Below are 56,063 nucleotides of genomic sequence, written 5' to 3'. Positions count from 1 at the left end.
TGGAAGGTCAGATTCTCGATGCCGAACCAATTGCCCATTCCGGTCAGCAGCCCGTTGGCGAGTGCGACCAGGGCAACGAAGGCGAGCACCATCGCGCCGACTGCCACCGCAAGCTTGACCCCCGTCTGGGCGCCCTGGGCGGCCGCCATGATGATGTTCGCCGGGCGTTCGCCTTCGTGGAATTCGGCCACGACGATGCTTTCTTCCTCCGGATCGTCGCCGAGCGGCAGCTCGCCCGGCCTCGCCGGCTCGTCGGGCATGATGATCTTGGCCATCAGGATGCCGCCGGGCGCCGCCATGAAGCTGGCGGCAAGCAGGTAGTCGATTCGGATTCCCATCGACGCATAAGCGGCCAGGATCGTGCCGGCGACGCCGGCCATGCCAACCGTCATCACCGTGAACAGCTGCGAGGGTGCCAGCGTGGCGAGATAGGGGCGGATGACCAACGGCGATTCGCTCTGGCCGACGAAGATATTGGCTGCGGCGCAAAGCGATTCGACCTTGGAGATGCCCGTGATCCTCTCGAGCCCGCCACCGATCCATCGGATCACGAACTGCATCACGCCAAGGAAGTAGAGGATGGAGATGAGCGAGGCGAAGAAGATGATCACCGGCAGCGCCTGGATCGCGAAATTCTGGCCGAGCTCATGCGCGGCGAGCGCTCCGAACAGAAAGCTGGTCCCGGCATTCGCGTAGCCGAGCAGGTTTGCGACGCCAGCGGACATCCACTGAAGGGCAGTGCTCCCCCACGAAGTGTAGAGGACGATTACCGCGATCCCCGCCTGCAGCGCGAAAGCGGCGCCGACGATCCGCAGGCGGATGGCTCCCCGATTGGACGACAGCAGGAGAGCGATCGTCAGGATCACCGCGATTCCGGCCATCCCGATCAGATATCTTGTCATCGCCCCACCCCCCGGTCCGGCCGCTTACCACACCATCTTCGGCTCGGCCGCCGCGATCGCGGCGTCGAGCTTGTCGATCGCTTCCTCAATCCCTTCCGCGACGAGCAACTGCCCCCGCCGGGCGGAGGACATGAAGCCGCTCCGCTCGACATGGTCCATCAGCTCGACGAGATTGTCCCAGAAGCCACCGACGTTGAGCAGAGCGAACGGCTTGGCGTGGTAGCCGAGCGCATTCCAGCTCCATGCCTCGAACAGTTCGTCGAGCGTGCCGATTCCACCGGGCAGCGCGACGAAAGCGTCGGTGAGGTCGGTCATTCTCGCCTTGCGCTCATGCATCGTCTGCACGACGTGAAGCTCGGTAAGGCCGGTATGCGCCACTTCCAGGTCGATCAGCGCCTGCGGGATGACGCCATAGGCCTCGCCGCCGCCGGCGAGCACCGCATCGGCCACCACGCCCATCAGGCCGAGCCGGCCGCCACCATAGACGAGGCTGATCCCGCGGCGAGCCATCTCGCCCCCGAGCGCGCGCGCCGTATCGGCAAAGACGGGATCGGCGCCGAGGCTCGATCCACAATAGACGGCCAGGCGTTTCACAGGGCGGCGATCAACGGCTCGAGGTCGATCTCGGGACGGGCCCCGAAATGGGAGATCACTTCGGCGGCGGCGACCGCGCCCATGCGCAGGCTGTGCTCGAGCGGACACTCACGAGCGACGCCGAGCAGAAAGCCGGCCGCGAACAGGTCGCCCGCGCCGGTCGTGTCGACGACAGGGTCGACCGGCACGGCGGCAACCTCCGCGCGGCGCCCGCGCTCGAACGCTACCGCGCCCTTCTCGCTGCGGGTGACCAGCAGCAACGGCACCTTCGGTGCCAAGGTGGCGATCGCCGACTCATGATCGTCCATTCGCGTCAGGGCCTTGATCTCCGCTTCGTTGGCGATCAGCAGGTCGATCTCGCCTGCGTCGATCATGTCGGCATAATGCTCGCGATAAAGGGCGATGAGCGCAATGTCCGACAGGGTGAAGGCGACCTTGCGCCCCGCCGCGCGCGCCACCGACAGAGCCTTGCGCATCGCCTTCCGGGGAGCTTCCGCCCGCCAGAGATAGGCTTCGAGATAGAGGATGGCAGCGCCCCGGATCTGCGCCTCGTCGAGCGCCGTTTCGGAAAGGGTGTGGGAGGCGCCGGGAAAGGTGTTCATCGTCCGCTGTGCGTCGGGCGTCACCAGGATCAGGCAGCGTCCGGTGGGCACCGCGCCATCGCCCTTCGGCGTCTCGAACTCGACGCCGTGGGCACGGATATCATGGGCAAATACCTCACCGAGCTGGTCGTCTGCGACCTGGCCGACGAACCCCGCCCGTCCGCCAAGGGCGGCGATGCCGGCGACGGTGTTCGCGGCGGAGCCGCCGCTGGTTTCTCGGGCCGGGCCCATGCGCTCGTAGAGGCGCGTCGCCTCGGCGGCGTCGAGCACGCGCATCGAGCCTTTGACCAGACCCTCCTGCTCGAGGAAGGAATCCTCCGCCGTGGCGATCACGTCCACCACCGCGTCGCCGAGCGCGAGCACATCCAGTCTGGTCCGAGTCACGCAGGTGTGATGGCGGGAATGATGTTGGACGGAAAGCCCTTTTTGCACAGGGATAAACCGGTTACGTCGGCGGCATGAGCAGCCAGGCCGCTTCGAACGATCCCGCCGCCGCGACGGCGCCGCAACCCGTCTCCCGGTCGCTCTTCCTCTTTTCGATCTTCTATGGCGGCATGGTCTGCATTGCCGGAGTGCTCGGCGCGAAACAGGTGGCGATCGGACCTTTGGCCGTCGAGGCAGGTATCTTCGGATTCATCCTGCTCGTCATCATGGCCTCCGCCGTCGCAGAGCTTCATGGACGCGAGACCGCGGACCGGCTCGTCCGGATCGGCTTCGTGCCACTCATCGCCTCGATGCTGCTGATCCAGCTGGTTCTCGCGCTGCCGGCCGATCCTGGAATGTATCCGCCGCTGATGGAGGCCTTTCCGGTCGTGCTCGGGCAGAGCGCGCGGATGATGCTCGCCGGACTTGTCGCCTATGGCGTCTCGCAGACACTGAACGTGCTGATCTTCTCGAAGATGGCGCGCGGCGGAGGCAGGCTGGTCTGGTTCCGGGCGATGATCGCCGGAGTCGCCTCCCAGATCATCGACACGATCCTGTTCATCACCATCTCGTTCCTCGGCGAGCGGGAAATAGTCGATCTGATGCTCGGCCAGATGGCCGCGAAGATCGTCTTGTCCATCTTGCTCGTGCCGGCCCTGGTAACCGTCTTCGTGGCCTTCGGCCGGCGTCTGGACGCCCGCTAATGCGCCATCAGAAGCGGCACCGGCGCGTCGCGCAGCATGTCGCGGGTGGCGCCGCCGAGAAAGGCTTCGCGTAGGCGCGTATGGCCATAGGCGCCCATCACCACATAAGCCGCTGAAAGCGACGTCGCCGCCGCACCCAGGGCGGCCGCCGTGCTGCGTCCTTCCGCCGGCCACTCGAGCAGTTCCGGCTCAACTCCGTGGCGGGCGAGGTAGCGGGCGGCGTCGGTGGCCGGGAATTCGCGCTGCCCCTCGGTGACGGTGACGATGTTGACCGCGGACGCCTTCAACAGCATCGGCAGGGTCAGCCTCAGCGCATGCGAGGCTTCGAGCGAACCGTCCCAGGCCACCATCGCCGCCCCGAGCGCGTCGATTCCGCGGCTTGCCGGCGGGACCGCCAACACCGGCGACCGGGCATGGACGAGGACTTCCGCCGCAATCGACTGGGCGACTTGACCTTGCGCACCCTCCTGCTCGGGGCGGCTGAGCACGATCAGGTCGCACAAGCGGGCGCGGTCGACGATGAGCTGGCCGGGGGCGCCGTCGAACGGCAGCCAGTCCCAGCTGATGCCTTCGCCCCGCAGCCGGCCCTCGACCTCTTCGCGATGGGTGCCTGCCGCCTTCTGGACCTGCTCGATCACGGTGGGAAGCGCGTAGACCCCGCCGAACGGATCACCCATGATGAAGCTGTCATAGGGGGTCACCTGCAGGCAGGTGAGATGACCGCCGAACAGGCGTGTGACGTCGAGCGCAGCCTGAAATCGTGATTCCAGCCCGGGATCCCGGTTCGCATAGAGCAGCACGGATTTCATCGCGACCTCCTCTTCGCTTTCCCCTCTGCAAAGCATATCGGCCCGCTTTTGTTTCACCCCTGGACCGATGCCGGGCTGGAGGGTGACGGGACCCCGCTCTCATTCCCCCCAACTTCGGGCGACCACGCGCGAGGGCCGGAGGCGCGCGTCCACCAGGACCGTCTCGGCAAAGTCCGCGCCCATCTGCTCGACCCTGGTTTCGAGCGCGAACCAGCGGGTGCGCAATTGCAGCTGAAGCTCGACGTCGAGGGGCACCTCCAGATCGCGCATCGCCTCGATCTGCCAGAATTCGAGCTGGCTTTCCCATCCGTCCGCCGGCCGGCCTGCGAGGATCCGGCGCGCGCGTTCGACGTCCAGCTTGCCCGGGGCAAGCATCGCCAGAAGGGGCGCCTGCTCCGGCAGCAGAGTGTTGATGTTGATTGGCGATAGCTCGGCGCTGGGCAGCGCGCACAGCCAGGGCCGAAGCCGGACCATTATTTCCGGCGTCATTCCGGACAGATGGCGCAGCTCGCCGACGTCGGCGAACAAGGTATTGGCGGTCCGATATGGTGCGGCACCCGCGGCATAGGCAGCATCCTCCGCTCCCCCTGGACCGGGTACCGAATCGCTGTCCGCCCAGTCGGCGGCAGCCTCGGCGATGCGGTGCGCATCCCCTTCCGGCACGCCGAGCACCTGCATCAGGCCGACCATCTCGATCACGCCGGAATGGCGACGCACCAGCCGAGTGCGGGGATCGCCCTCGACTACGCTGTTGATGTTGAAGCAGTTGCCGCCGTCGCTCACGCTCACCCGCGCGATTCCCCCGCCCGGCAAGGCGACGTGACGAACCGCGCCATTCCAGCCGCCTGCGAGCGTGGTACGGTCCGGTCGCGCGGCGATCATGTCGTCAAGCGCGAGCATCGCCACCTGCTCGACTCCGGATGCATAGGCGCGGGCCTGGTCCAGCGCGACGCTGTTGGTCGCGATCGCGCGCGAGAGGCTGACCTTCTCGAGCGCAGCCGCCGCGATCGCGCCGGTCACGGCGACGAGCAGCAGCACCGCGAGCAAGGCCGCGCCGCGCTCGTGTGGAGGCACCGGCGCCTTCACGGCGATCCGGTCCCCACCAGGAACAGCTGGCGCACCGTTCCGTGCGGCTGGCTGGTGGTGACCATTTCCACCGCTCGCGGAAGATGCGAGCCGTTGGCGGGATCCCAGCGATCGTGCCACATCCCCTCATCGTCGCGATAGCGCAGTCGCAAGCCGCTCACGCCGTCGAGCAAGGTCACTGCGACCGGGGACCCGCCGCCGTCGACATGAGGATAGCTCAGCCGCTCCAGCCGAGCGTCGCGCAGGCGCCAGGCGACCCGCTGCAGCGCGGCGCCGTCGCCGCCGGCCCAGCCGCGACGCACGAACGCCATCAGCATAGGCTCTTCGCCATTGCCTCCGGCAAAAGCCCGCAGGGGACGGCCGTCGCGATCGCGATAGAGCCGCGGCGCAGCCTGGGCGAGATCGGCCGTGAGCAGGGCACCGGTGCGCCGCAGCTCTCCCAATTCGCCGAGCAGGCGGTCCGAAGCTTCCTGGGTACGCGCGGTGAGACCGAGCAGGGTTACTCCGGCCGCGGTCAGCAAGCCGAAGATGGACAAGGCGATCATCATCTCGACGAGGGTGAAGCCGGCGCTCGCTCCGATCCGCACGTTCATGTCCGGCCGCCGTCTCATAGCGACGCCCGGCGGAAGATGGTTAGGGCCGCACGGCCCGGGCCGCCGTCGGCCGGAGTCACGACGATTTCGATCTGCTGGATCCGTGCCTCCGGCGAGCGGGCCGTGTTTCGCGTCCAGAGCCAGCGGCGGCCCGCATTGACTGCCTCGCCGTTGAGGCTGCCGAAGGGCGGCGGTTCAGGATCGCTCAGCACCTCCACCGCCAGATTGCGTGCCACCATCTGGGCGAGCGCCTGGTCATGGAGACGCGCGCTGTTCGTGGCGGTCGCCCCGCCCAGGCGCAGCAAGGCAAGGGCCGCCAGGCTGAAGATGGCGAGGGCAACAAGCATCTCGATCAGGGTGAAGCCGCTTTCCGACGGGTTTGGCTCCCCTGGCCCGCCGGTCGCCGGGGAGACGAAGGGGTCAGCGCTGGACATGGATCTCGCCGTCGTGGCCGATTCGAACAGCCGCCTGGCGGCCGCCACGGCGCAACGTCAAATGGAGCGGATCGGCCAGCCCGGTGGAGTCGAAGCGGACCCTTCCGCGATCGTTCTCCGCAGTTTCCGCCTCTGTCCCCCGCACCCAGGCGTGGCGCGCCGCTTGAACCCACCGGCCTTCGCTTCGGCGACTTACGGCGTAGCCGGAGGCATCGACCACCAGCACGTAGGGCCGCGCCTCGACGATCGCAGAATCGCGCGCGGCCTTGGCCCGCGCTGCGAAGCGCTCGGCCTCGGCCTGGATGCTCCCGCCGGTGTCGGGCACCGCCAGCACGACGGCAGTTGCCGCAATGCCGATAATGACGATCACCACCATCAGCTCGACGAGGGTGAATCCGGCGCTTCGACGCGATGCCGGCTTCCGCCGACGCCCAGGAATCGCCTTCGCTCTCATCGTCCCCATTCCACCCGCGCCGGAGCGGGATTCAAGCGTCGAATCATGACAGATCCGCGTCCTGTGCCGGCGCGGACGAGGCGTTGCTGCCGCAAGGACGCAAATGCCCGTCGTAGAACCGCTCCAGCAGCCGTCCCGCCAACCGGTCTGCCTCGGCGCCGTCCAGGTCGACGATCTCCGATGTCCGGATCATCGATGCGCCGGCCGTGTCGACCAGCAAGGAGGCAAGCCCAAGCCCGCGCTGGAGCGGGCCTCGATTGATGCTGATCGTCTGTGCCTTGTCGAAAGGTATGATCCACAACCGACGCTTGAACAAGCCGTCGGAGACGAACAGGGCGTCCTCGCCAAGCGCGAAGCCATGCTTGCGCCAGCGCAGCGCCCCATAGAGAGCCGCGAGCAGCATCACTGCGGCAACCAGTCCGGCGCCCGGCGCCAGCCAGATGGCGATCGGGGCCGCCGCGACACCGACGACGAGCCAGGGAACGGCTCGGCGGAGCAACGCCCGGCGCGGGATCCGAACAAAATCGGACTGCGGCGGGGGCATCGGAAGGCCGGCCGCCGAGACAATCGGCTGCAACTCCTCCATTCGGGCGAACGGCGCGGCGGCCTGGACACCGCCTTCCTTCGTGTCTGCGCCCAGCGTCTGGAACGACAGGCTGAACCAGCCGAGCTGCCGGGTGACGGGGCCACTCTCGATCAAGGCGATCTGAATGCGGCAGATCGGAATTACCACCTCGGACAGCGTGAACAGGCCGCGTCGGCGGCGCAGCCCCCCTGCCCCGTTCACGGCGGCCGACCCGTCGCCGGCCTCGCCGGTCAGGGAAAGGCGAAAGCCGAAATCGCGGGCAATGGTACGCACCAGGCCGGAAACGATTCCGAGCAGGATGAGCAGGGGCGCGAGGATCAGGGTGGTGCGAAGGGTCAGATAGCCGGCGACCGCGCCGGCGCGCTGCGGATTGAACAATTCTTCCAGGTCGACGAGGTTGAACTGCTCCAGATTCTGGAGAACGGCCATGATCACCGCCAGAAAGAGCAGCGAGAAGTTGAACAGGCCTGAATGAAAGAGCCGCGCGAAGCTCATCGCGAATAGAAGCGGCTCCTCCTCCACCGCCCTGACGGCGGTCTCCCCATGTCCGCGACGAATATGATCGCGCAGCCGCTGGGCGTCGGCGAGCGAGATCATGTCGAGGTCGCCTTCGTCCGCGGCGGACCCGCCGGTTTCGATCTTCACCTTGGCGGTGTTGAACAAGCGGGCCAACAATCCCCGCTCGATCGCAATGTCCTGCACACGGGAGAAGGGAATGACTCGTCGCTGGCGCTGGAAGACTCCGCTTTCGATGACGATCTCGTTGGGCCTGACCGTGTAGCGGAACCGCCACCAGACGATGAGCGCGATCCCGACCCCGAGCAGCGCGGCGAGGACGGCCAGGAGCAGGATTCTGCCCCAGCCGTCGACCACCGCTGCATAGGCCGCGCCGCCTCCGAGGAGCTGCGGCACGAGTCGCAGCCACCGGGAAACCAGGGTGGCCGGATGGAGCCGTCTCGGCGCCGGGGCCTGCTCGGTCACATCGGGACGCCTTGCGCGGAGCCGTCCTCGGCGTGTCCGGCCGGCGCGGAAGCGATCTGGCCAAGCTCGTGGCGGATCTTCGCGCGTATGCGATCGCGCATCCGCTCGGCTTGCTCATGCGGGAGCCCGGGCAGCGGCACGGCCGCCCCTCGGGTGCCCGCGGTGTGAAGAATCAGTGTAGCGAGGCCGTAACGGCGCTCGATCGGGCCTTGGGCGACGTCGATATGCTGGACTCGCCCGAACGGGACGACGGTGCGGACGCGGATCAGGAGCCCGGATCCGATATGGAGTTCGTCCTCCTCCTCGCGATAGCCCCAGGCGCGGTATCGTCGCGGAGGAAGGATCGCGAGCAGGATCAGCGCCGCGGCCAGCACGACTGCCGTCGTCAAGCCGGGCGGCACGGGCGTCTGGCGCAGCGGACCGAAATCGAGCGCGGCGACGAGTGCTGTCAGCGGCAGCGCCGTGACCAGGCCGCGCAGCTGAAGCACGCGGATCTGGTTAGGATGAAGCGGCCTCAGGCTGTTTTCTTCCGGCCAGCCGATTGTTTGCATGATCCTGACGCCTTTTCGTTCAGCCGCGTGGTGACATTCCTTCCAAGACAGGGAAAGAGGGCCGTTGCCAATTGCGGAGTCGCCGATGTCGTCACGTTTATTTCTGCGCGCCGTGCTGACGGGGGCCATCGTCGTTGCAGCCGTCCTGCTCGCAATGATGGCATATCGGGCCCTTTCTCCCGAACCGCCGCAGCCCGGCGGCAATTTCGATCCTTCCAACTTCATCGCGTCCGCGCCTCAGCTCGATGCGCCCTATGTCGCCACCGACTATCAAGTGGTGGACGCCATGCTCGCCATGGCCCGAGTACGGCCCGACGAATATGTCATCGACCTCGGATCGGGGGATGGCCGCATCCTCATCGCGGCCGCACGCAGCCACGGCGCACGCGGCCTGGGGATCGAGATCGACCCCGCCCGAATCGCCGAGGCCAAGGCCAATGCGCAGGCGGCGCGGGTGACCCACCTGATCGAATTTCGCCGACAGGACCTGTTCGAGACTCCGTTGCAGGAAGCCGACGTCCTCACCCTCTATCTCACCCGCGAGGTGAACCTCCGGCTGCGCCCGCGTATCTTTTCTCAGATGCGGCCCGGCGCGCGCGTCGTCAGCCACGATTTCGACATGGGAGACTGGCGCCCGGATCAGCGCCAGCAGGTAGGATCGGCGACCCTGTACATGTGGTTCGTTCCGGCGCAGTTCGAAGGCCAGTGGCGGCTGGAGGTGGACGGACGGACAGCTACGCTCGACCTCGAGCAGAACTTTCAGAAGATCGAGGGCACGATCACCGGCGATGGCGGCACCAGTCGGGTCGAGCAGGGCCATGTCTACGGCCGCGTCCTCCGGTTCGTCGCCGACGCCGGCAATGGGCGGCGCGAATATCTGGGCAGGATCACCGACGACGGCCGGATCGTGCCGATCCGGGGCCAGACCGGCTGGCAGGCGGCAAGGGCGAGCTGAACCTTGCCATGCCACTGGCGCTGATCGGACTTGCACTTGCCTGGGGCGTGATGCTGCTGTTCGGCGCGATGGAGTTCGATCGCGGACTGCTGCTGTTCGCTTATGCCGGCGAACGCCCCGACCTTGCGCGGATGGCCCGGTGGGCGACCGAACTGGGCGGATGGACCGTCCTGGTCCCCGCCACCGCCTTCGGCTTCGGCATGCTGCTCGTTCGGCGCGAATGGAAGGCAGCCGCCTTGCTCGTCGCGGTCACCGCGTCCGGCCGCTTGCTTGTCTGGCTGCAGAAGGATTGGACGGCCCGGGTCAGGCCGGATGCGCAGGGACACCTCGTCCCGGTCGAATCGCTCGCTTTCCCCAGCGGCCATGCCGCCAATGCCACCATCGTCTGGCTTTGCCTGGCGCTGCTCCTCACGCGCTCCGCACGTAGCCGCGCCTACGCGGTATGGGCGGCGGTTTGGCTGGCGCTCGCCGTCGGCGTGTCTCGGGTGCTGCTCGGCGTCCACTGGCCGAGCGACGTCATTGGCGGCTGGGCTTTCGGCCTCTTCTGGACGCTCCTCCTTCTCCGCTTGTCGGGCCACCCGCTGGGCGAGGGAACGCCTCGCGCCGCAGCTCATTCTTTCTCCGAAGGAGACCCCACATGATGGACGACACCAAGCGCGCCGATAGCGCGCGCGCCCATGACGACCATGAGGTGATTAGCGAAGCGGAACGCGCCCCCGGCCACGGCGGCGCTTCCGGCGGGAACCTGCAGCGCGATGTCTCGTCCCGTGCCGAGGAGGAGCATGAGGTAGGCGGCGATACCGGGGTTACTCGCGTGCGCGCATCCGACAAGAAAGAGGAGGCGAACCTGCCCCGCTTCAACGACCGGTAGGGACCAGGGAAGGCCGTCGAGGTTAACCTATCCCTTCCGGCGGAGCACGAGCGACAGATTGTTCGCCGGCATCGGCAGGAGCCGCTCCAGCCCAAGTCCGTGGCTCTCGGCCTCGGCGGTCACTTGCTCCAGGTCGCGCAGGCCCCATTCCGCATTGCGTTCCTTCAGACTCTGATCGAACGCCTCGTTGCTTGGAGCGGTGGGGACATCCGCCTGGCGGTAAGGGCCGTAAAGGTAGAGCGGCGCGCCCGCGCCGAGCATCCGCCCGGCACCGCGCATCAGACCCTGGGTCGCAGACCATGGGCTGATATGTACCATGTTTATGGCGAGGATCGCATCGGCCCGTGCCAACGGCCATTCGATCGCCCGCGCGTCGAGCGACACCGGCGGAAGCAGGTTGAACAGCCCGGCTTCGGCGCGCCAGGCCTCGATCGACCGCAGGGCCGTCGGCTCGGGATCGCTCGGCTGCCACAGCAGCTGCGGAAAGGCCCGGGCGAAGTGCACGACATGTTCCCCGGTGCCGCTGGCGATTTCCAGGACGAGGCCGCGCGGCGGCAGTATCTCCCGCAGGACGTCGGCGATCGGCCCGGCGTTGCGGGCGACGTGCGGGGCGGATCGACGATGGTCGGTGATCGAACGGCTCCCTCGATTGCGCGCAACTCCTTGGCAGAGGCCGCCCCGAAAGGCGATCCTTCCCTCCGAATGGCTGCTCGTCAGCGTCGTCTGCTTGGGCTAGCTTCAATCCGGCAAGCGGGAGTCGGCATGAAGATCGAGGAGGACAGCGCGCAGGTCAGATTACCGCCGCCCCTCCTTTATCTCGGTTTCCTTCTGCTTGGCTTCGTCGCGGAGCTCGGTATCGACCTGCGGACGCTTGGAATCGGCAGCATGTTGCGTTGGGGGGCCGGCGCGCTCCTGTTCGCAGGCGGCGTTGCCCTGGTCGCGTCTGCGATCGGCCTGTTCAAGCGGGCGGGCACGCCAGCGCCGCCGTGGACGACAACCACCGGGATCGTCACGACCGGCGTTTACGGCCACACCCGCAACCCGATGTACATCGGTATGGCGCTGATCTACGCGGGTCTTGCCGTCGGCCTGGACGGCCCGATCGCACTGATCCTGCTTCCCTTGGTCATGGTGATCATCCGCACGCAAGTAATCGCCCGGGAGGAGCGTTACCTGGACGCGAAGTTCGGGCAGCAATATCGTGCCTACAAGGCGCGGGTAAGGCGCTGGCTCTAGGCTCGGGAGGACATCGATCCGGCGCCTTCGGAGTCCCTTCTCGCCTGTCAGGGTCTGCCATTCTACTCCGCGGCCTGCGCCGGGTCCGGCTCCCTGTAGACCAGCACGGGCTTTCTCGCTGCCAGCGTCTCGTCCAGCCGGCGGCGCGGCGCGTGGATCGGGGCGGCCTTGAGGCTCGGATCGCCCGCTTTCGCCCGCTCCGCCACGTTCCGAAGCGCGCCGATGAACTGGTCGAGCGCTGCCTTGCTTTCCGTCTCGGTCGGCTCGACGAGCATCGCGCCGTGCACGACCAGCGGGAAGTACATCGTCATCGGATGATAGCCCTCGTCGATCAGCCCCTTCGCGACGTCGAGCGTGGTGAGTCCCTCGGCAAAGCCTTTATCGCTGAACAGGGCCTCGTGCATGCATGGTCCGCTCGCCCCGAACGGCGCTTCGAGCACGTCCTCGAGGCTGCGCAGTACATAATTGGCATTGAGAACCGCATCTTCGGCAACCTGCCGCAGGCCGTCTGCGCCGTGGCTCAGAATATAAGCGAGCGCCCGGGTGAACATGCCCATCTGGCCGTGAAAGGCGGTCATTCGGCCGAAGCTGCGGGAATGATGCTCGTCCGCATTCTCCTCTTCGACCAGGACGTAGCGTTCGCCCTCATCCGCCTGGATCCTTTCGACAAAGGGTAATGGCGCAAAGGGGGTCAGCGCCTCGGAGAAGACGACCGGACCGGCGCCCGGGCCACCGCCGCCATGCGGGGTCGAGAAGGTCTTGTGCAGGTTGATGTGCATCGCGTCGATGCCGAGGTCGCCGGGTCGAACCCGGCCGACGATCGCATTGAAGTTGGCGCCGTCGCAATAGACCAGCCCGCCGGCAGCGTGCACCGCCGCGGAAATGGCGATCATGTCGGGCTCGAACAGGCCGCACGTATTGGGGTTGGTGATCATCACGCCGGCGACGTCCGGCCCCAGCCGCGACTTCAGGGCATCGAGATCGACCCGGCCGGCCGCATTGGCGGGGATGTTCTCGACCCGATAACCGGCGAACGCGGCTGTGGCGGGATTGGTGCCGTGCGCGCTCTCCGGGACGAGGATTACCTCGCGCATGTCGCCGCGTGCCTCGAGCGCCGAGCGGATGGCGAGCAGGCCGCAAAGTTCCCCGTGGGCCCCAGCCTTCGGGCTCATCGCAACGCTGTGCATGCCGGTGAGCCGGACCAGCCAGGCGCCAAGATCGGAGATTACGGCAAGCGCCCCCTGGACGGTGTCGACCGGTTGAAGCGGATGCAGGTCGGCAAAGCCCGGCAGCCGCGCCACCTTCTCGCAAAGCCGCGGATTGTGCTTCATCGTGCAGCTGCCGAGCGGGAAGAGCCCGAGGTCGATCGCGTAATTCTGCCTGGACAGGCGGGTATAGTGACGCACCGTTTCCGGCTCCGAAAGGCCGGCGAGGCCGATCGGACGGCGGCGCTCGAGGCCGCCGAGACGAGACTCGCGGCCGGGACCGGCCGGATCGAAGTCGACGCCGGTCGTCTGTGTGTCGCCGATCTCGAACAGGAGCGGCTCATCGAGCATCAGGGCACGGTTGCCGGTCCAGGTCGTCCCGGTCACGGCACCGGCGGTTTCGGGCCGGGTCGGACGGCCTTCGCGATTCATGGTCATCGGCGGGGTTCCTGGCGGGAGCAAATGGGGCGGAGGCGCGGCGCAAGCGGAATCATTTCAGCGCCTCCGTCAGCGCCTGCTCGAGCGCGGCGACGTCCTCGTCCGTGACCGTCTCGGTGACCGCAACGACGAGGCCGTTGGCAAGGGTCTGGGCGCCCGGATAGAGGCGGCCAAGCGAGACGCCCCCAAGCACGCCCGCCTCCGCCATCGCGCGCACCACCGGCCGAGCTTCCGTGGCAAGATTCAGCGTGAACTCGTTGAAGAAGCTATCATTCACCAGCTCGACGCCTGGAATGGACGACAAGCGGAGCGCCGCCTTGACGGCGCCGGCGTGGTTCATTTCCGCCAGCGCCCGCAGCCCCTTCTCTCCGAGCAAAGTCATATGGATCGAGAATGCAAGCGCACATAGCCCGCTATTGGTGCAGATGTTGGACGTCGCCTTCTCGCGCCGGATATGCTGCTCGCGGGTCGACAAGGTGAGGACGAAACCGCGCTTGCCTTCCGCATCCACCGTCTCGCCGGCGAGGCGGCCCGGCATCTGGCGGACGAATCGCTCCTGGCAGGCAAACAGGCCGACATAGGGACCGCCGAAATTGAGGCCGACTCCGATAGACTGGCCTTCGCCGACGACGATGTCGGCGCCCATCTCTCCCGGCGAGCGGATCGCGCCTAGCGCCACCGGCTCGGTGACCACCGCGATGAGCAGAGCGCCCTGGGCATGCACCCGGGCCGCCAGCTCCGAAAGGTCTCCGATCCGGCCCAATATGTCGGGATATTGCACGACCACGGCGCTGGTCTCGCCATCGACCGCTTCGATCAGCCGCATCGTATCCGGCTCCGGCGTGAGCTCCGGCAACATCGTTTCCAGCAGATCGCCGGTAAAGCGCGCCATCGTCCTCGCCACCGAGACGTAATGCGGGTGCAGCCCGGAGGAGAGGATCGCCTTGCCGCGGCGGGTGATCCGCCGGGCCATGGCGATCGCCTCCCAGCAAGCGGTCGAGCCGTCATACATGGAAGCGTTGGCGACGTCGCAGTCGTAGAGCCGAGCCACCTGGGTCTGGAACTCGAACAGGACCTGGAGCGTGCCCTGGGCGATCTCGGGCTGGTAGGGCGTGTAGCTGGTCAGGAACTCGCCCCGCTGGATGAGGTGGTCGACGCTGGCCGGGATGTGGTGTCGATAGGCGCCGCAGCCGAGAAAGAACGGCCCCTGCCCCGCGACCATGTTTCGCCCGGCCAGGCTCCCCAGGTGACGCTCGACGGCCAGTTCGCTGGCATGATCCGCGAGGCCTTCGATCTTCGCCGGGAGGCGGGCAGGCGCAGGAACGTCGACGAACAGATCGTCGATCGTCGCGGCGCCGATCTTGGCAAGCATCGCGGCGCGATCGCCTTCGGAGAGGGGCAGGTAACGCATTCAGATCACCTTCTTCCTGTACTCCCGGCCGCGAGGCGATGGAGAGGAGGATTTCTTCTCCCTCGCCGGAGGCGCGCTTCGACCGGGACAAAGTCGAACTTTCACTCGGGCTTCTTCATTCGGAAACGCAGCCGGACGTAGTCGGCGAACCATGTGCCGTCGGAGCGGCGAAGGTCGGACGAAAGGCGTCGCTCGACGGCGGCGGCGACAGAGTCGCGCTCGGCCTCAGGGACGCCGGCCATGTCCAGGAGCCCCGCGCGGAAAGTCCTCACCCAGGGCGCGATACCTTCGGGCAGCGGGGTGGGCCGGGCGATGAGCTCGGCTTCGATGGCGGCAAAGCCGGCATCGGCATAAACGCGCCGAAATGCCTCGACCGAGGCATACCATTGGGTCTCGGCTGCTGGCATGGCGTAGCCGCGACCGATCAGCTCGTCGCGAAGAGCCTCGCGCATTCGGGCCAGATTGCCCTCACCGCCCATCTCTCCGACGAAGCGGCCACCGGCACTGAGCACCGCGAACACGCCGCGAGCCACCGCTGCGGCATCGAGCATCCAGTGCAAGGCCGCGTTGGAAAAGACCGCGTCGAAGCGGCCATACCATTCAACCTGGCCCTCCAGCCCAAGGGCCTCCGCATCGGCAACGAACGCGTCGATGCCCCGCGCCCGCGCCGCCGCGACCATATCGGGTGAGGAATCGAGACCAACCACCCGCGCACCCGCCTCGGCGATGCGCGCAGTGAGCACGCCATCGCCGCAGCCGAGATCGAGGACCAACTCGTCCGAGCGCGGAGCGAGCAGGTCCAGCGCCGCGTCGCCGAGAGCCGGCACGAAAGCGCCGTGGCGGCCATAATCCGACACGTTCCAGCGGGAAGCCGCATTCACCATTGCAGCCGCTCCGAAGCCGGGTTGTTGAAGGGGCCGCGCGCGCTCATTGCTGGTCGCAGAAGGCCTTGTACTGCTCGGCGTTCATGAGGTCGTTGATCTCGTGAGTGTCGGCGAGGCGGATCTTGAAGAACCAGCCCTCTCCTTCCGGATCGCTGTTGACCAAGGCCGGATCGTCCACGAGGGCCTGGTTGCCCTCGATCACCTCGCCGCCGACTGGCGCATAGACGTCCGACGCCGCCTTGACCGATTCCACCACTGCCGCCTCGCCTCCACGAGCCAGATGGCGGCCGGCATCGGGAACTTCGACGAAGACGACGTCGCCGAGCTGACCCTGCGCGAAATCGGTGATCCCGACCGTGGCGATATCGCCGTCGACCCGGATCCACTCATGCTCCTTGGTGTAGTAGACGCTCATAGACCGGCTCCCTTGCGATGGTAGCGGTGGGGGACGAAGGGCATGGGGACGACCCGCCCGGTGAAGATCCGGCCGCGCTGGGCAAGCGAGACCGCCGTGCCCGGCGCCGCCTCGGCGATGGGCACATAGGCCATGGCAATCGGCGCCTCGAGCGTGGGCGAGAAGCCGCCGCTCGTCACCTTGCCGACCTCGTTTCCTTCTGGATCGACGACCAGCGCGCCCTCGCGGACCGGCTGGCGGCCGTCGATTGCGACGCCGACGCGCTTGCGGACCGGACCTTCCGCGAGTTCCCGGGCGATTCTGTACCAGCCGCGAAAACCGCCCGCCTCGCGTCGGCGTTTCGCCAAGGCGAAGGCCAGATCGGCCTCTACGGGCGTGGTGGTCAGGTCGAGATCGTGGCCGTAGAGCGGAAGCCCCGCCTCGAGCCGCAGCGAATCGCGCGCGCCGAGCCCGATCGGCTTCACCTCCGGCTGGTCGAGCAGCAGATCGGCGAGCGCTTCGACCGAGCCGGCCGGCGCCGAAATCTCGAAGCCGTCCTCCCCTGTATAGCCGGACCGGCTGATCCAAGTCCGGATTCCGGCGATGGTGAAGGCGTCTCCCGTCATGAAGGTGAGGTTGGCGACCTCGGGGACAAGGCGGCCCAGCGCCTCGGCTGCCTTGGGACCCTGCAGCGCCAGCAGCGCCTGCTCCTTCATATGATCGAGCACGACGCTCTGCGGCAAATTGCCCCGGAGCCACTCGATGTCGCCCTCTTTGGTGGCGCCGTTGACGACCATGTAGAAATGGTCACCGCGGCGAGTGACCATCAGATCGTCTATGATTCCGCCGTCGTCGGTCAGCAGCATCGAATATTTGGGGCGCCCCTCCTTCAGCAAGGCAAGGTCGGCGGGAAGCAGCGCCTCGAGCGCCTTCTCGACGCCGGGACCGGCGATGAGGAGCTGGCCCATGTGGCTGACGTCGAACAGGCCGGCGGATTCGCGGGTCCAGCGGTGCTCGGCCAGGATGCCTTCATATTGGATCGGCATCGCGTAACCGGCGAACGGCACCATCCGCGCGCCGAGGCGCCGGTGCCACGCGTCGAGCGGCAGGAGATTTCCGGAATCGCTCATCACCAGTCTCCAGCGAGCGGGGGCTCGTCGGCGCCTCGCGGCGCCTTCTTCCAGCACCCCCTCTGTCACCGGGACCTGAGAGCTTTCGTCCGCCGCCGAAGCTAGATCGGACTTACCCCTTCGGTGGCCCGCCCCGACCAATGGCCAAGGCGAACGCTTTCCAGAGTGTCGTGGGCCGGCGGTCCTTCTGCCTGAGAGATTCCGGGGCGGTTGCTCCTTCGGCGGCGGCACGGGCCTCTCGGTCCGGCCGCGCTCTCCCGCTGGCCCATCGGCGGTTGCCCGCCGAAGACACCGGTGCTGTGACCGCTCGTTGGATCCGAGTCAATCGGTCGTTTCGTAGGTTTTCGGAGAATTTCCTAACGAATTGTAAGCGTTACTGACGGTTCGACTTGAACATCGCCGCGCTGAACACACTATCCAGGGATCGTCACTTCGACCGGGCATGTTCTTGGGGCCAGGTTCGCTGGAGTTCCTCGCGAGGCGGAGAAAGCGCAAGGAGGGCCGCACCTCTTCCCCAGATCGCCCCGCAAGGATCCGAAGCTCGCCCACAAGCGAAATCTGAACCCGCTCTCGACGCTGGCATGGGGGAGGCAGGAGAGGAACAGAATCGACCGGAGGTCGATCAGCGCGTGGCGTTGTAGCGCAACTGCTCTTCGTCGAGCGCGAAGCCGATCATCAGCTCGAAGGTAGCCCGATCGACCGCGGCGCGCACGGCGGGATCGGCCATCGGGTCGAGCGCGGCCTGCGGGTCGCCGGCGCGGCGTTCCCGGGTGATCTGGCGGCGTATATCCTCAGGCAAAGTCGCGGCCGAGCGGAGCACCTGGGATGTCGCCGTGCCGGACGAGCTCGCGCTGTATTGGCCGTCCTCGAAGCGCAGACCGATGCGGCTGACCTTCTTGGAGACGACATTGTCGCCGCTCTGAACGACGGTGGCGAAATAGGGCAGCACCACCTCACGCGGACCGCGATTGTCGCGCCGCTGTGCGTGAACGTCGAAGGTGGCGTGGGTGACGATATACTCGCCGGTCTCGTCACAGGTGCTGCGCAGGTTGGTGATCGTGGCAACCACGTCGATCGCGCTGGCGTCGCGGCTCGTGGGTGGGTTGAACAGGGTGATGTCGCCCGCCGGCGCCGGAATCGCGACCGCCGGGCAGGCCGTGTAGGTGGTCAGGATCCCCGACTGATAGATGTCACCCTGGCGCGCGCAACCGAGCAGGCCGAGGGAGAGCAGGACGGCGACGGCCGCTTTCGATCTGGACAGGCGCAAGGGATCCTCGAACTTCAGGTGGCGGTTGCTTACATGCCCCCTAGGACAGGCAAGGGATCATAGGAAGCGGGTTTCGTGCAAGCAAGCAATCCGGTAGAGCGCCGGCCAATGCCAGACGCCAAGCCTCCTCTGACGCTGCTGATCGCCGCGCCGCGCGGCTTCTGCGCGGGCGTCGATCGCGCCATCCGCATCGTCGAGCTGGCGCTCGAGCGCTACGGGGCTCCGGTCTATGTTCGCCACGAGATTGTCCATAACAAGTTCGTCGTCGAGGCGCTGAAGACGAAGGGCGCGGTGTTCGTTCCCGAGCTGGACCAGGTGCCGGACGGCGTGCCGGTCGTCTTCTCCGCCCACGGCGTTCCCAAGGCCGTGCCCGCCAAGGCCGAGGCACGTGGGCTCGATTATATCGACGCCACCTGCCCGCTCGTCTCCAAGGTCCATCGCCAGGCCGAGCGCCACATCGAGAAGGACCGCCATATCCTGTTCATCGGCCATGCGGGCCATCCCGAAGTGATCGGGACGCTTGGCCAGGTCCCCGCCGGCAGCATCACCTTGATCGAGACCCGAGCCGACGCAGAGGCGGTGATTCCTGCCGATCCCGAGCGGCTGGCCTTCCTGACACAGACGACCCTCTCCGTCGACGACACCGCCGAGATCGTCGACATATTGCGTCGACGCTTTCCGTCGATCGAGGCGCCAAAGCGCGAAGACATCTGCTACGCGACGTCGAACCGGCAGGCAGCCGTCAAGGCGATCGCCGGGCGCTGCGATGCAATGCTGGTAATCGGCGCGCCCAACAGCTCGAATTCGGTGCGCCTCGTCGAGGTCGCCGAACGTGAGGGAACTCGGGCCCGACTGGTGGGTCGCGGCAGCGACATCGATTTCGACTGGCTTGGCGATGTCCGAACCCTCGGCATCACCGCCGGCGCCTCCGCGCCCGAGGTGCTCGTACGCGAAGTGGTCGACGCGATCGCGCAGAGGTTCGAGATTGAAGAGGCGCCCGTGGACGGCGTCGAGGAACGGATGACGTTCAAGCTCCCTGCCGGCCTGGCCGCCTGAGGCTCACCCGCTGCACGTGACCGACGTCGAGATCTTCACCGATGGCGCCTGCAAGGGTAATCCCGGGCCGGGCGGTTGGGGCGCCGTGATCCGGTCCGGCGCGCACGAGAAGGAAATCAGCGGCGGAGAGCCGCTCACGACCAACAACCGAATGGAGCTGCTCGCGGCGATCCGCGGCCTGGAGGCGCTGAAGCGTCCGTGCCGCGTCGCGCTGTACACCGACAGCATCTACGTGCGGGATGGAATCACCAAATGGATCCATGGCTGGCGCCGCAACGGCTGGAAGACCGCAGCGAAGAAGGACGTGAAGAATGCCGACCTGTGGCAGGAGCTGGTCGAGGCCGCGGCACCTCACCAGGTGGAGTGGCATTGGGTGAAAGGCCATGCCGGCCATCCGGAGAATGAGCGCGCCGACCGGCTGGCCTGTGATGCAGCCGGAGCGGCGGCGCGCCGTTGAACGCCCCGGCGGCTCGCGGCCACAGGCCGCGATCGAAACATTCGGCGCCGTCTCGCGCTGCCCAGGACCGGCCGCTCCGCATAGCAACTTCTGGGGCGTGATCCGACGGAATCGGATCACGCCTGAACCAGACGAATTGCGGTTCTTCTGTGCCTAGCTGCCGGTCCCGGCGTTTCGCTAGAACCTCGCCCGGATCCCCGCATATACGGCGCGGCGCTCGATCGGGTAGAAGATCCTTGCGGCAGGATCGGCGGCAATCGTGGCGGTGATATCGCCGATCGCGTCGGTGCCGGTGAGATTGCGGGCGTCGAGGAACAGGCTGAGCCCGTCGCGCCATTCGGCCTCGGCGCTGACGCCGATCGCCGCATAGCCATCCACCCGGAGCTGGTTCGCATAATCGGCCCACGCGCCCTCCGGCACCCATTCCAGCACCGGAGCGACGTGAAGTCGCTCGCTGCCGAGTCTGAGTTCGGCGCGATAGAGGTGCTTCGCGACAACCGGCAGGCGGTTGTCACCGTAGTGAGGGTCGTTCCTGAAACGGAAGCCGTTATACTGGTAGACCTGACGCAGCCGCGCCCAGGAGGCCAGGTCGAGATCGATCCCGGCTTCGATGCCCTGGTGGCGCGTGCGCTCGGCATTGAAGGTCGGGGCCGGGATGTCCGGTCCGATCTCGAATTGGAGCAGTTCGCCCCGAACGTCCGAGCGGTAGAGACTGACGTCGAACCGAGCGACTCCGACACGACCTCGCGCCCCGATCTCCCAGGTCCAGGCGCGCTGCGTCTTGAGCGGCACGAACCCCGCCACCTGCGCCAGCTCCATGAAACCGGGCATTTCGTGCGAACGGCTGTAATTCCCATAGAGCTCGACGTCCGCGCTGGGCGCCCAGATGAGGCCGAACCGCGGGGAGAATTGATCGTCCGCGAAGCGGCCGCTTGTTCTCGCTGGAAACCTCTGCTCCTGCGCACGCCGGCCGTGACTGAAGACGCCGCCGGCGATCAGGCTGAGTCGCCCGATCCGGTACCGGCCCTCGCCGTAGAGATCGACCGTCTCCGCCCGCTGGTCGGCCTCGAAGGTGCGCGCGCCGGGACGCCCATCGACGTTTGCGTAACGCTGCGCAGCGACCCTCCCGAAGCGCGCGGCACCGCCGAGGGTAAGTTCGAAGGGTCCCCGGACGAGATCGACGCGGGTGAACAGGCCCCAGTCCGTCGAGACCTGATCCACCACCTGAAAGATCGGGTGGTCAAGGGCCTTGAAGTTCGCGAAGCCGCCAAACTCGATCGTGCCGGAGCCGAGCGCGACGCGAGTCCGATTCTGCAGGCGGATCGAATCCACGTTTCGCTGGTAGTCGCCGACAGAATTGCCGGTGCGCGGCCGTTCCAGCGCGTCGGCGAGGGCGAGTCCGCCCGGAAGCTCCTGCCGAAGGCGCTGGGCGCTCGCATGGAATCGCGTTTCGACCGTGCCGGAGAGACGAAGGCCCACATTGCCGTGGAATCGCAGCGCCTCGCGGTCGGCATGGTCGCGGTCGCCATCCGATCCGTCACCGGCAAGCGCCAGCCAGGCGTCGCCGATTTCGTCGGAATAGCCGTAGGTAACGGCCCCACGCAGCGTGTCGAAGCTGCCGCCGTCGAGGCGCAGCGAGACTCCGCGGGCGGAGCGGCCGTTTGGGGTGATCGCGTCAATGCCGCCCCCCAGCGTGGTCCCACCGAAGCGCAGAGCGCTTGCGCCGCGATAGACCTCGATATGCTCCATGACGGTTGGGTCGAGTTCCTCGAAGTCGCCACTGCCATCCGCCAGGTTGATGGGAATACCGTCCTGGTGCAGGGCCAGGCCGCGCAGATGGAACCCGCGGCTGACGCCCGATCCTCGGATCGACAAGCGCACTTCCTGGCCATATCGCGGCTGGGCGTAAACGCCGGGCGAAAAGGCCAGGGCGTCGCGCAGCGAGACCGCCACCTTGTTCTCATAGTCGGCTGCCGCCACGAAGTCGGCTCCGCCCGGTCGTCGGCGAACCTCCTTCTCTCTCTCGGTAACGTGTCGACCGGTGACGACGATGGCCTGATCGGCGGCATGAGCCGGCGCCTGCAAGGCACCAGCAAGGACGGGCGCGCACAAGGCGGCGCCCGCGAACAGCGAAAATCGCATGGATCATCTTCCTGAAATCGATGCGGCCGCGACCGACGCGGCCGGTTTCACCGGGATTCCCGGTGCACGGCGATATCAGGCGTGAAGCGGTGGGCCTGTAGCCGGCGGCGGAGGCGCCGGCAGGCCGCGGCCGACGGCCCCCATCAGCGCAGGTGGAAGCGCTTCGGTCGATGCCGGGGGCGGCGGTGGTGACGCGAAAGCCGCAGGCCCAGCCCAGGCCGGAGCGAATGCGGCAAAGGTGCAGGGCTGGTCCTTGGCGGAGCCCTCATCCTTGTCGCGATGTTCCGCGGCACCAGCGAGCGCTGCGTCAAGCAGTTCGCGAGCAGCGCGCAACTCTTCGGGCGCGCCGCCCGGCATCCGGCCGGAGCAGAGCTCGAGGACGAAGCCGTCCCCGCTGCTGGCCGGCATCCAACCGGCCGGGATCAGCCCGCGCAGCAGCAGCGCGCAGCCGATCAGGAGAAGCAAGGGGCCGATCGGCTTCCGCGGTCCGGAACGGGTCACGCGCGCCGCTTAGCGCCCAGGTCCGGCTACGACAATCGGCGGGCCGCTTCCGTCGTCGCCAGGAAGCGATTGCGCTTCGTGGCAGTCATGGGCGGACCGCCCGAACATCAGCCGATCTAGGTTGCTGCCGCGTCGCTCGGCTGCGGGCAGCGCGCCACGATGCCGTCAATCCGTCGTGAACGTCGCCAGCGGAGGGTCCACTGCCGCGCTGCGACGAAGTGAAGGAGGGACTCGACGGAGGTCGCGTCTGGAGTCGATATGGTGAAACCTGGAGGAGCGGATCGATGGTGCTTCATTATCTGAAACTGGCGCTGCGACTGCTCGTCGCTGACCGGTGGTTCAGCCTGGTCAACCTTGGGGGGTTGGCGCTTGGCCTGGCGAGCGTTCTGCTGATTGGCCTCTACGTGCGCTACGAGCATAGCTACGACACCTTCCTCCCGAAAAGCGAGAACCTCTATCGCGTGGACACGGTCGAGACGGTGCCGGGACACGACAGTATCGAGATCGCGCTTGCGCCCGGGCCTCTCGCTGGCGCGCTCGAGACGGAGTTTCCGCAGATCGAGGCGATCACCCGCGCCTTCCGGACCGAAGCCGATCTGCTGCGGGAGAACCAGCGCTTTCCCGAGCGGATCCTTGCCGCCGACCCGGATTTCTTCTCCGTGATCGGCCTGCCATTCGTCGCGGGCTCGCCGGAGCGGGCGCTCGACGGAAGCCGTTCCGTGGCGATCAGTCAGCGTGCCTCGGAACGACTGTTCGGCGACTCATCAGCGATCGGGCGCGTCGTCACGATCGCGGCACCGGAGCCGCGGGACTTCATCGTCAGCGGCGTGTTCGAGACCATCCCCGACAATAGCCACATGGCCTTCGACGTCGCGATTCCGCATGCCGCCTTCTTCGGCGCCGGCAGCGACGCGACGATGGCGATCCCGGACAGCTGGGCCGGCGCCTACTTCCACACCTATGTGCGGCTGCGGCCCGGCGCACGGCCCGAGGACGTAGAGCGCCGGCTGCCGGCGCTGGTCGACCGAAGCCTTCCCGCGGCGCTCCGGGAGGCGATCAGCACGCCACCCCACGAACTCTTCCAATTCCGCTTCGTGCCCGTTCGGGACGTCCATTTCGAAGGTGCCGCAATCGAGGCGATGCGTCCGCCCTCCAGCCGCACCACCGTCGTCGCCTTGTCGGCGGTAGCCGCTCTGATCTTGCTGGTCGCCTGCATCAACTTCGGCAACATCCTCGCCGCGCGCGCGAGCTTGCGCACCCGCGAGGTCGCCCTGAGGAAAGTGGTGGGGGCGAAGCGCCGCGACATCATACTTCAGTTCCTGCTCGAGGCGCTGCTGATCGCCGGCATTGCCGGAATGGTTTCCGTCGCCTTGGTCGAGATCGCCCTCCCTTATATCGAGTCCAGGCTGGGGCTACCCGCAGATTATCTGCGGCCCAACATCGCCTCCGTCTGGGCGGGCGTTGCCGCGCTCATCTTCGCGACCGCGGCCGCGGCAAGCGTGTACCCTTCCCTGCTGATCGCGCGGATCATGCCTTCCACGGCGCTCAGCCGCGAGTTCGCGCGGCGATCGGGCGGCCGGTTCCGCACGGCGTTGCTGGTGCTTCAATTCGCCATCTCGATCGGCCTGGTGGCGGTGACCATCACCATGTCCATGCAGTGGCGCCTCACGCGAGAGATGGACATCGGCTTTGACCGCGCCGACCTCGCCGTCATTCGCATGCCCGATGGCCCACGGCAGGCGATCGACGCCCGCGCCTTTGCCGACGCACTTGCCCGCCACCCGGACGTGCGCGGCGTTTCCCTTTCCTCGGCCGTTCCTTCCGATACCTCCGAGGACAATCTCACCATTCGGTTCGGCGGCCAGAGCCGCCCGGTACAGCTCGGATACCACAGGGTCGATACCGCCTTCTTCGAGACTTACGGGGTCGCGCCCCTCGCCGGACGGACCGCGTCGCAGGAACGCGCGTCACGCTCCGAACCGGACCGGCAGGGCGACACGGCCGGGACGCGACCCGTAGTGCTCAACCACTCGTCCCTCGATCGCCTCGGCCTCAGTCGGCCGGAGGAGGCGATCGGCCAAATCCTCCAAGGCAGCGAGGTCGCCTATGAGGTCGTGGGGGTCGTCCCCGATCTCCATTTCCGGTCGCTCCACGCACCGATCAGGGACGAGATATATCTCCTGGACGACCAGGCCGGCGGCAACATCTCGGTCCGGATCCAGCCAGGCAGCGCGGAGCGCTTCGGCGCGTTCGCCGATCGTCTGTGGCGCGAGCGCGTCCCCGGTCACCCGATCGAGCGCGCCTTCCTCGCCGACCTGATCGGCGACCTCTACGCGAAGGAAGCGAGGCAACTCGCCCTGCTCACCTTCTTCTCCGCCTTGGCCATCATTCTGTCCTGCCTCGGCCTGGTCGCCATGGCGGCATTCTCGCTGCAACGGCGCACCAGGGAGATCGCGGTGCGCAAGGTGCTTGGCGCACGCACGCGCGACATATTGAGGCTCCTCATGTGGGACCTCCTCAGGCCGGTTATGCTGGCGAGCCTCATCGCCTGGCCCATCGCCTGGTACGTCGCCCGAGACTGGCTGAACAATTTTTCCTACCGCATCGACATGCCGCCGCTGGCCTTCGTTTCGGCAAGCTTGGTGGCTGTCCTCCTGGCCGCAGCCGCGGTCGCTGCGCACAGCGTCAGGACCTCTCGGCTGCATCCCGCTACGGCGCTGCGGCGGGAATGAGCGGAGAGGCAGTCTAGCCGAGGAAGCGCTCGGCAAGATAGGGGGCAGGATCGATGTGCGACACCATCGGATCCGGCTCCCGGCCAAGCAGCAGCGCCGCTGCCATTCTCGACGCGGCCGGGGCGGTCTGGATGCCGAAGCCCCCCTGGCCGGCGCACCAGAAGAAGTCGCGGCCGCTCGGGCTGAAGCCGTAGACAGGGGCTCGGTCCCGGGCAAAGCTTCTCAGGCCGGCCCACGCCCGCTCGACCCGATCGACCCGCCAATCCACCACCCGCTGCAGCCGGTCGATGGCGAGCGCCACATCATATTCCTCCGCTGCGCAGTCGCCCGGATCGCAGGGCGACTCGTCATGGGGGCTCAGCCATAATCGCCCGCCCGTCTCGGGCTTGAAGTAGAATTCATGCTGCGCGTCGATGACGAGCGGCAATGTCCCGGGAGCCGGGGGATCCACCCGTAGTTGGACGAGAGTGCGGCGATAGGGCTGAATGCCCACCGGTCGCTCGCCTGCCGTGCGCGCCACCTCGTCCGCCCAGGCACCGGCGGCGTTGACGAGAATGCCGGCCTCGAAGGTGCCGGCCCTCGTCTCGATCCGCCATCGCCCGCGGTCCCGCTCGGCGTGCTCGACGCGAGCGTCGGCGACCAGTTCCGCCCCGAGGGAGCGAGCGCGCCTCAGATAGGCGGCGTGAAGGGCGGCCACGTCGATATCCGAGCAGCTTGGCTCACTCAGCCCCTCGTCCCAGCCGGTGCGGAGGCCCGGCACGGCGACAAGAAGATCCTGCCGGCCGAGGCGCTCGAGCGATACGGGCGAGCTTGCGAATTCCGCCGCGAAGGCGTTGAGCCTCGCCTTCCCGGCCGCGTCCGCGATGTGCAGCGCGCCGCGCGGACCCAGAAAAGGCGCATCCGAAAAATCGGACGGCGGGTCGGCAAGAAACGGGCCCGAGGCGCTGGTCAGCGGCTGCACCAGTGGCCCGCCATAGGTCTCCGACCAGAAGGCCGCCGACCGCCCGGTGCTGTGATAGCCCGGCAGGCTCTCTCCTTCCAGGATCAGCACCGATGCGTCGCCCGCAATCTCCGCCGCAAGGCTTGCACCAGCCATTCCGGCGCCGATAACCGCAACGTCCACGCGGCGGATCACGAGGGCTCTGCCCCGGCATGCGCATCCAGGAAGCCGTCGATCCTCGCCACAGCGTCGAGCCGGATCCGGTCGGCCTCTCGCAGGACTTCATGGCCGGCGTCGGGATACATCTTGAGCTCGGCGCCGGGCAGCCGCGCCGCGACCTCGCGGATCGCCTGCGCGCTCACCAGCCGATCGCGGTCGGTGCCGATCAGCAGGATGGGCAGTTTCACCGCGCCGAGGCGGTCGGGCGCGAAAGCAGCGGCGGAACGATAGGCGGCGCGGAGCCAGCCCCAGGTCACTCCGCCGAGATTGAAGCCCGGCTCACGTTCCCACCACCAGAGCTCGTCCGAATAGCGTTCGGGACAAGTGGTGAGGATACGGTGCCGTCCGGAGCCCGCGGCGAGGCCTCCCGGCGGAGCTTTCCAGACCGTCCGGTCGCGCCATCCCAGCAGGCACATCGTGTCGGCGACAGAAGGGGCGATGGATTCGGGCAAGGGCGAACTGTTGACCCGGATCATCGGCGCCACCAGCACGGCGGCGTCGATCGGCGGCAGGCGCTCGACAACGGTCCTCAGCAGCAAATGTCCGCCCATCGAATGACCAACGGCGACGTGCGGCCCGGGCGAATCGGACGCCCAGTCGCGGATCAACGCGTCGAGGTCGGCCACCAGAGGATCGAAGCTGAACGCGGCGGGCATCGGTTCGCCGGCCTGCGACCGGCCCTGCCCGCGCCAGTCGAACGCCATGACATTCCAGCCTGCCCGATGCCAGTGGGCGTAGATCTCCAGATATTTCTCGATGAAGTCGCCGCGCCCGCCGGCGAACAGCAGGCTGCCGCGAGGTGCCACGCCGGCCGGCTGGAGCCAGTCCATTCGCCGCAGCACCCAGTCGTCCGGGGCGTGCCAATCCGAAAAGACCGCGCCGGCGGGATGGCTGCGCCGGAGATTCGTGCCGGCAGGATCGGTGAAACTTTCGTTGACCACGACGCCGCGGTTACGGTTTTGAAAGCAAGCCCGTCTAGTGGCCTCTCGCGATGGGGACGGGGTTCGCCTGGATTTTGCTGTCACTTCTGGCGCTGATGCTGCTCGCGGCATCGGCGTCGGACTTGCGCACGCGGACCATTCCCAACAGCCTCGTCGCCGCAATCGCCCTGCTCGCACCGGCCTTCTGGTGGGCGACGGGACTGCCGTTCTGGCCCGATGCGGCGCTGCAGGCGGGCGTCGCCTTGCTCGTTTTCGCTCTGTTCGCCGCGGCCTTCGCGATCGGCGCGATGGGCGGAGGCGACGTCAAGTTGATCGGGGCCCTGGCGCTGTGGCTGCCCTGGCAGGCGGTGTTGATGCTTCTCGTCATCATGTCGCTGGCCGGCGGCGCGCTGACCGCGGCGATGCTGATCCGCCAGCGGCTGGCCCGAAGCAAGGCGCCGATCGAAGTGCCCTACGGAGTTGCCATAGCATTCGGCGGATTATGGCTGATTGCCCAACGTTTTCTTTACCATTTTGGCTGATGAGGGCGGCTCGATCCTTTCAGTCCCACCGGGGAGGCGACAGTCGCCATGGACGTTAAGAAACTCGCGCTGCTGATCGGCGCACTCGTCATTGCCGGCGTGACGGCATTCATGGCGAAGAGCATGTTCACCGGGGCTGGGGCACCGCAGGCGGTTGCGCGCCAGGCCGCGCCCGTCGGGCCGGAAATCATGGTCGCCACGCGCACCCTTCCCGTCGGAACGATCATCACCGCCGAGGACCTGCGCTATCAACCCTGGCCCGAAGGTCTGGTCCAGGACGCCTATTACGTCCGAGGCGAGGAGAATTCAGATCCTACGACCCTGATCGGCACCGTCGTCCGCAACGAGATCAATGCCGGTCAGCCGGCGACGCGCGGTTCGCTCATCCGTCCCGGCGAGCGCGGCTTCCTCGCCGCGGCGCTCGGCCCCGGAATGCGCGCTGTGACTGTCTCGGTCTCGGAGACGAGCGGCGTCGCCGGCTTCGTCTTTCCGGGCGACCGCGTCGACATGGTCCTGACCCAGGAAGTCGCCGGTGGCGGTGACGGCGCCCCGCTCCAGGTTTCTGAGACGATCATCCGCAACATCCGAGTCCTTGCGGTCGACAACAGCATCAACACGCGCGACGAGAATGGGAACCAGGTGGCGCGGAACCGCGACACGGTGACGTTCGAGGCGACGCCGCAGCTGGCCGAGAAGATCGCGGTCGCACAGCGCCTCGGCTCGATCACGCTGTCGCTGCGCTCGCTTGCCGACACGACGGCCGAGCTGGAGCGCGCGATCGCCGCCGGCGAAATCGACGTGCCGGAGAGCGACGATCCCACTGCCGAACGCAGCATGCTCCTGGCGGTCGCCAATCGTCCGACCGAGGGCGGCACGACCTACACGGTCGGCGGAGACGTCTCGCGCTTCCAGCGCCGCAGCGTGCCCGGAAGGGCGCCGGAGAATAACGAAGCTGCGCCCGCGCAGGGAGCGGCCCCGGGCGTGGACCCGGCCCATACCGGGCCGGTGGTCCGCATCGCCCGCGGCAATGCGGTGACGGTCGTTCCGGTGGGAGCACGATAAATGTTGAAGTTCAACGCTATTGGCCGGGCCTCTCTCGGCACCGCCCTCGCGGCGACGCTGGCGGCCGGCTTTGCCGCGACGGTACCGGCCCGGGCTTCGGCCCAGACCGCCAGTGCGGTCGCGCCCTCGGACGAGATCACCCTCTCGGTCGGAACCGGCCGCATGATGCGGCTCGATCGTGCGATCACGGACCTATTCGTCGCCAATGAAGGCATTGCCGATGTAAACGTCCGGTCGCCCAATCAGATATACATCTTCGGGAAGGCCGCAGGCAGCACGACCGTCTACGCCACCGACCGCGCCGGACGGGTCGTCTACTCGACCAACGTTCGCGTGGGCCAAAATCTCGGCTCGGTCGGCGAACTGCTCGATCTCGCCATGCCTGAAGCCGATATCCAGGCAACTCCCCTGAACGGGATGGTCCTGCTGACCGGCACGGTCGCGCAGCCGACCGACGCGGAGGAGGCCGAGCGTCTCGTCCAGACGTTCGTCGGCGAGGCGACCCAAGTGATCAGCCGGCTGCGCCTTGCAACACCCCAGCAGGTAATGCTCAAGGTGACGATCGCCGAGGTGAGCCGGTCCCTTACCCGCCGGCTCGGCGTGAACATCGATTCGCTGGACCCTTCTGGCGGCAGCACCGGGTTCGTTTTCGGACGCGGCGGAGAGGTCGGCGAGTTCGGCGAGGATGGCGGCTTTTCGTTCGTTCGCCCGGAGGGGACCTCAAACGCCGGGCTCCTCCTCCGGAATATCTTCGGCGTGGACGTGGCCGGCGCGGTCAATGCGAGCGAGAATACCGGCCTGGTCACCATTCTCGCGGAGCCGACGCTGACCGCCTTGTCGGGCGAAACGGCGAGCTTCCTGGCGGGCGGCGAGTTCCCGATCCCGATCTCGCAGGCGTTGGGCGCGATCTCGGTCGAATATCGCCAGTTCGGCGTCGGTCTCGCCTTCAGCCCGATCGTGCTCGAGAACGGCCGCATCTCGATGCGGGTACGCCCCGAAGTGTCGGAACTGACCAGCGAAGGCGCGGTCACTCTGAGCAATATCGAGATACCGGCGCTCACGACCCGGCGTGCAGAGACGACGGTGGAGCTCGGCTCCGGCCAGAGTTTCGTGATCGCCGGCCTGTTGCGCAACACTGGAAACAACGGCTTCGAGCGTACGCCGTTTCTCGGCAATCTGCCGATCATCGGCGCCCTGTTCCGGTCGAACAACTTCCGCCGCAACGAGACCGAGCTGGTTATCGTCGTTACGCCCTATCTCGTCCGGCCGGTCTCGGCCTCGCAGATTTCGCTGCCGACCGACGGCTATCGGCACGCCAACGATCCGCAGCGTATCCTGATCGGACGCGATCATGACAGCCTCACGGGCGAACAGCGCCCCGTCCCGGTAATGTCGGCGCCGCAGACCGTGACCACGCCCGGAATCGACGGGATCAGCAGCGCCGCTCCGGTCCCGGGGCCGGCACCGGCTCAGCTGGCGCAGACTTCGGCACTGCCCGCGCCGCAGACTGGAACTTCGGCCCAGCCGGGCTTCGGCTTCTGATGAACGCCCGAGATGGAAAGGACGGATCGACTATGACCCGCATCACGACCCTCGCCGCGCTCGCCGCCCTCGGGCTGGCGGCCGGCGGCTGCGCGTTCAACCAGGGGCCGACCACACCGGCCAATAATCGGACGCTGAATTCGCTTCACCAGCCGGTGGTGCAGCGCACCGACTATGTGCTCGATCTTTCGTCCAGCGGCGATGCTCTTTCCGAAGCGGAGCTTCAGCGGCTCGACGCGTGGCTGCAATCGATCGGGACCGGCTATGGCGACAGCCTCGCCATCGACGAGCCGCGCGGCTTCTTCAGCCCGCAGGCTCGGGACGCGATCACGCGCATCGCGGCCGACTATGGCATGGAGGTGGCCGATGGCGCGCCGGTGCTGACCGGGAACGTTCAGCCGGGGATGGTCCGGGTAATCGCGACCCGCACCACGGCAAGCGTGTCGGGATGCCCGGACTGGAGCGAGCCGGACATCATCGCGACGACGTCTTCGACATCCAACTACGGCTGCGCAACCAACTCGAACCTCGCCGCGATGGTGGCCAATCCCGAGGATCTCGTGCTCGGCCAGGAAGGCACGACCATCGGCAGCGGCACCACCGCCAGTCGCGCCGTGCGCACCTACCGCGCCCGGCAGCCGGGCAGCGCCCCATCCCTTCCCAGCGCTTCAACGGGTGGTCAGTAATGAACGCGCCTTTCAACGCCCGCGCAGCCTCGCTACGCGATCCCTTCACCGCCTTCGTTTGCGATGATGCGACCGCAGACCTTCTGCGCCCGGTCGCGGTCGAGCATGGCTGGTCGCCCGAAAAGGTCAACAAAGGCGGCCTGCGCAATGCCGTGCAGACACTGTCGGTATCGGCGAGCCCCAGCATCCTGTTCGTGGATCTCAGCGAATCCGGGGACCCGTTGAGCGACATCAATGCGCTTGCCGAGGTTTGCGAGCCCGGCACCGTGGTCATCGCCGCCGGGCAGGTGAACGACGTCCGCCTTTATCGCGACCTCGTCGCGAGCGGCATTCAGGACTATCTGCTGAAGCCGTTCACCGCGGACCAGCTGCGGGACGCGTTCGCCAACGCCCAGATGATCATCTCCGGTCCTCGCGTCACCGAGACAGCGGCCGAGCGGCCGAACGTCACCGCCGCGGTGATCGGGGTGCGCGGCGGCGTCGGCGCGTCGACGATCGCGTCCTCGCTCGCCTGGCTGATGGGCGACAAGGCCGGCCGGTCCACCGCCCTGCTCGACCTCGACGTGCATTTCGGTACCGGCGCGCTTGCTCTCGACCTCGAGCCGGGCCGCGGTCTCACCGATGCGATCGAGAATCCGAGCCGCATCGACGGTCTGTTCATCGAACGGGCGATGGTCCGAGCCAACGATCGGCTTAGCGTCCTCTCGGCCGAGGCGCCACTGAATCAGTGGATTCTGACGGATGGCTCAGCCTTTTTTCAACTGCAGGAAGAGATCCGCCATGCCTTCGAAGGCACGGTGATCGACATGCCGCGCAACATGGTGGTGCAGTTCCCGCACTTGGTAACCGACGTGAACGTCGTCATCGTCGTGGTCGACTTCACCCTCGCCGCTACGCGAGATGCGATCCGCGTCCTTTCATGGCTCAAGGCGAATGCCGGGCAAGCCAAGGTGATCGTCGCCGCCAACAAGGTCGTGCCGGGCATCCAGGAGGTCAGCCGCAAGGATTTCGAGCATTCGATCGAGCGCAAAGTCGACATCCTGCTCCCGTCCGATTCGAAGGCCGCGATGCAGGCTGCGAAGCTGGGCCAACCGCTCGCCAAGGCAGCCAAGACGTCGAAACTGTCACAGCCCCTCAATCAGCTGCTGGCGCTTGCGCTCGAGCAGGCGGCCGCGGCCGAAGAAGCTGGAGGAAAGCCGGCGGGCGGATCGCTGCTCGGCAAGCTCGGCAACTTCAAGTCGCTCGTCGCGAAGAAGCCCAAGGCAACGGTGGCGCAGACGGCTTGACCGCCGTCACGCGACGAATGGAGACTGCGTGATGTCCGCCATGTTCCCGATGCTCATGATGGCCGCCGGGCTGTTCGGCGCGATGCTCCTCCTCATCGCCGCCTTCTCCTCCCCGTCGACCGCCCGGGCGCAGGCGAAAAGGCTCGAGAACGTCCGCATCCGTCACAGCCGCTCTTCCGAAATCGCTGCGCAGGCCCAACTCAAGCGGATCTTCGCGCAGCGCCAGAGCAAGACCGAAGGCTTTGCGCAGCGCTTCATTCCCAACCCGGCCCTCCTGCGGCGCCGGCTGGAGCAAACCGGCAAGTCCTGGACCCTCACCCATTATGTAGGAGCCTCGATCGGTATCGGGCTCGTCGTCGGCCTGCTTCTCCTGTTCAGGGGCGCGCCGGCGATCATCGCGATCAGCTTCGGTGCGCTCGCAGGCGTCGCTTTGCCGCATTTCGTCATCGGCAAACTGATCAAGTTTCGGATCAACAAGTTCACGGCGCGTTTCCCGGACGCGATCGAGCTGATGGTTCGCGGACTTCGCTCGGGCCTGCCGATCTCCGAGACGATCGGCATCGTCGCCAGCGAAATACCGGGTCCGGTCTCGGTCGAATTCCGAACGGTCGGCGACAAGATGAAGATCGGGCGGACGATGGAGGCGGCGCTTCAGGAAACCTCGGAGCGGCTTGGCACGCCCGAATTCCAGTTCTTCGTCATCTCGCTCGCCATCCAGCGCGAGACGGGAGGCAATTTGGCGGAGACGCTTTCGAACCTGGCCGACGTGCTTCGCAAGCGCGCCCAGATGAAACTGAAGATTCGCGCCATGTCCTCGGAGTCAAAGGCTTCGGCCTATATAGTCGGGGCGCTCCCGTTCATTGTCTTCGGCCTGATCTGGCTCGTCAACGACAAGTATATGCAGAACTTCTTCGTCGACCCGCGGCTGATGATAGCCGGCGGAGTCGGGCTGGTCTGGATGGCCATCGGCGCGTTCATCATGTCGCGCATGGTCAGCTTCGAGATCTGACAGGGAAAGCGCAGCAACGATGGCACCCGCCCCTCCCCCGACCCTGCTCGGAATCGACATCGCCATGATCGCGAGCGGGCTCGCCGCCGTGGCGACGCTCGCAGTGCTCGTCGCCATCTACGCGGCCGCGACGGTGCGCGATCCCATGGCCAAGAGGGTCAAGGCACTCAACCAGCGGCGCGAGCAGCTCAAGGCCGGCATCGTCGCCTCCACCTCGAGACGCCGCAAGAGCATCAGCAATCGCAACGAAATGGCCGACAAGGTCCGCGGCCTCCTCGCCTCGTTCAAGATGCTTCAGGACGAGCAGGTGGTGAAGGCCCAGCAGCGGCTGATGCAGGCGGGCATCCGCTCCAAGGATCTAGCCTTCGTCGTCATCTTCGCGCGCTTCGTGCTGCCGGTGGTGCTCGGCGGGACGGCGATCGTCCTGGTCTATTTTCTCGACACCTTCCCTACCTGGGGGCCGGTCAAGAAATACGGGCTGGTGGCCGGTACCCTCATTCTCGCCTACAAGGCGCCCGACCTCTATCTCAAGAACAAGGTCCAGAAGCGCTCGGACGCGATCCGCAAGGGCCTGCCCGACGCCCTCGACCTGCTGGTCATCTGCGCCGAGGCAGGTCTTACCGTTGACGCGGCGTTCGGCCGCGTGGCGCGCGAGTTGGGCAAGGCCTATCCGGAGCTGGGCGACGAGTTCGCGCTGACCTCGATCGAGCTGGGCTTCCTGACCGACCGGCGCCAGGCCTTCGAGAATCTAGCCAATCGGATCGACCTGGAAGCCGTCCGCGGAGTCGTCGCGACGATGATCCAGACGGAGAAATACGGCACCCCGCTGGCGAGCGCGCTGCGCGTGCTGTCGGCCGAATTCCGCAACGAACGGATGATGCGCGCGGAGGAGAAGGCAGCGCGCCTGCCCGCGATCATGACGGTGCCGCTGATCCTGTTCATCCTTCCGGTGCTGTTCATCGTGATTCTCGGGCCGGCCGCCTGCTCGATCAAGGACTCCTTGATGTCCTGACGCGCGGCGTCTCCCTCGTAACTGCCGCGGAACAATCGTGCGGCACTCGCGGTTCTTGACGCGATCAACGACGGAGAGCGAGCCATGGAAGCTTTCACGCCCGACCAGTGGCTGGTGCTGTTGCTGGCGTTTCTGCTCGGCCTGTTCCTCGGCATGGCATTCCTCGCCAGTCCGAAATGGAAACGCCGCTACCGCGACGAGGTCGCGCGACGCGAGGAGCTGGAAGCGGAGAATGCGCGCCTGAGGCGTGAGGCGGACGAGATGGACACGCTCCGCCATGCCGCCGCCCGGGACGAGGCGCGGCGCCACCCGGAAGACCGGCGCGGGCCGCTATAGAACCGATTAGTCGCCGTCAGCCCTTGGCCTTGCGCAACGCCGCCTGCGCAGCGGCCAGACGGGCGATCGGCACGCGATAGGGCGACGCGCTGACATAATCGAGCCCGACCTGCTCGCAGAAGCCGATCGACGCCGGGTCGCCGCCATGCTCGCCGCAAATACCGAGTTTGAGGTCGGGCCGGCTTCTCCTCCCCCGCTCGACGGCGATGGCGATCAGCTCGCCGACTCCTTCGACGTCGATGCTGACGAACGGATCGCGCGCAAATATCCCCTGCTCGACATAGGTGCCGAGGAAACGGCCGGCATCGTCGCGGCTGACGCCGAGCGCGGTCTGGGTCAGATCGTTAGTGCCGAAGCTGAAGAATCGCGCCTCCTGCGCGATGTCGGCCGCAGCGAGCGCGGCCCGGGGCAGCTCGATCATCGTCCCGACGAGGTAGTCGACCTCGAGTCCCTGCTCCTCGAACACCGTCGCCGCGACCCGCTCGATGAGAGCGCGGATGATCGCCAGCTCGGCGCGGGTGGCGACCAGCGGCACCATCACCTCGGGCAAGGGCGGCGTCGCGCCATCGCGCGCGACCGCGACGGCGGCCTCGAAGATGGCGCGCGCCTGCATCTCGTAAATCTCGGGGTAGGTGATTCCGAGTCGGCAACCGCGATGGCCGAGCATCGGATTGGCCTCGGCCAGCTCGGCCGCCCGACGGCGCAGCATCTCCACGTCCGTCCCGGAGACGCGGGCAACCTCGGCGAACTCCTCCTCCGCATGCGGCAGGAATTCGTGCAGCGGCGGGTCGAGCAACCGGATCGTGACCGGCAGTCCTTCCATGATCCGGAAGATCTCCTCGAAGTCGCCTCGCTGGGCCGGCAACAGCTTGTCGAGTGCGGCACGGCGATCGGTCTCGTTCTGCGCCAGGATCATCTGGCGTACGTTCGTGATCCGGTCGGGATCGAAGAACATGTGCTCGGTTCGGCAAAGGCCGATCCCTTCCGCCCCGAACTCCAGCGCCGTTCGGCAGTCCTTCGGCGTCTCGGCATTGGTCCGCACCCGCAGGCGCCGGCCCGAATCAGCCCAGACCATCAGGGTGCCGAAATCGCCGACCAGCTCCGGTTGAACGGTCGGGACCTCGCCGAACATCACCTCGCCGGTGGTGCCGTCCAGGGTGATGACCTCACCCTCTGCGACTTCGCGCCCGCCGACGCGCATCCGGCGGTTCCTATAGTCGATCGATATCGCGCCGGCGCCGCTGACGCAGGGGCGACCCATGCCGCGCGCGACGACCGCAGCATGGCTGGTCATGCCGCCCCGAGCGGTCAATATCCCTCTGGCCGCGTGCATGCCGTGAATATCTTCGGGCGAGGTCTCGACGCGCACCAGAATCACGTCTTCGCCGGCTCCGGCGCGCTGAACCGCGCTGTCGGCGTCGAACACCGCCTTGCCGCAAGCCGCACCTGGCGACGCCGGCAGACCCTTGGCGATGACGTCACGCTCGGCCTTCGGATCGAGCGTCGGGTGGAGCAGCTGGTCGAGCTGCAACGGATCGATGCGCAGCACGGCCTCCTCTTCGGAGATCAGGCCTTCCTGCGCCATGTCGACCGCAATCTTCAGCGCCGCCTTGGCGGTTCGCTTGCCGGTCCGCGTCTGCAGCATCCACAGCGTGCCGCGCTCGACGGTGAACTCGATGTCCTGCATGTCGCGATAGTGGCGTTCGAGCGTCTCGAACACTCCGGCAAGCTGTCCATAGACCTCGGGCAGCGCTTCTTCCATCGACGGCGAGCGGGCGCCCGCCTTCTCGCGCGCCGCGCGGGTGAGATATTGCGGCGTACGGATCCCGGCGACGACGTCCTCACCCTGCGCGTTGATCAGATATTCGCCATAATAAGCCCGCTCTCCGGTCGACGGATCGCGGGTGAAGGCGACGCCGGTGGCCGAGCTGTCGCCGCGATTCCCGAACACCATCGCCTGGACGTTGACGGCGGTTCCCCAATCGTGCGGAATATGGTGCAGTCGCCTGTAGGTCTTCGCCCGGTCGCCGTTCCACGACCCGAACACCGCGCCGATCGCGCCCCAGAGCTGGTCGTGCGGGTCCTCGGGAAAAGGCCGCCCGAGCCCTTCCTGGACGAGTGCCTTGTAGCGCGCGGTCAATCTCTCCCAATCCTCGGCCTCCAAGTCGGTGTCGAGATGGACGCCCTTATCCTCCTTGGCGATCTCCAGCGCCTCCTCGAAGGCATCGTGATCCAGGCCAAGCACGACGTCCGAATACATCTGGATGAACCGGCGGTAGCTGTCCCATGCGAAGCGCGGGTCCTCGGACGCGGCGGCGAGGCCCTGCACTGTTTCGTCATTGAGGCCGAGGTTCAACACCGTGTCCATCATGCCGGGCATCGACACGCGCGCGCCGGACCGGACCGACACGAGCAAGGGGTCGGCCGGATCGCCGAACTTCTTGCCGGTGACCTTCTCGATATGGGCGATCCCGGTCGCGACCTCGTCGGTCAGCCCGTCCGGGAATCGCTCGCCCTCACGATAATAGAGCGCGCACATTTCGGTGCAGATGGTGAAGCCGGGCGGCACCGGCAGGCCGATCGCGCTCATTTCGGCGAGGTTGGCGCCCTTTCCGCCCAGAAGGTTCCTGTCGCCGGCCTGGCCTTCCGAGACGCCGCCGCCGAAGCGGTACACATATTGGGTCATGCGCGACTGAACTCCATTACCCACTCCACTGCCCATACGCCCACCGCGGCGCCCGTCATCCCTCGATCCTCGAAAAGTCCGCGACCCGATGCACGGCGCTCCGGATGCGGGCCAGGAGAATGAGACGAGTCTTGCGCTTCTCCGGATCGGGATCGTTGACGGTCACGTTGTCGAAGAAACGGTCGATTGGCGTGCGAAGGCTAGAGAGGATCGCCATCGCGTCGGCAAAATCCTCGCGCTTCAGCGCCTCGGCGACCGCAGGCTCGGCCCGGTCGAGCGCGGAATCGAGCGCCGTCTCGTCATCCTCGGGCTCATAGGAGAAGAAGACGTCGCGGCCCTGCCCTTCCCATCCCTCCTTCTTGAGGATGTTGGCGGCGCGCTTGTAGCCCGCCAGAAGATCCGCGCCCTCCTCGGTCTCGACGAAGGCCTGGAGCGCCTGGACACGGTCGAGCAGCCGGATCAGGTCCTCCTCGGCGCGCAGCGCGAAGACGGCGTCGATCAGGTCGTGGCGCACGCCGGCATCCCGCTGCTGGACCTTCAGGCGATCGATGAAGAAGGCGAAGAGCTCCTCCTCGACGTCCCGCGCTTCCTCGATGAAGCGCCCGCGCTCCAGCAGGGGGGTGCTTGCCGAATCCCAGCGCACGACGACCGTGCCTCCGCAGCGATAGGTGAAGGAGCCGACCTCGGCCGTGATCTCATGTTCGCCCTCCACGTCGACCGAGAGGTTCGGGAAGGTCGCGGAGGAAAGCGCGCCGAGCCGGGACAGCTTGACCAGCACCGCCGCCTGGATCAGCACGTCGCGCAGCGGCAGGCGCAATCCGCGGCGAGTGATGATCTGGAGCACGCCCAGCGCGGCGCGGCGCAGCGCGAACGGATCGCGCGATCCGGAAGGCTTCTCGTCGATGGCGAAGAAGGCCGCCAAAGTGTCGATCTTGTCGGCGAGTGCCACCGCGACTGTGACCGGGCTCTCCGGCACCTCGTCCTGCTGGCCGACCGGCTTGTAATGATCGCGCACGGCATCCGCGACGGCGTCCCCCTGCCCCTGCGCCCGCGCGAGATAGCCGCCTATCACGCCCTGCAGCTCCGGGAACTCCCCGACCATCTGGGTAAGGAGGTCGGCCTTGGCGAGCCGCGCAGCGGTCCGCACCTGCTTCGCCAGCGCCACCCGTTCCTCGTCGGACATTCCGGGTACCGCCCAGGCGCCTTCGCGGGCCGGGCGTCGCCGCTGAAGATCGATCAGGCGGCGCTCGACCATCCATCCGGCCAGCTTCTCGATACGCAGCGCCTTGTCGCCGATCGACCCGAGCTGCTCGTGGAAGACGATTCCGGAGAGTTTCGCCGCCTGCGCCTCGAGCGGCACTTTGAGGTCCTGCTCCCAGAAGAAGCGCGCATCGGCCAGTCGCGCCGCGAGCACCTTGCGGTTGCCGTCGACGACCCCTGCCCCGCCGTCGGAAGGCTCGATATTGGCGACGCAGACGAAGTTGGGCGCCAGCCTCCCCTCCCTGTCCGTGCAGGCGAAATATTTCTGGTTGGTGCGCATGGTGAGTTGGATCACCTCGCGCGGAACGTCGAGAAAGGCGGGATCGAAGCTGCCGAGCAGCGGCACCGGCCATTCGGTCAGGCCGGCATTCTCGTGGAGCAGCCCCTCATCCTCGACCAACGTCACGCCTGCCTCCGCGGCCGCGCGGGCGGCGCCGTCGGCGATGATGCGACGGCGTTCGGCGGGATCCAGGATGACATGGCAGGCGCGCAGCTTCTCTACATAGTCCTGGGCGCTGCCGATGGTGATGGCGCCCGGATGATGGAAGCGATGGCCGACGGTGGCCGCGCCGGACCGGACGCCGCCCACGTCGAACGGAACCATCTCCTCCCCCAGCAGGGCGAGAATTCCCTGGAGCGGGCGCACCCAGCGCAGGCTAGACGTCGACGATGAGGCTTCGCCCCAGCGCATCGACTTCGGCCAGGGAAAGTCACGCACGATCTCCGGAATCGCCTCGGCGAGGACCGAGAGGGCGCTGCGACCAGGCCGCTCCACGACGGCGAACAGGGTGCGGCCGCCTTTCTTGTCCTCCCGTTCCTCGAGCTGTTCGCGCGCGAGGCCGGTGGAGCGCAGGAAGCCGGCGATCGCCGCCTCGGGCGCATCGGCGCGCGGTCCCTTGCGCTCCTCCCTCACTTTTTCCGTTTCAGCCGGCAGACCTCGCGCGATCAGCGCCAGTCGCCGGGGCGTCGCGAAAGTCTCGATCTTCACGGCGGAGAGGCCGGCCTCGCCGATCCGCGCCTCGAACAGCCTTGCAAAATCGGCGCTGGCCTTCGCCTGCATGCGCGCGGGTATCTCCTCGGAGAGGAGTTCGAGCAGAAAATCAGCCACGGCGCGATTCCGCGCCCGTCGACATCGTCACGCGAGCCACCCGTTCTTCTCCATCCAGGCCTGACAGGCGCCCTTGGCGAGATCGCGAACCCGGCCGATATAGGCCTGGCGCTCGGCGACCGAGATGACTCCGCGGGCGTTCAGCAGGTTGAAGATGTGGCTGGCCTTGATCGCCTGCTCATAGGCCGGAATGGGCAGATCGGCGCCGAGGCAGTTTTCGCATTCCGCCGCCGCTTTTCGGAACTGGTCGAACAGACGCTCGGTATCGGCCACCTCGAAGTTCCATGCCGACATCTCGCGCTCGTTCTCGAGGAAGACGTCGCCATAGGTCACGCCGCGACCGTTGAAGTCGAGGTCGTACACGCTGTCCTTGTTCTGGACATACATGGCGAGGCGCTCGAGCCCGTAGGTGAGCTCACCGGAGACGGGGCGGCAGTCGAATCCGCCCATCTGCTGGAAGTAGGTGAACTGGGTCACCTCCATTCCATCGCACCACACTTCCCAGCCGAGACCCCACGCACCCAGCGTAGGTGATTCCCAATCGTCCTCGACGAAGCGTATGTCGTGCTTCGTGAAATCGATCCCGATCGCGGCGAGGCTGCCCAGATAAAGCTGCTGCAGGTCCGGCGGGCTCGGCTTTAGGATCACCTGATATTGGTAATAATGCTGCAGCCGGTTGGGATTCTCGCCGTAGCGGCCGTCCGTCGGGCGTCGGCAGGGCTGGACGAAGGCGGCGTTCCACGGATCGGGCCCGAGCGCGCGCAGCGTCGTCGCGGTGTGGAACGTCCCCGCCCCCATCTCCATGTCATAGGGCTGGAGGATTACGCAGCCGCGCTCGCTCCAATAATCGTGCAGCGTCAGGATCAGCTTCTGGAAAGAGGGCGGATTCGACGCCAAGAGATCTTCGCCTTCGCAGGTGCAACAACCGGTGGACGCTTTGGCGTATGGGGCACAACCGGTCAAGAAAGCCGGTGGGGCCGCAGGCCGTGCGGGCCGGGTCGACCCTCGCCCGTTGAGCATTGACCCGCCGGAAGGACGGCGAAGCGAGGCACCGGCGCTTCCGGTTATCAGGCGTTTTCGCTAGGCGTCTCGTCCGCAAGGAGATTCGACCGTGAAGAAGCTGTTCCTGGCCGCCGCTCTGGCTTTCATACCGGCCGCCGCATTTTGCTGGACGCCGCCGGAGCCGCCTTCTCCAGCCACCGCGCCTGCCGACGCCAAGAGCGACATGCCTTCGCCGAAGGCCCCGGCATCGGCGTCAGCCACCCTTCCGGATGCCGATCCGGCTATATGGGCGGTGCGCGATGAGGACACGACCATCTATCTGTTCGGCACGTTCCACCTCCTCGACGCCCGACCCTGGTTCAACGACGAGGTGAAGGCGGCGTTCGACAGTTCCGACGAGCTGGTGCTCGAAGCCATCCTTCCCGATAACCCTGCCGAGCTTCAGCCGCTCATCTTGCGTTATGCGATTGATCCGGAGGGACGAAAGCTGTCGGAACGGCTGACGCCCGACCAGAATGCCGCCCTTGCCGAAGCGGTTTCCGGCCTCGGGGCACCCGTCGCGGTGTTCGACATGCTTGAACCCTGGTTCGTCTCGATGACCTTGGCAGCCGTGATCAGCCAGCGCGTCGGCATCACCGCCGAGCACGGTGTCGAGTCGGTCCTGATGCGAGCGGCGCGCGAACGCGACATTCCCATCTCGGAGCTGGAAGGGATGGAATGGCAGATACGGCTGTTCGACAGCATGCCCGAAGAAGAGCAGCTCGCGCAGCTGCGCCAGACGCTCGACAGCTTCCACTCGCTCGATGAGACACTGGCGCCGATGCTCACCGCTTGGTCGTCGGGCGACGTGGAAGCTCTCCACGATCAGCTTACCGCCCATGGCGAGCAGGACCCCGACCTTCAGCGCCTGCTGTTCACCGACCGGAATCGGACCTGGGCGAGATGGATCCGCGAGCGGATGGCTCGGCCGGGAACCGTCTTCGTCGCGGTCGGCGCCGGTCACCTGGCCGGCAGCGACAGCGTCCAGGCCGTCCTGCGCGAGAACGGAATCGTCGCCGAGCGCGTGCCGCACATCGAGAAGCCCGGCACCACCGCCGACTAAGAGTGTCATTGCTTGCTTCCGCGGCGTGCCTCCCTTATAGGCCGCCGCTTCCCCGCTCATGGTCATCCCTGGAGGCGTGTGCGGGATATCTTGAACCCGCTAATTGGAGACATGCCATGAGCGAACAGCTTACGCTGTCGGCCGAAGCGCGCGAACGGGCTGGCAAGGGAGCCTCCCGTGCCCTGCGCAACCAAGGCCGAGTCCCCGCCGTCGTCTACGGCGAGAAACAGGAACCCCTCTCGATCCACATCGAGGAGAAGGCGCTGGTGAAGATGCTTCACACCGGTCACTTCATGAACTCGGTGGTGATGATCGACGTCGGCGGGAGCCAGAATCGGACTCTGCCGAAGGACGTGCAGTTCCACCCGGTCACCGATCGCCCGATGCATGTCGACTTCCTGCGCATCGCCGAGCATGCGACGGTCACCGTCGCGGTGCCGATCCGCTTCGTCGGCGAGGAGAATAGCCGCGGCATCAAGCGCGGAGGCGTCCTCAACGCCGTTCGCCACGAGCTCGAGCTGGTGTGCGACGCGGCCGAGATGCCGGACGAGGTGGTGATCGACCTGGCCGGCCTCGAAATCGGCGATTCGATCCATATCAGCCATGTCAAGTTGCCCGCCGGGACGAGCGCGGCGATTACCGACCGCGACTTCACCATCGCGACGATCGTGGCGCCTTCGGGCGTCAAGGCAGAGGCGGCCGAAGCTGCCGCCGCAGAAGCGGCCGGAGGAGTCGAGGCGGACGAGGTCCCCGTCGTCGGCGAGGAAGAAGCCGAGGGCGAAGGCGAGCAGGCTTAGGGCTCTCGTACCTTGCCGCGGTTCAGCTGGCTCGGTTCCCTGTTCGGCGTGAAGCCGGCGGACGTTCCGGGCCAGCCTTCGCTTGCGGAGGCGGTGACGGACTGGGGGGAATTCGATCCCGTGCAGATCTGGGTCGGCCTCGGCAATCCCGGCACGCAATATGCGATGCACCGGCACAATGTCGGCTTCATGGCGGCGGACGCCATCGCCGAAGTGCACGGGTTCGATCCGCCGAAGAAGGCATTTTCCGGCTGGACCCGCCAGGGACGCATAGGCGGCGAACGCATCCTCCTGCTCAAGCCAGCTACCTTCATGAACGACAGCGGGCGCTCGGTCGGCGAAGCCGTTCGCTTCTTCAAGAAGGCGCCGGACGACGTCACCGTCTTCTACGACGAGCTCGACCTCGCCCCGTTCAAGGTCAAGGTGAAGATCGGGGGCGGGACCGCGGGCCATAACGGCATAAGGTCGCTCGACGCCCACATCGGCGACTCCTTCCGCCGCGTACGCATCGGGATCGGCCATCCCGGCCACAAGGACAAGGTGACCGGGCACGTCCTCGGCAACTATGCGAAGGCGGAGCGCGACCGATTGAGCGACCTCCTGGCTGCGATCGCCGGGGAGGCCGACTGGCTCGCCAAGGGTGACGATGCGCGCTTCATGAACGAAGTTGCGCTGCGGATGCAGGAGCCGTGAGGCTGAACCAGGTCACGGTGGGAACGACCGATTAGCGGGCGTCGGTCGAATTCTACCGGTGTCTTGGCCCACGCGGATCGTCGCCGCCCCGCCGCGCTACGCGCGCGTCGAGACGCCCCGGCAGCGAAACCTTCGAAAATTGCGTCTACCATGCCGGAAAGAACCGGCGCTTCCCGCCATGGCGGATCACGCTCGGAGGCGAACAGGCGGCTTGGCTCATCGTGCGGGCAGTGGAGACGCGCTTGAAGGTTTCCGGAAGCCGGACGCCGCGGTCCGCGCAGCGCGAGGCTTCGCCTCGTCGGCTCCCCGCCACGGCCTGTCTCGTGCGCCTCATCTCCATGCTCAGCCTAAACCACTGGAATTTCCCGGTTTTGACCTCATTTCCGCTGCCCATGTCCGGCCGATGAACGTCGAGTTCAGGACGAACTCAGCCCCCGTCGCGCATTCTATCCTGCAAATTGGACATGGAGTGCCAACCGATGAAACGGACCATGATCGCCTTACTGCTCGCCACGACGATGGCGACACCCGCCCTGGCCGACCGCGGCGATCGCGGTGATCGGCGTCAGGCTCGCGCCGAACGGCAGGACCAGCGCAAGGCCGGGCAGCAGCGCCGCCAGGTGCGGCAGGATCGCCGACAGGCGTCCAACCGATCCTCGAGCCGCGCCAAAGCGAGCGGGCAGCGTCAGCGCGCTCGATCCAGGGATCGCAACGAAGCCCGTCAGGCGGCGCAGCGCCGCACCCAGCAGGCCCGGCGCGCGGACCGGCGCGACGACGCGGCGGAGAATCGCCGGACGCGGTCGCGTGCTGCGGCCGCGAGCCGCCAGCGCCAGGTGGCGGCCGAGCGTCGCCAAGCCCGTCGGGCCGCCGCGGAACGTCGCGAGACGCGACAGGCGCGGGCCTCCTCCCAGCGCCAGCGCGCGCGCCAGGCCGCGCGGCAACGAGACGTCCGGCAGTCGCGGCAGGTCGCCCAGCGCCGTCAGGCGCAACGGGCACGGCAGCTTGTGGATCGGCGCCAGCAGGCGCGGCAGGTCTCCGCGCAGCGGCAGCGCGCGCGCCGGCTCGCCGAGCGGCGCCAGGATGCGCTTCGATCGCGCGCCGCGGTGGAGCAGCGCCAGCACGCGCGGCGCCTGGCTCAGCGCCAGGCGCGTCGTCGTGACGCCCGAACCGACCGCCGCTATCTCGCCGAGCGACGCGCCGAGCAACGCGAGCAGCTCCAGCGCAGCCGGATCGCCCGGCTCAGAGCCGATCGGGCCCGCCACTCGCAGGCCGAGCGGCGGCGGCAGCTGGCGCAGCTTCGCACGGCCCGAGCCTACGAATCGCGCGCATATGATGGCTGGTCCTATTCGGAGCCGGTCCGTTACCGCGATGCTGCGCCCCGCTATGTCTATCGGGCGGAACCGGTGGTCCGCTACGTCCCGGCCGGCTATGATCATTATGCGCCGGAATATTCGGATTCGGGCAGCGGCCTGTTCGGCGGCGGCGGCGGCGGCCTGGGCGGCATCCTCGGCGCCATGCTCCCGCTCGTCCTCGGGCAGATGCTCGGCGGCGACGCCGGCGGACTAGGTGGGCTGCTCGGCGGCGCCAGCGATCCATATGGCGCGAGCTACCCCGCCGATACGGGCCTCGCCTACGGCTATAGCGCGCCTTATGGAAGCGACCCCGCTTATGGATATGGCGATCCCTATGCGGCGAATTCCGGCTATGGCTATGGCGACCCCTATGGCGGAAGCATGGGCTATGGCGACCCGCTGTCCGGCGGCGGCCTCGGCGGATCGATCGCCTCGATCTTCGGCAGCGGACTGCTTGGCGGGGGCGGCCTCGGCGGCAGCCTGCTCGGCGGCGACCCGCTCGGTGGGTACGACCTGGACGGCGCGGCGCTCGGCCTGGGCGGAGCGGATCCCTATGGCTACGCCGATCCTTATGGTTATGGCGGTGGCTATGCCGACAGCGGCGCCCTGGATCCGGCCAGCCTCGTGACTCAGCTTCTGGGCTGATCGCCGCCGGCGGCTGCGTCCCCCCGGACGCGGCCGCCGTCAGTCGAGCGCGAAACGGACGCGGCGATTGTGCCGGCCCTTATTCTCCACCTTGGTGATGCGGATCGGCCGCGACTGGGCGGTGCTGGTAAGATGGGTACCGCCGCAGGCCTGGGCGTCGAGATTCTCTATCTCCACGATCCGCACCATTCCGTCGGCGCTTGGCGGCGGCGCGACCGCAGCGCTGCGGATCAGTCCGGGGGTCGATCGCGCCTCGTCAAAAGGTACGTAGCGGGTCCGGACCGGAAGATCGGCGGCGATCACGGCGTTGATTTCCTCCTCCAGCCCCCGAAGCCGGTCGTTGTCGAAGCCGGGAAGGTCGAAGTCCATCCGCCCGGACCCGTCGCCATTGATCTGTGCGCCGGTGACGAGGGCGCCCGCAAAGCGGCGGAAGACGAGTGCGTTCAGGACGTGGCTGCCCGTGTGCAGCTGCGACAGGGTCGCGCGGTGTGCAGCGTCTATCCGGATCTCGACCTTCCAGTCGACCGCCTCGTCGCGGTCGAGCAGGTGCCAATAGAGTCCGTCCTCCACGGCGACTCCCACGATCGCGAGGGTTCCGCTGGCATGAACGAGCATCGCCCGATCGGACACCTGACCGCCGCCGCCCGGATGAAGGAAGGAGCGCTCGAGCCGCACCGCGCCCGGGCGGCGGGCAACGATCTCGGTCTCGAAGACAAGGGTGTCGGGCTCGCGGTGGTAAAGATAGTCGGCCATTGCCCCTCCTTGCGCGGCGACATTCTAGCGCGGCCCGCGCTCGCCTGGAACTCCGGTTCAACCCGATCCGGGCAGACGCTCCGATCGGCAACCGGCGCCGGCCGTCGCAACGTCGTATCAGAGGACCCGTTCGCACGCGGCGCCGATCGCCAGCAAGCTGGCATCCTCGCCGGCGCGGCCAATCATCCCTAGCCCGATGGGAAGTCCGTCCCTCGTGCCGGCATTGATGGTGAGAAATGGAAGGCCGGCATTCGCGGCGGGAAGCGTCGAACGGGTATAGCTGAAGAAGTCCGCATCCCGGCTGTCGATCGCCAGACGCTCGGTGCCGATTGGGACGGCCGTCAACGGCGTAGCCGGGACCAGCCACGCGGCCGCCCCGAGCCGATCCAGAGGCGCAATGAGCGCGTCTCGCAGGCGTAGCCTGAGTGGCAGGGACTCTTCGATGGGACGAAGCGCAGCCGCGCCGGCCAGCATCCCGCCGAGCCGTTCTGCAATCGCGGGTGAGCCGGTCGCAGCTTGCACCGCCTCCACCGAGAGCGGCGGCTCGAGGCGCGACAATGATTCGGCCAGGGCGGTAGCGGGCTCGTTGCGCAAGGCCGCGCCGGCCTCCTGATTCAGCCGCTCCACCTCCCCGATTTCGAACTCCACTATCTGCGCCCCTGCGCGGACAAGGCGATCAAGGACGACGGAGAGAAACGAGCGGACCGTCTCGTCCGCACCCTCCCAGAAGTAGGTGCGCGGCAATGCAAGGCGAACGGACCCGAGCGGCAGAAGCGCGCGCGGCGATCCCCCGGCCATGACCGCGTCGATGACCCGCAGTTCGTCGGCGCTTCCGGCCATCGGGCCGATCACGTCGCGCGACGGGTTCGACATCAGAAGGCCTGCGGTCGGGTAGCGCTGCATCGACGGCCGCAGCCCGGCAATGCCGCACAGGGCAGCCGGTATCGGAACGGAGCCGCCGGTATCGCTGCCGAGTCCGAAGGGTGCGATGCCGGCGGCGATGGCCGCGGCCGTCCCGCCGCTGCTGCCGCCGGCGATCCGATCGGGCGCGATCGGGTTTCGGACCGGTGGCATGTGCGGATTGCAGCTCGTCCCGCCCATGGCGAGCTCGTGCATGACGGCCTTGCCGATCACCACGGCACCGGCCGCCTTGAGGCGGGCGACCGTCACCGCATCTCGTGCCGGTCGGTTCGATTGCAAAGCGGGCGTGCAGGCGGTCGTCGGCCAACCCGCCGCATCGATATTGTCCTTCACGACGAAAGGCACGCCGGCCAGCGGCCCCAGCCGTTCACCCGCCGTACGTGCCCGGTCGATGGCGCGCGCCGCTCGCAGTACCGGATCCGGATCGATCGACACCAGGGCGCCGGTCCACGCCAGGCGCTCCGCCCGGTCGAGGGCGGCGCGCGCCTCCTGTTCCGCGGTGCGCTCCCCCCGCGCCACAGCTTCGGCGATCCCCAAAATGCCCGATTGCGGCTGAACCACGCCCGATCCTCCCGTCCTGCGCCATAGCGGATCCTCGCCGGTTCCGGAGCGCATGGTCCCGCTACTATCCGATTGACTCCTGTTATGAGCCATATCAATTCTTGCCGGAAACACAGAGAGGATGCTTGGCCATGAATCTGCAGGACCGGCTCCTGCCGAGTCTGTACGCCACGGCCGACAATGCCGGCGGCTGGATCGGCGTCCTCGACATTCTCTGTTCCGAAATGTCGGTCCGCAACGCGGCCATGCAGATCCTGGAGCGGGATGGGGACCGGCTCCGACCGGTCTGGACGGCGCGGGATACCTATTCGCTGGCGCACGCCGAACTCCACGACAAGCATGTCAACAACGAGGAGAATCCCCGGCTCGATCTTCGGCTCGGATCATGGCGGCCGAAGAACATAATCCAGGATTCCGACCGGTTCGAAGAACGCAGCCCGGATTTCGCCCGGCTGCGCGCAGGGCTTGCTGCTATCGGTCTTGGCCGGTCCATCTGCGTCACCTTCGAACTGCCGGCCGGGCAGTATTTTTCGCTCATCATGCACAAGGGGGTGGAGGACCATCGCGATTTCGACCGCGCCCAGGAAGGCGCGCTCCACAATCTCCTTCCGCACCTGCGACAGACGATGCGGCTGTCCGCTGCCATGAACGAAGCGCGCTTCAGCGCTTCCGCCCTGGAGCGGGCCTGCGACGTCGTGCGCACCGGCCTGATTCTGTGCGATACGGCGGGTAAGGTTCGCTGGATGAACCGGAGCGCCGAGACGGCGATCCACGCGTCTCCATTCCTGAAGCTGCGCGCGGACAGGCTCTACGGCGTCCGAGCCGCGGACGCATCCGCGCTGCGAAAGGTCTTGAGTGCAGCGCGAGGCGGCGGGAACGACCACTCGGTCGCGGTCCTGGGAGATCAGGACGCTGGCGCGCTGCAGCTCCTCTGCGTCCCGATCGGGCGCCCTGCATGCGAGGATCCGACTGGGACGTTGCGAGATCTGCGCGCCATCTTCCTCTCGAGCCCAGGCGCGCCTTTGCCGATCCCGCCGGAGGATCTGATGCGGCTCTTCAGCCTTTCCCCTGCCGAAGCGCGCCTCGCCTCGGCCATCGCCGCCGGGGCATCGGTGTCGAGCTACTCGCAGAGCCGCGGTATCTCGGTAGGAACGGCGCGCATTCAGCTGAAGCAGATATTCGCCAAGACCCAGGCGGCAAAGCAGGCCGAACTTGTGCGCCAGCTTTGCGGATCGGTGGTCGCGCAGACGCTCTCGCGGCTGCACTGAAGCGCCTCGAAGGCGCCCCGCATGCGCCTGGCCCTTCCGGCAATTCAAGAGCTTATCGGCATCCGTAGTCGGCTGCAGTCCCCTGCACCGATATCCCAAATGGGATATGGGGCGCCGCCCTCGCCGGATTAAATGTAGCCGCGAACACCAACGCGGCCGCCCTCCCAGAGCTTGCACGGGGGTCCGCCTGATGGGGCTAAAATGAAGAAATCCACGATCTTTCGGCTGTGCTGCATTTTGGCTGGCAGCATCGGCGCCCTCCCCATTGCCGCGGGAGCACAGCAGACGCTGCCCGCACCGCTGGCGCAGGGCCCAGGCTCGAGCGTCCCTGTGGCCATCCAGACGCTACGCTGGCACATGCTGGACGGCGACGTGAACGCGCTCACGTTTCGCAGCATGGACACGCTCTTCACCACGCGGTCGGTGCCACGATCGGGGCCCGTATGGCAGCTGCTGAGAGCCGATCGGCCGCTGAACTTCACCTATCGGCACAACGGCAACGAGCACAGCGCCGAGGACTTCCTCGAGCGGACGTACACGAACGCTCTGATCGTCATGAAGAATGGCCGGATCGTGACCGAGATCTACCGCAACAACAGCGATGCTCGAACGCGGTTCATCGGCTGGTCCATGACAAAGTCGATCACATCGGTACTCGTCGGCTGCGCACTCGCTGAAGGGCGCATCCGTTCACTCGACGACCCAATCACCGATTACCTGCCGGAGTTGAGGGGCGGCGGATATGAAGGCGCTTCGATCCGGGACGTGCTCGAGATGCGGTCCGGCGTCGATTATGAGGAACGTTACGACTTTGCCAATCCCGGTGTCGCGGCCCAGAACCACATCTCGGCCCTGGTGAAGAACGTATCTCGATTCGCGGATCCCGCGCGTACGATCCGCCGGCTCCATGCTCCGGGAGAGGTGTTCCAGTACAAGACCCTGGACACCGCCGTGCTCGGCTGGCTCCTCGAACGGGTCAGCGGTCAGTCGGTCGCGGCTTATACCGCTCAGCGGCTGTGGGAACCGCTCGGCGCGGAATTTGACGGTTACTACATCATGGACGGCGAGCCGGGGGTCGGAAGGGAGTTCAGCGGCGCGGGCTTCAATGCGACCCTTCGCGACTTCGCTCGGTTCGGCCAGATGATGCTGGACGGCGGCGTCGCCGACGGCCGCCGGATCGTGCCGGCCGAGTGGGTCGACCTCTCCACGCGCTCAGCGTTCGACGAGGATTCGCGGACGGGCGGCTACGGCCTGCAATGGTGGACCGCCGCCGGATCCGATTCCTACTACGCCGCGGGCCTGCAGGGGCAGTTCATCTACATCGACCCGGCGTCCCGCACGGTGGTGGTCAAGCTCAGCTATTTCCCGCCGGCCGACGAGTCCGCGGGCGCAGAGACGCTCGCTTTCTTGGCGGCCGCATCTGCCTGGTCGCCGCGCTGACGGACGAGAAAATCAGAAAAAGGGGAGGAAATATGAAGGGGTTCACCCTGTCCGCGTCCGCCGCCGCGATCGCCTGCGCCGGCCTCTCGCCCGCCTTCGCCCAGGAGGCGGAGCAGCAGGCCGCCGAGGAGCAAGGCCTGGCCGAGATCGTCGTCACGGCCCAGCGGCGGACGGAGCGCCTTCAGGACGTGCCGGTTTCCGCCACGGCGCTCGATGCGGCGGCGCTCGAACAGAATGCCGTCGCTACCCTCTCCGACCTGCAGACCGCGACGCCGTCGCTCTCGATCACCGACAATGGCATCACGCAGAACGTCAACATACGCGGCATCGGCCTCGCCAGCGATTCGCCAAATGTCACGGCCGGCGTCGCCACTTATGTCGACGGACTGTTTCAGCCGCCGATCGTGCAGGCGAACAGCTTCTACGATCTCGCCAGCGTCGAAGTGCTCCGTGGTCCTCAGGGAACACTCGTCGGAAGCAACTCGACCGGTGGCGCCATCTTCATCAACTCGCGCAATCCGGACCTGGGCGAGCTGGGCGGTTATGGTGAAGTCGCTTACGGCAATTACGACATGGTGGCGGCCGAAGGAGCGGTGAACTTGCCGATCGCCGAAACGGTCGCTTTGCGCGTCGCCGGATTCTACCGGCGCCGCGACAGCTTCTACGAAGATGTCGGACCGTTCGACAACGACGCGGGCGAGCTCGACGAAAAAGGCGCGCGTGCCACCTTGCTCTGGGAGCCGGGCTCCTTCCGCGCGATCGCAAAGGTCCATATCAACGACCGGCAGACCGGCGGCTATGCCTATCGACCGATTCCGGGAACGACCTTCGCGCCGTTTCGCGTCGGCGACATCCGCACGTTGAGCTTCGACGAGCCGACCGCGAACCGCGACCGTGCGTTCATGACCAGCCTGGAACTCCGCCAGGAGCTGTCGAGCGGGATCGTTCTGCGCTCGCTCACCGGATATCAATACAAGCGCATCAACAACCTCTACGACGTCGATGCATCTCAGGCGCCGCTGGCGGCCGGCGGGGACGTCAGCCAGGACTATTTCGCCGGAGAGAGGCAGTACAGCCAGGAGATCAATATCATCTCGCCGACCGATGGTCGCTTCGACTGGATTTTGGGCGCCTATTTCCAGCGCAACGACATCAAGGTGCGCATCTACGAGCTGCAGGGTGCCTTCCCGACCGACATCACGCCCGACAATCAGCGCACCACCACCGGCATATTCGCGCAGGGAAACTACCAGCTCACGCCCCAACTCGAGGCGCAGCTCGGCGCCCGCTATTCCGCCTACGAGGCGACGGGCACCGGATCGGTGACGATCGGAAGAGGCATCCCCGGATTTCCCCCGAGCGGCCTCGTCGTCGCCGACCTGACGGGATCGCACGAAGATGCCCGAGTCACCGGCAAAGCGGCCCTCAACTGGAAGCCGGACGAGGACAATCTCCTCTATGCCCTCGTCGCGAGAGGCTACAAGCCGGGCGGCTTCAATTCCGCGACGTCGGAGTTCGACCCGGAGATCGTGTGGAGCTACGAAGTCGGCTGGAAATCGAGCTTCCTGGGGCGGCGCCTGCGCACCCAGATCAGCGGCTTCTACAATCGCTACTCCAACTTCCAGTTCAACGTGGTGGAGCCCACCACCGGGTTCAGCGGTGTCGAGAACATCTCGACGGTGACGATCAAGGGCATCGAGGCCCAGGTCCAGGGCCGCTTCGGCGGGTTCGGCTTCGACGCCAGCATCGCCTATCTCGATTCCGAGCTCGGTAGCATCACCTTCGTCAACACGCGCAACCTGCCGCCCGGCACGCTGGGGCCGCAATGTCCGCCCGGCACGCCCTCCTCTCCGCCGGTCTGCTTCGACTATAATCCGTTCCTGCAGACGATCGACGGACAGCCGAACCTCTACGCTCCGGAATGGACCTACAATGTCGGCGTCGACTATGAGTTCGATCTCGGGTCGGCGACCCTGACGCCCCGGCTGAACTTCTCCTATGTGGGGCCGCAATTCACCTATCTGGGCTTTTCACCAGTGACGGACAGGATAGAGGGACGCCACCTGCTTTCGGCCCTACTCACTTACCGTCGCGACCGCTGGCGCGTGGAACTCTTCGGCACCAACCTCACCAACGAACGCTATGTGTCGGGTCAGTTCGGCAGCAACGAATTTTACGGCGCGCCCCGCGAATATGGCGTTCGCCTGGGCCTGACCTTCTAGAAAGACGCTGGAACGCGATGCTTCCCCGGCCGGCCGATTGAGCAATCGTCGCCCGCATCGCTGACGGCTCGCGGTTGCAATCGATGGAGAAGATGACGAACGACGGCGCCCCGGGCGCGCAGAGGCCCTTCTCCCAGCGGCCTCGAGGCGTCGTGGCGGTGTTCGATGCGGATGAGACGCCCGAGGAGGGACGCTCGGGCGACGGTCGCGGGCTCGCTTTTGAAGTCACCGCCGAACGCCTGCCCGCATGGTCGCCTCTCGCCATTCTCCCGGTTCCAGACCGGCGACCGTCCAGTCCCCGATGCTCCATCGTGCCAGCCTCAGGGTGGGATGCCCGACGGCTGCCGTCATCCTTCGAACCTGACGGTTCCGTCCTTCACGGATCGTCAGCTTGATCCAGCAGTCGGCTATGCTTTTGCGGAAGCGCACCGGCGGATCGCGCGGCCAGAGATCGGGAGGGCTGATCCGCTCGGCCGCGGCCGGCCGAGTGAGTCCGTCTTTCAACGGGATGCCCTGCCGTAGCCGCTCAAGGCTCTTGTCGTCGATATCCCCCTCGACCTGTACCAGATAGGTCTTGGGCAACTTGAAACGCGGATCGGCAATGCGCGCCTGCACATTTCCGTCGTCGGTGAGGATCAGGAGGCCCTCGCTATCGCGGTCGAGGCGGCCGGCAGGATAGACGTCCGGCAGGCCGACGAATTCTGCCAGGGTCTTGCGCGCCGGCCCTTCGCTGCCGCCCGTGAACTGCGAAAGTACGCCGTAGGGCTTATTCAGCAGGATCAGACGAGACATGGGGCGGGAGAATTCCGATCAGGGGCCACGTCAAGCACTCGGGCGTGCGGTAGCGGTCCGGCGATTCTACATGAATGCCGCTCCGAAGCCATTCCGTCCGGGCTCCGTCGGCTATCCGCCTATGCACGACACGGCCCGACGAGCACAGCGGTTGTGAATGCGGCCACAAGGTATAGACTGCCGCGTTGACGTCTGCCGTGCGACCGCAATACCGAGTGCAGATCTCTGCGCCCGCGCATCGAGAGCTTTCGAGCGACAGTCTGCGCGCCGCACTCGTACAAGTCTGGGACGCATGCCTGAATGAATCTGCGCCACATCGAGATATTTCACGCCGTCTACGTCAATGGTTCCGTGAGCGCCGCGGCCCGAGCGCTCAACGTGTCGCAACCGTCCGTTTCGAAGATGTTGCGCCATGCTGAGAGCTTGCTGGGCTTTCAGCTTTTCAGACGAACCAATGGCGGACTGGTGCCGACCGAGGACGCGCATACGCTCTTCGCGGAGGTCCGGGAGATCCAGGACCGGGTGCATGCGCTTCGGGAGGCGGGGCGGAACCTTCGCCGCGGCACCGGCGGAACGCTGCGCATTTCGGCGCTCCCGTCGCTCGCGCTCGATGCCATTCCCACCGCGGTCGCGAGCTTTCTGCGCACCCACGAGAATGTGAAGTTCGACCTGCAAACCGTGCACCACGACGACCTGCTTCGGAAGCTTCACGAGCGCGAGACGGACATTGCGGTCGCCTATCAGGTGCCTCCGGCGGCGCCCATCGTTCAGCGCTGGCTCGGCGAAGGCGAGCTCGTCGTCCTTTATCGAGAGCAGGACATGCCGGATGCGCCGCCCTGCATCGAGTTGCAACGGTTGCAGGGCCAGCGCTTCATCAGCCTTGCTGCGAGCGGCCCGACCGGTCGCCTCTTCACCGAGGAGCTGGAGCGCCTGAACCTCGAACTCGAGGAGGTCGTTTCCGCCCGCACCTTCTACATTGCCGGCGCGCTGGTCCGGCACGGCGTCGGGATGACGGTGGTCGACAGCTTCACGGCCCAGGCCTGTCTCGCGCCGGGCCTGGCCATGCGTCCGCTGAAGCCGCGCGTCACCTTCGACATCCACGCCATGTTCCTGATCAACCGGCCGCTTGGCGCGCTCGCGACGGAGTTCCTGAAAGCGTTGAAGCGCGTCCTCGATGCTCCATAGCGTCGGGCTATAGCGCGCCGTCTCATGGATATGCGTGAGGGTAAGCGGCTGCGGGCTAGCTTGAGGCGACGATGATCCCCGCGCCTTTCCTTCTCTATCTGGGCCACACCGCCGACCCGCTTGCGATCAAGACGTCGCGAGGCGTGGCCATGTTCCGTCGCGATGCTTGCGTCGGCGAATTCCGGCACGACGATTGTCCGCTGACGCTGGGCCTGCAACGCATGGCCATGGCCGAAGCGGTTGCGGCGGGCGCCCGAACGCTGATCCTCGGCATCGCCGGAGCCGGGGGCAAGCTCGGAGCCGACCTCGTCGAGGATGCGGCGGCGGCGCTGGAAGCCGGCCTTCATGTTGCCTCGGGTCTCCACCAGCGGCTTCGCGACGAGCCGCGCCTCGTCGCGCTCGCCGAGCAACGGAACTTGCGGCTGTTCGACGTCCGCGATCCGCCTCCGGGCCTGACGGTCGGCAAGGGCGATCCGCGGCCGGGCAAGCGCCTGCTCACCGTCGGCACCGATTGTTCGGTCGGCAAAATGGTGACGACGATCGCTTTGGCCCGGGGACTGCGCGAGCGCGGCGTGGCGGCCGACTTCCGGGCGACGGGCCAGACCGGAATCTTGATCGCCGGCGAAGGCGTGGCGGTCGATGCCGTCGTCGCCGATTTCATCTCCGGCGCCATCGAGCAGCTCGCACCGGCGCGCATCGACGATGGCTGGGACCTGATCGAAGGCCAGGGCTCGCTCTTCCACCCCTCTTTCGCAGGGGTATCGCTCGGGCTCCTGCATGGTGCCCAGCCAACCGCGCTCGTTCTGTGTCACGAGCCGGGACGACCCCATATGCGGGGGATTGCCGGCCGCGCCCTTCCCGATCTCGCCGAATGTCTCGAAGCCAATCTTGCGGCGGCGAGGCTCACCAGCCCCGATGTGCAGGCCGTCGGCGTTTGCCTCAACACCTCCGGTATGGACGTGCAGGCCGCGCGCCGGCTGTGCGATGCCACCGCAGACAGGCTGGGCCTTCCCTGCACCGATCCGGTCGCCTTCGGGGTGGACCCCATCATCGATCAGCTATGTCCCGCACCTTCCACGCACAGCACGATTGCTTCCCTTTAACCCGTCCGTTCCGGATCGCCCGCGGGACGAAGTCGGCGGCCGATCTGGTGACGGTGACGATCGGCGAGGGCGATTCGACCGGGCGGGGCGAGGCCGCTCCCTATCCGCGCTACGGAGAAACGATCGATGGCACCCTCGCCGCTATCGAGCAGATCCGACCGCTGATAGAGCAAGGCGGAGGACGCACCGAGCTCCTCGAGGCATTGCCCGCCGGGGCCGCT

The 56,063-nt window shown here is 66.9% G+C and carries 54 protein-coding genes and 1 riboswitch (2 of these 55 running past the window's edge); of the genes, 26 read left to right on the top strand and 28 right to left on the bottom strand.

The window, feature by feature from the left end:
* The 3 genes in view from EKM57_RS04585 to EKM57_RS04575 are tightly spaced (at most 24 nt apart) and all read right to left on the bottom strand, a layout consistent with a single transcriptional unit that may run on beyond the window.
* Positions 1–902, bottom strand: partial view of a NupC/NupG family nucleoside CNT transporter gene (locus EKM57_RS04585; protein WP_129791294.1) — the 5' portion only. Its footprint begins 355 nt before the window's first position; only the first 902 of its 1,257 coding nucleotides appear in the window; it begins with the start codon at positions 900–902; the stop codon falls past the left edge of the window.
* Positions 903–926: 24 nt separating this feature from the next.
* On the bottom strand, positions 927–1,496 hold the full coding sequence (locus tag EKM57_RS04580; RefSeq protein ID WP_129791293.1) for a TIGR00730 family Rossman fold protein: 570 nt from the start codon (positions 1,494–1,496) through the stop codon (positions 927–929).
* Entirely contained in the window at positions 1,493–2,482 is a 990-nt protein-coding gene (locus tag EKM57_RS04575; RefSeq protein ID WP_129791292.1) for an adenosine kinase, read from the bottom strand. The genes EKM57_RS04580 and EKM57_RS04575 overlap by 4 nt, the downstream gene beginning before the upstream one ends.
* 74 nt (positions 2,483–2,556) lie before the next feature.
* Between EKM57_RS04575 and EKM57_RS04570 the strand changes: the two genes are divergently transcribed.
* Complete coding sequence (locus EKM57_RS04570) at positions 2,557–3,225, top strand: queuosine precursor transporter (RefSeq protein WP_129791291.1); 669 nt, start codon at positions 2,557–2,559, stop codon at positions 3,223–3,225.
* Here EKM57_RS04570 and EKM57_RS04565 read toward each other — a convergent pair.
* The 7 genes from EKM57_RS04565 to EKM57_RS04535 all read right to left on the bottom strand — a co-directional run bounded on the left by EKM57_RS04565 (position 3,222) and on the right by EKM57_RS04535 (position 8,719).
* Positions 3,222–4,034: a universal stress protein gene (locus EKM57_RS04565; protein WP_165357170.1), complete on the bottom strand. Its 813-nt coding sequence runs from the start codon at positions 4,032–4,034 to the stop codon at positions 3,222–3,224. The two genes, EKM57_RS04570 and EKM57_RS04565, sit on opposite strands and share 4 nt — an antisense overlap.
* A gap of 99 nt (positions 4,035–4,133) precedes the next feature.
* On the bottom strand, positions 4,134–5,108 hold the full coding sequence (gspK, locus tag EKM57_RS04560; RefSeq protein ID WP_243450885.1) for a type II secretion system minor pseudopilin GspK: 975 nt from the start codon (positions 5,106–5,108) through the stop codon (positions 4,134–4,136).
* An 8-nt stretch (positions 5,109–5,116) separates the two neighbouring features.
* On the bottom strand, positions 5,117–5,713 hold the full coding sequence (gspJ, locus tag EKM57_RS04555) for a type II secretion system minor pseudopilin GspJ (RefSeq protein ID WP_243450884.1): 597 nt from the start codon (positions 5,711–5,713) through the stop codon (positions 5,117–5,119).
* Positions 5,714–5,727: 14 nt separating this feature from the next.
* Positions 5,728–6,147 (bottom strand): type II secretion system minor pseudopilin GspI, encoded by a 420-nt coding sequence (gene gspI / locus EKM57_RS04550; protein WP_129791287.1) that lies wholly within the window; start codon positions 6,145–6,147, stop codon positions 5,728–5,730.
* Entirely contained in the window at positions 6,134–6,601 is a 468-nt protein-coding gene (locus tag EKM57_RS04545) for a GspH/FimT family pseudopilin (RefSeq protein ID WP_129791286.1), read from the bottom strand. The genes gspI and EKM57_RS04545 overlap by 14 nt, the downstream gene beginning before the upstream one ends.
* 43 nt (positions 6,602–6,644) lie before the next feature.
* Positions 6,645–8,168 (bottom strand): PH domain-containing protein, encoded by a 1,524-nt coding sequence (locus EKM57_RS04540; RefSeq protein WP_129791285.1) that lies wholly within the window; start codon positions 8,166–8,168, stop codon positions 6,645–6,647.
* Positions 8,165–8,719 (bottom strand): PH domain-containing protein, encoded by a 555-nt coding sequence (locus EKM57_RS04535; RefSeq protein WP_129791284.1) that lies wholly within the window; start codon positions 8,717–8,719, stop codon positions 8,165–8,167. Before EKM57_RS04535 ends, EKM57_RS04540 begins: the two co-directional genes overlap by 4 nt.
* Positions 8,720–8,804: 85 nt before the next feature.
* On the opposite strand from EKM57_RS04535, the gene EKM57_RS04530 reads away from it, so the two are divergent.
* The 3 genes from EKM57_RS04530 to EKM57_RS04520 are packed head-to-tail and all read left to right on the top strand — an operon-like array spanning position 8,805 to position 10,545.
* Complete coding sequence (locus EKM57_RS04530) at positions 8,805–9,674, top strand: class I SAM-dependent methyltransferase (RefSeq protein WP_129791283.1); 870 nt, start codon at positions 8,805–8,807, stop codon at positions 9,672–9,674.
* Positions 9,675–9,682: 8 nt separating this feature from the next.
* The gene (locus EKM57_RS04525) at positions 9,683–10,315 is read left to right on the top strand and encodes a phosphatase PAP2 family protein (RefSeq protein ID WP_129791282.1); all 633 of its coding nucleotides are present in this window, start codon (positions 9,683–9,685) and stop codon (positions 10,313–10,315) included.
* Positions 10,312–10,545 carry a hypothetical protein gene (locus tag EKM57_RS04520; RefSeq protein WP_129791281.1) on the top strand — a complete coding sequence of 78 codons (234 nt, stop codon included), beginning with the start codon at positions 10,312–10,314 and terminating at the stop codon, positions 10,543–10,545. The genes EKM57_RS04525 and EKM57_RS04520 overlap by 4 nt, the downstream gene beginning before the upstream one ends.
* A 27-nt stretch (positions 10,546–10,572) precedes the next feature.
* Here the strand turns inward: EKM57_RS04520 and EKM57_RS04515 are convergent, their stop codons facing one another.
* A complete protein-coding gene (locus EKM57_RS04515) occupies positions 10,573–11,178 on the bottom strand; it encodes a DUF938 domain-containing protein (protein ID WP_129791280.1) in 606 nt (201 codons plus the stop codon).
* A 129-nt stretch (positions 11,179–11,307) separates the two neighbouring features.
* Here EKM57_RS04515 and EKM57_RS04510 point away from each other — a divergent pair, with 129 nt between their 5' ends.
* On the top strand, positions 11,308–11,781 hold the full coding sequence (locus EKM57_RS04510) for an isoprenylcysteine carboxylmethyltransferase family protein (protein WP_129791279.1): 474 nt from the start codon (positions 11,308–11,310) through the stop codon (positions 11,779–11,781).
* Between the two features lie 62 nt (positions 11,782–11,843).
* Here EKM57_RS04510 and gcvPB read toward each other — a convergent pair whose 3' ends face one another.
* The 6 genes from gcvPB to EKM57_RS04480 all read right to left on the bottom strand — a co-directional run bounded on the left by gcvPB (position 11,844) and on the right by EKM57_RS04480 (position 18,510).
* Positions 11,844–13,424: an aminomethyl-transferring glycine dehydrogenase subunit GcvPB gene (gene gcvPB, locus EKM57_RS04505; RefSeq protein WP_129791278.1), complete on the bottom strand. Its 1,581-nt coding sequence runs from the start codon at positions 13,422–13,424 to the stop codon at positions 11,844–11,846.
* 52 nt (positions 13,425–13,476) lie between these two features.
* Positions 13,477–14,835: an aminomethyl-transferring glycine dehydrogenase subunit GcvPA gene (gene gcvPA / locus EKM57_RS04500; protein WP_129791277.1), complete on the bottom strand. Its 1,359-nt coding sequence runs from the start codon at positions 14,833–14,835 to the stop codon at positions 13,477–13,479.
* 101 nt (positions 14,836–14,936) lie between these two features.
* On the bottom strand, positions 14,937–15,719 hold the full coding sequence (locus tag EKM57_RS04495; protein WP_129791276.1) for a trans-aconitate 2-methyltransferase: 783 nt from the start codon (positions 15,717–15,719) through the stop codon (positions 14,937–14,939).
* A 43-nt stretch (positions 15,720–15,762) separates the two neighbouring features.
* Positions 15,763–16,134, bottom strand: coding sequence for a glycine cleavage system protein GcvH (gene gcvH / locus EKM57_RS04490; protein ID WP_129791275.1), 372 nt, complete (start codon positions 16,132–16,134; stop codon positions 15,763–15,765).
* On the bottom strand, positions 16,131–17,243 hold the full coding sequence (gene gcvT / locus EKM57_RS04485; RefSeq protein WP_129791274.1) for a glycine cleavage system aminomethyltransferase GcvT: 1,113 nt from the start codon (positions 17,241–17,243) through the stop codon (positions 16,131–16,133). The genes gcvH and gcvT overlap by 4 nt, the downstream gene beginning before the upstream one ends.
* Positions 17,244–17,412: 169 nt before the next feature.
* A riboswitch (glycine riboswitch) is annotated at positions 17,413–17,513 on the bottom strand.
* Positions 17,514–17,865: 352 nt separating this feature from the next.
* Positions 17,866–18,510: a hypothetical protein gene (locus EKM57_RS04480; protein WP_371414116.1), complete on the bottom strand. Its 645-nt coding sequence runs from the start codon at positions 18,508–18,510 to the stop codon at positions 17,866–17,868.
* A 108-nt stretch (positions 18,511–18,618) separates the two neighbouring features.
* Between EKM57_RS04480 and ispH the strand changes: the two genes are divergently transcribed.
* Complete coding sequence (gene ispH, locus EKM57_RS04475; RefSeq protein WP_129791273.1) at positions 18,619–19,566, top strand: 4-hydroxy-3-methylbut-2-enyl diphosphate reductase; 948 nt, start codon at positions 18,619–18,621, stop codon at positions 19,564–19,566.
* Positions 19,567–19,582: 16 nt separating this feature from the next.
* Entirely contained in the window at positions 19,583–20,023 is a 441-nt protein-coding gene (gene rnhA / locus EKM57_RS04470; RefSeq protein WP_129791272.1) for a ribonuclease HI, read from the top strand.
* 177 nt (positions 20,024–20,200) lie between these two features.
* On the opposite strand, the gene EKM57_RS04465 is transcribed toward rnhA, so the two are convergent.
* Positions 20,201–22,165 (bottom strand): TonB-dependent receptor domain-containing protein, encoded by a 1,965-nt coding sequence (locus tag EKM57_RS04465; protein WP_129791271.1) that lies wholly within the window; start codon positions 22,163–22,165, stop codon positions 20,201–20,203.
* 75 nt (positions 22,166–22,240) lie between these two features.
* Entirely contained in the window at positions 22,241–22,666 is a 426-nt protein-coding gene (locus EKM57_RS04460) for a hypothetical protein (protein WP_129791270.1), read from the bottom strand.
* A gap of 284 nt (positions 22,667–22,950) precedes the next feature.
* Between EKM57_RS04460 and EKM57_RS04455 the strand changes: the two genes are divergently transcribed.
* On the top strand, positions 22,951–25,398 hold the full coding sequence (locus tag EKM57_RS04455) for an ABC transporter permease (RefSeq protein ID WP_129791269.1): 2,448 nt from the start codon (positions 22,951–22,953) through the stop codon (positions 25,396–25,398).
* Between the two features lie 13 nt (positions 25,399–25,411).
* Here the strand turns inward: EKM57_RS04455 and EKM57_RS04450 are convergent, their stop codons facing one another.
* Together EKM57_RS04450 and EKM57_RS04445 are read right to left on the bottom strand one after the other, a co-directional pair.
* Entirely contained in the window at positions 25,412–26,530 is a 1,119-nt protein-coding gene (locus EKM57_RS04450; protein WP_129791452.1) for an FAD-binding oxidoreductase, read from the bottom strand.
* Positions 26,530–27,498, bottom strand: a complete 969-nt coding sequence (locus EKM57_RS04445) for an alpha/beta fold hydrolase (RefSeq protein WP_165357169.1) — start codon at positions 27,496–27,498, stop codon at positions 26,530–26,532. The genes EKM57_RS04450 and EKM57_RS04445 overlap by 1 nt, the downstream gene beginning before the upstream one ends.
* 50 nt (positions 27,499–27,548) lie before the next feature.
* Between EKM57_RS04445 and EKM57_RS04440 the strand changes: the two genes are divergently transcribed.
* The 8 genes from EKM57_RS04440 (at position 27,549) to EKM57_RS04405 (ending at position 34,952) form a co-directional block, all read left to right on the top strand.
* Complete coding sequence (locus tag EKM57_RS04440; RefSeq protein ID WP_129791267.1) at positions 27,549–28,019, top strand: prepilin peptidase; 471 nt, start codon at positions 27,549–27,551, stop codon at positions 28,017–28,019.
* A 48-nt stretch (positions 28,020–28,067) separates the two neighbouring features.
* Positions 28,068–29,081 carry a Flp pilus assembly protein CpaB gene (cpaB, locus tag EKM57_RS04435; protein ID WP_129791266.1) on the top strand — a complete coding sequence of 338 codons (1,014 nt, stop codon included), beginning with the start codon at positions 28,068–28,070 and terminating at the stop codon, positions 29,079–29,081.
* Positions 29,082–30,623, top strand: a complete 1,542-nt coding sequence (locus tag EKM57_RS04430; protein WP_129791265.1) for a type II and III secretion system protein family protein — start codon at positions 29,082–29,084, stop codon at positions 30,621–30,623.
* Positions 30,624–30,655: 32 nt separating this feature from the next.
* Entirely contained in the window at positions 30,656–31,309 is a 654-nt protein-coding gene (locus EKM57_RS04425; RefSeq protein WP_165357168.1) for a CpaD family pilus assembly lipoprotein, read from the top strand.
* The gene (locus tag EKM57_RS04420; RefSeq protein WP_129791263.1) at positions 31,309–32,595 is read left to right on the top strand and encodes a pilus assembly protein CpaE; all 1,287 of its coding nucleotides are present in this window, start codon (positions 31,309–31,311) and stop codon (positions 32,593–32,595) included. The genes EKM57_RS04425 and EKM57_RS04420 overlap by 1 nt, the downstream gene beginning before the upstream one ends.
* A 40-nt stretch (positions 32,596–32,635) precedes the next feature.
* Positions 32,636–33,604, top strand: a complete 969-nt coding sequence (locus EKM57_RS04415) for a type II secretion system F family protein (RefSeq protein ID WP_129791451.1) — start codon at positions 32,636–32,638, stop codon at positions 33,602–33,604.
* A 19-nt stretch (positions 33,605–33,623) separates the two neighbouring features.
* Entirely contained in the window at positions 33,624–34,616 is a 993-nt protein-coding gene (locus EKM57_RS04410) for a type II secretion system F family protein (RefSeq protein WP_129791262.1), read from the top strand.
* Between the two features lie 84 nt (positions 34,617–34,700).
* Entirely contained in the window at positions 34,701–34,952 is a 252-nt protein-coding gene (locus EKM57_RS04405; protein ID WP_129791261.1) for a hypothetical protein, read from the top strand.
* Between the two features lie 16 nt (positions 34,953–34,968).
* On the opposite strand, the gene ppdK is transcribed toward EKM57_RS04405, so the two are convergent.
* From ppdK to EKM57_RS04390, 3 genes are read right to left on the bottom strand one after another with little or no spacing between them, the layout of a single operon-like run.
* Positions 34,969–37,638: a pyruvate, phosphate dikinase gene (ppdK, locus tag EKM57_RS04400; protein WP_129791260.1), complete on the bottom strand. Its 2,670-nt coding sequence runs from the start codon at positions 37,636–37,638 to the stop codon at positions 34,969–34,971.
* A gap of 55 nt (positions 37,639–37,693) precedes the next feature.
* Positions 37,694–40,006 carry a glycine--tRNA ligase subunit beta gene (glyS, locus tag EKM57_RS04395; protein ID WP_129791259.1) on the bottom strand — a complete coding sequence of 771 codons (2,313 nt, stop codon included), beginning with the start codon at positions 40,004–40,006 and terminating at the stop codon, positions 37,694–37,696.
* 27 nt (positions 40,007–40,033) lie between these two features.
* Entirely contained in the window at positions 40,034–40,903 is an 870-nt protein-coding gene (locus EKM57_RS04390; RefSeq protein ID WP_206185290.1) for a glycine--tRNA ligase subunit alpha, read from the bottom strand.
* 214 nt (positions 40,904–41,117) lie between these two features.
* Between EKM57_RS04390 and EKM57_RS04385 the strand changes: the two genes are divergently transcribed.
* The 3 genes from EKM57_RS04385 (at position 41,118) to pth (ending at position 43,600) form a co-directional block, all read left to right on the top strand.
* Positions 41,118–42,110 carry a TraB/GumN family protein gene (locus EKM57_RS04385; protein ID WP_129791258.1) on the top strand — a complete coding sequence of 331 codons (993 nt, stop codon included), beginning with the start codon at positions 41,118–41,120 and terminating at the stop codon, positions 42,108–42,110.
* Between the two features lie 116 nt (positions 42,111–42,226).
* On the top strand, positions 42,227–42,907 hold the full coding sequence (locus tag EKM57_RS04380) for a 50S ribosomal protein L25/general stress protein Ctc (RefSeq protein WP_129791257.1): 681 nt from the start codon (positions 42,227–42,229) through the stop codon (positions 42,905–42,907).
* Positions 42,908–43,027: 120 nt separating this feature from the next.
* The gene (gene pth, locus EKM57_RS04375; RefSeq protein ID WP_129791449.1) at positions 43,028–43,600 is read left to right on the top strand and encodes an aminoacyl-tRNA hydrolase; all 573 of its coding nucleotides are present in this window, start codon (positions 43,028–43,030) and stop codon (positions 43,598–43,600) included.
* 500 nt (positions 43,601–44,100) lie between these two features.
* Here the strand turns inward: pth and EKM57_RS04370 are convergent, their stop codons facing one another.
* Positions 44,101–44,721, bottom strand: a complete 621-nt coding sequence (locus tag EKM57_RS04370) for a hypothetical protein (RefSeq protein WP_129791256.1) — start codon at positions 44,719–44,721, stop codon at positions 44,101–44,103.
* On the opposite strand from EKM57_RS04370, the gene EKM57_RS04365 reads away from it, so the two are divergent.
* Positions 44,704–45,597: a hypothetical protein gene (locus EKM57_RS04365; protein ID WP_129791255.1), complete on the top strand. Its 894-nt coding sequence runs from the start codon at positions 44,704–44,706 to the stop codon at positions 45,595–45,597. The genes EKM57_RS04370 and EKM57_RS04365 overlap by 18 nt on opposite strands.
* A 39-nt stretch (positions 45,598–45,636) precedes the next feature.
* On the opposite strand, the gene EKM57_RS04360 is transcribed toward EKM57_RS04365, so the two are convergent.
* Positions 45,637–46,350, bottom strand: a complete 714-nt coding sequence (locus EKM57_RS04360; protein WP_129791254.1) for an alanyl-tRNA editing protein — start codon at positions 46,348–46,350, stop codon at positions 45,637–45,639.
* Between the two features lie 117 nt (positions 46,351–46,467).
* Entirely contained in the window at positions 46,468–47,886 is a 1,419-nt protein-coding gene (locus EKM57_RS04355; protein WP_165357167.1) for an amidase family protein, read from the bottom strand.
* Between the two features lie 77 nt (positions 47,887–47,963).
* Between EKM57_RS04355 and EKM57_RS04350 the strand changes: the two genes are divergently transcribed.
* The 3 genes from EKM57_RS04350 to EKM57_RS04340 all read left to right on the top strand — a co-directional run bounded on the left by EKM57_RS04350 (position 47,964) and on the right by EKM57_RS04340 (position 52,762).
* Positions 47,964–49,100 (top strand): hypothetical protein, encoded by a 1,137-nt coding sequence (locus EKM57_RS04350; RefSeq protein WP_129791252.1) that lies wholly within the window; start codon positions 47,964–47,966, stop codon positions 49,098–49,100.
* A gap of 237 nt (positions 49,101–49,337) precedes the next feature.
* Complete coding sequence (locus EKM57_RS04345; protein WP_243450882.1) at positions 49,338–50,540, top strand: serine hydrolase; 1,203 nt, start codon at positions 49,338–49,340, stop codon at positions 50,538–50,540.
* Between the two features lie 32 nt (positions 50,541–50,572).
* A complete protein-coding gene (locus tag EKM57_RS04340; protein WP_129791250.1) occupies positions 50,573–52,762 on the top strand; it encodes a TonB-dependent receptor in 2,190 nt (729 codons plus the stop codon).
* Positions 52,763–52,987: 225 nt separating this feature from the next.
* On the opposite strand, the gene EKM57_RS04335 is transcribed toward EKM57_RS04340, so the two are convergent.
* A complete protein-coding gene (locus EKM57_RS04335) occupies positions 52,988–53,554 on the bottom strand; it encodes a pseudouridine synthase (RefSeq protein WP_129791249.1) in 567 nt (188 codons plus the stop codon).
* Positions 53,555–53,854: 300 nt separating this feature from the next.
* On the opposite strand from EKM57_RS04335, the gene EKM57_RS04330 reads away from it, so the two are divergent.
* The 3 genes from EKM57_RS04330 to dgcA all read left to right on the top strand — a co-directional run.
* Positions 53,855–54,739 (top strand): LysR family transcriptional regulator, encoded by an 885-nt coding sequence (locus EKM57_RS04330; protein ID WP_129791248.1) that lies wholly within the window; start codon positions 53,855–53,857, stop codon positions 54,737–54,739.
* A 71-nt stretch (positions 54,740–54,810) separates the two neighbouring features.
* Positions 54,811–55,842 (top strand): N-acetyltransferase DgcN, encoded by a 1,032-nt coding sequence (dgcN, locus tag EKM57_RS04325; protein ID WP_129791247.1) that lies wholly within the window; start codon positions 54,811–54,813, stop codon positions 55,840–55,842.
* Positions 55,800–56,063: the start of an N-acetyl-D-Glu racemase DgcA gene (gene dgcA, locus EKM57_RS04320; RefSeq protein ID WP_129791246.1), read on the top strand. 732 nt of this gene lie beyond the right edge of the window; the window shows 264 of its 996 coding nt (coding positions 1–264); its start codon is at positions 55,800–55,802; its stop codon lies off the right edge, out of view. Before dgcN ends, dgcA begins: the two co-directional genes overlap by 43 nt.

Source organism: Sphingosinicella sp. CPCC 101087, assembly GCF_004151485.1.
In the GTDB taxonomy this organism is placed as follows: domain Bacteria; phylum Pseudomonadota; class Alphaproteobacteria; order Sphingomonadales; family Sphingomonadaceae; genus Allosphingosinicella.
The sequence above is the reverse complement of the archived record's forward strand: the minus strand, read 5'-3'. Positions and strand labels throughout refer to the sequence as shown.

Excerpts from the sequence above, each read along its gene's own strand:
- EKM57_RS04495 (WP_129791276.1), bottom strand. The coding sequence starts at position 15,719 with ATGGTGAATGCGGCTTCCCGCTGGAACGTGTCGGATTATGGCCGCCAC.
- EKM57_RS04530 (WP_129791283.1), top strand. The coding sequence starts at position 8,805 with ATGTCGTCACGTTTATTTCTGCGCGCCGTGCTGACGGGGGCCATCGTC.
- dgcN (WP_129791247.1), top strand. The coding sequence starts at position 54,811 with ATGATCCCCGCGCCTTTCCTTCTCTATCTGGGCCACACCGCCGACCCG.
- EKM57_RS04380 (WP_129791257.1), top strand. The coding sequence starts at position 42,227 with ATGAGCGAACAGCTTACGCTGTCGGCCGAAGCGCGCGAACGGGCTGGC.
- EKM57_RS04510 (WP_129791279.1), top strand. The coding sequence starts at position 11,308 with ATGAAGATCGAGGAGGACAGCGCGCAGGTCAGATTACCGCCGCCCCTC.
- EKM57_RS04545 (WP_129791286.1), bottom strand. The coding sequence starts at position 6,601 with ATGAGAGCGAAGGCGATTCCTGGGCGTCGGCGGAAGCCGGCATCGCGT.
- EKM57_RS04535 (WP_129791284.1), bottom strand. The coding sequence starts at position 8,719 with ATGCAAACAATCGGCTGGCCGGAAGAAAACAGCCTGAGGCCGCTTCAT.
- EKM57_RS04520 (WP_129791281.1), top strand. The coding sequence starts at position 10,312 with ATGATGGACGACACCAAGCGCGCCGATAGCGCGCGCGCCCATGACGAC.
- cpaB (WP_129791266.1), top strand. The coding sequence starts at position 28,068 with ATGGACGTTAAGAAACTCGCGCTGCTGATCGGCGCACTCGTCATTGCC.
- gspJ (WP_243450884.1), bottom strand. The coding sequence starts at position 5,713 with ATGAACGTGCGGATCGGAGCGAGCGCCGGCTTCACCCTCGTCGAGATG.
- gcvH (WP_129791275.1), bottom strand. The coding sequence starts at position 16,134 with ATGAGCGTCTACTACACCAAGGAGCATGAGTGGATCCGGGTCGACGGC.
- gspI (WP_129791287.1), bottom strand. The coding sequence starts at position 6,147 with ATGTCCAGCGCTGACCCCTTCGTCTCCCCGGCGACCGGCGGGCCAGGG.
- EKM57_RS04455 (WP_129791269.1), top strand. The coding sequence starts at position 22,951 with ATGGTGCTTCATTATCTGAAACTGGCGCTGCGACTGCTCGTCGCTGAC.
- EKM57_RS04340 (WP_129791250.1), top strand. The coding sequence starts at position 50,573 with ATGAAGGGGTTCACCCTGTCCGCGTCCGCCGCCGCGATCGCCTGCGCC.
- EKM57_RS04330 (WP_129791248.1), top strand. The coding sequence starts at position 53,855 with ATGAATCTGCGCCACATCGAGATATTTCACGCCGTCTACGTCAATGGT.
- EKM57_RS04350 (WP_129791252.1), top strand. The coding sequence starts at position 47,964 with ATGAATCTGCAGGACCGGCTCCTGCCGAGTCTGTACGCCACGGCCGAC.
- EKM57_RS04465 (WP_129791271.1), bottom strand. The coding sequence starts at position 22,165 with ATGCGATTTTCGCTGTTCGCGGGCGCCGCCTTGTGCGCGCCCGTCCTT.
- ppdK (WP_129791260.1), bottom strand. The coding sequence starts at position 37,638 with ATGACCCAATATGTGTACCGCTTCGGCGGCGGCGTCTCGGAAGGCCAG.
- gcvPB (WP_129791278.1), bottom strand. The coding sequence starts at position 13,424 with ATGACCATGAATCGCGAAGGCCGTCCGACCCGGCCCGAAACCGCCGGT.
- EKM57_RS04420 (WP_129791263.1), top strand. The coding sequence starts at position 31,309 with ATGAACGCGCCTTTCAACGCCCGCGCAGCCTCGCTACGCGATCCCTTC.
- EKM57_RS04410 (WP_129791262.1), top strand. The coding sequence starts at position 33,624 with ATGGCACCCGCCCCTCCCCCGACCCTGCTCGGAATCGACATCGCCATG.
- EKM57_RS04525 (WP_129791282.1), top strand. The coding sequence starts at position 9,683 with ATGCCACTGGCGCTGATCGGACTTGCACTTGCCTGGGGCGTGATGCTG.
- gcvPA (WP_129791277.1), bottom strand. The coding sequence starts at position 14,835 with ATGCGTTACCTGCCCCTCTCCGAAGGCGATCGCGCCGCGATGCTTGCC.
- EKM57_RS04335 (WP_129791249.1), bottom strand. The coding sequence starts at position 53,554 with ATGTCTCGTCTGATCCTGCTGAATAAGCCCTACGGCGTACTTTCGCAG.
- ispH (WP_129791273.1), top strand. The coding sequence starts at position 18,619 with ATGCCAGACGCCAAGCCTCCTCTGACGCTGCTGATCGCCGCGCCGCGC.
- EKM57_RS04405 (WP_129791261.1), top strand. The coding sequence starts at position 34,701 with ATGGAAGCTTTCACGCCCGACCAGTGGCTGGTGCTGTTGCTGGCGTTT.
- EKM57_RS04360 (WP_129791254.1), bottom strand. The coding sequence starts at position 46,350 with ATGGCCGACTATCTTTACCACCGCGAGCCCGACACCCTTGTCTTCGAG.
- EKM57_RS04425 (WP_165357168.1), top strand. The coding sequence starts at position 30,656 with ATGACCCGCATCACGACCCTCGCCGCGCTCGCCGCCCTCGGGCTGGCG.
- EKM57_RS04415 (WP_129791451.1), top strand. The coding sequence starts at position 32,636 with ATGTTCCCGATGCTCATGATGGCCGCCGGGCTGTTCGGCGCGATGCTC.
- gcvT (WP_129791274.1), bottom strand. The coding sequence starts at position 17,243 with ATGAGCGATTCCGGAAATCTCCTGCCGCTCGACGCGTGGCACCGGCGC.
- EKM57_RS04430 (WP_129791265.1), top strand. The coding sequence starts at position 29,082 with ATGTTGAAGTTCAACGCTATTGGCCGGGCCTCTCTCGGCACCGCCCTC.
- EKM57_RS04570 (WP_129791291.1), top strand. The coding sequence starts at position 2,557 with ATGAGCAGCCAGGCCGCTTCGAACGATCCCGCCGCCGCGACGGCGCCG.
- EKM57_RS04565 (WP_165357170.1), bottom strand. The coding sequence starts at position 4,034 with ATGAAATCCGTGCTGCTCTATGCGAACCGGGATCCCGGGCTGGAATCA.
- EKM57_RS04355 (WP_165357167.1), bottom strand. The coding sequence starts at position 47,886 with ATGCGCTCCGGAACCGGCGAGGATCCGCTATGGCGCAGGACGGGAGGA.
- EKM57_RS04440 (WP_129791267.1), top strand. The coding sequence starts at position 27,549 with ATGGGGACGGGGTTCGCCTGGATTTTGCTGTCACTTCTGGCGCTGATG.